Source organism: Erythrobacter sp. WG, from assembly GCF_026586795.1.
In the GTDB taxonomy this organism is placed as follows: domain Bacteria; phylum Pseudomonadota; class Alphaproteobacteria; order Sphingomonadales; family Sphingomonadaceae; genus Erythrobacter.
Window position 1 is genome coordinate 1 of the sequence record NZ_JAPFGY010000012.1, and the last position, 52586, is coordinate 52586.

Annotated in this window: 63 protein-coding genes, 1 pseudogene and 1 riboswitch (1 of these 65 running past the window's edge); of the genes and pseudogenes, 29 read left to right on the top strand and 35 right to left on the bottom strand. The window is 68.6% G+C overall.

Annotation, left to right across the window (positions count from 1 at the left end):
* The 11 genes and pseudogenes from OPU67_RS07815 to hisB all read right to left on the bottom strand — a co-directional run.
* A pseudogene (locus OPU67_RS07815) lies at positions 1–212 on the bottom strand (energy transducer TonB); the annotation flags it as partial.
* Positions 213–225: 13 nt separating this feature from the next.
* Positions 226–669 carry an ExbD/TolR family protein gene (locus OPU67_RS07820; protein WP_267618953.1) on the bottom strand — a complete coding sequence of 148 codons (444 nt, stop codon included), beginning with the start codon at positions 667–669 and terminating at the stop codon, positions 226–228.
* A gap of 94 nt (positions 670–763) precedes the next feature.
* Positions 764–1462 carry a protein TolQ gene (tolQ, locus tag OPU67_RS07825; RefSeq protein WP_267618956.1) on the bottom strand — a complete coding sequence of 233 codons (699 nt, stop codon included), beginning with the start codon at positions 1460–1462 and terminating at the stop codon, positions 764–766.
* Between the two features lie 5 nt (positions 1463–1467).
* The gene (locus OPU67_RS07830) at positions 1468–1920 is read right to left on the bottom strand and encodes a YbgC/FadM family acyl-CoA thioesterase (RefSeq protein WP_267618958.1); all 453 of its coding nucleotides are present in this window, start codon (positions 1918–1920) and stop codon (positions 1468–1470) included.
* Between the two features lie 101 nt (positions 1921–2021).
* Positions 2022–2402, bottom strand: coding sequence for a histidine triad nucleotide-binding protein (locus OPU67_RS07835; protein WP_267619069.1), 381 nt, complete (start codon positions 2400–2402; stop codon positions 2022–2024).
* Positions 2402–2716 carry a phosphoribosyl-ATP diphosphatase gene (locus tag OPU67_RS07840; protein ID WP_267618960.1) on the bottom strand — a complete coding sequence of 105 codons (315 nt, stop codon included), beginning with the start codon at positions 2714–2716 and terminating at the stop codon, positions 2402–2404. The genes OPU67_RS07835 and OPU67_RS07840 overlap by 1 nt, the downstream gene beginning before the upstream one ends.
* Positions 2717–2730: 14 nt before the next feature.
* On the bottom strand, positions 2731–3495 hold the full coding sequence (gene hisF / locus OPU67_RS07845; protein WP_267618962.1) for an imidazole glycerol phosphate synthase subunit HisF: 765 nt from the start codon (positions 3493–3495) through the stop codon (positions 2731–2733).
* Between the two features lie 145 nt (positions 3496–3640).
* Positions 3641–4369, bottom strand: a complete 729-nt coding sequence (gene hisA / locus OPU67_RS07850) for a 1-(5-phosphoribosyl)-5-[(5-phosphoribosylamino)methylideneamino]imidazole-4-carboxamide isomerase (RefSeq protein ID WP_267618964.1) — start codon at positions 4367–4369, stop codon at positions 3641–3643.
* Positions 4366–4992, bottom strand: coding sequence for an imidazole glycerol phosphate synthase subunit HisH (hisH, locus tag OPU67_RS07855; RefSeq protein WP_267618965.1), 627 nt, complete (start codon positions 4990–4992; stop codon positions 4366–4368). Before hisH ends, hisA begins: the two co-directional genes overlap by 4 nt.
* Positions 4985–5281: a YciI family protein gene (locus tag OPU67_RS07860; protein ID WP_267618966.1), complete on the bottom strand. Its 297-nt coding sequence runs from the start codon at positions 5279–5281 to the stop codon at positions 4985–4987. The genes hisH and OPU67_RS07860 overlap by 8 nt, the downstream gene beginning before the upstream one ends.
* The gene (hisB, locus tag OPU67_RS07865; RefSeq protein ID WP_267618967.1) at positions 5274–5882 is read right to left on the bottom strand and encodes an imidazoleglycerol-phosphate dehydratase HisB; all 609 of its coding nucleotides are present in this window, start codon (positions 5880–5882) and stop codon (positions 5274–5276) included. Before hisB ends, OPU67_RS07860 begins: the two co-directional genes overlap by 8 nt.
* Before the next feature lie 124 nt (positions 5883–6006).
* Between hisB and OPU67_RS07870 the strand changes: the two genes are divergently transcribed.
* The 4 genes from OPU67_RS07870 to OPU67_RS07885 all read left to right on the top strand — a co-directional run bounded on the left by OPU67_RS07870 (position 6007) and on the right by OPU67_RS07885 (position 9949).
* On the top strand, positions 6007–6486 hold the full coding sequence (locus tag OPU67_RS07870) for an SspB family protein (RefSeq protein ID WP_267618968.1): 480 nt from the start codon (positions 6007–6009) through the stop codon (positions 6484–6486).
* A gap of 5 nt (positions 6487–6491) precedes the next feature.
* Positions 6492–6893 carry a hypothetical protein gene (locus OPU67_RS07875; RefSeq protein WP_267618970.1) on the top strand — a complete coding sequence of 134 codons (402 nt, stop codon included), beginning with the start codon at positions 6492–6494 and terminating at the stop codon, positions 6891–6893.
* Between the two features lie 42 nt (positions 6894–6935).
* The gene (gene gmk, locus OPU67_RS07880) at positions 6936–7586 is read left to right on the top strand and encodes a guanylate kinase (protein WP_267618971.1); all 651 of its coding nucleotides are present in this window, start codon (positions 6936–6938) and stop codon (positions 7584–7586) included.
* A 212-nt stretch (positions 7587–7798) separates the two neighbouring features.
* Positions 7799–9949: a M3 family metallopeptidase gene (locus OPU67_RS07885; RefSeq protein ID WP_267618973.1), complete on the top strand. Its 2151-nt coding sequence runs from the start codon at positions 7799–7801 to the stop codon at positions 9947–9949.
* Between the two features lie 21 nt (positions 9950–9970).
* On the opposite strand, the gene OPU67_RS07890 is transcribed toward OPU67_RS07885, so the two are convergent.
* From OPU67_RS07890 to OPU67_RS07910, 5 genes are all read right to left on the bottom strand, one after another.
* Entirely contained in the window at positions 9971–10147 is a 177-nt protein-coding gene (locus OPU67_RS07890) for a hypothetical protein (protein WP_267618975.1), read from the bottom strand.
* Positions 10148–10306: 159 nt separating this feature from the next.
* Positions 10307–11119: an SDR family oxidoreductase gene (locus tag OPU67_RS07895; protein WP_267618976.1), complete on the bottom strand. Its 813-nt coding sequence runs from the start codon at positions 11117–11119 to the stop codon at positions 10307–10309.
* 157 nt (positions 11120–11276) lie between these two features.
* Positions 11277–12416, bottom strand: coding sequence for an acyl-CoA dehydrogenase family protein (locus tag OPU67_RS07900; protein ID WP_267618978.1), 1140 nt, complete (start codon positions 12414–12416; stop codon positions 11277–11279).
* 23 nt (positions 12417–12439) lie between these two features.
* The gene (locus tag OPU67_RS07905) at positions 12440–12823 is read right to left on the bottom strand and encodes a PH domain-containing protein (protein WP_267618980.1); all 384 of its coding nucleotides are present in this window, start codon (positions 12821–12823) and stop codon (positions 12440–12442) included.
* 5 nt (positions 12824–12828) lie between these two features.
* On the bottom strand, positions 12829–14022 hold the full coding sequence (locus OPU67_RS07910; RefSeq protein ID WP_267618982.1) for an acyl-CoA dehydrogenase family protein: 1194 nt from the start codon (positions 14020–14022) through the stop codon (positions 12829–12831).
* Between the two features lie 212 nt (positions 14023–14234).
* Here OPU67_RS07910 and OPU67_RS07915 point away from each other — a divergent pair, with 212 nt between their 5' ends.
* The 8 genes from OPU67_RS07915 (at position 14235) to OPU67_RS07950 (ending at position 21257) form a co-directional block, all read left to right on the top strand.
* Complete coding sequence (locus OPU67_RS07915; RefSeq protein WP_267618983.1) at positions 14235–15707, top strand: MFS transporter; 1473 nt, start codon at positions 14235–14237, stop codon at positions 15705–15707.
* A 90-nt stretch (positions 15708–15797) separates the two neighbouring features.
* Entirely contained in the window at positions 15798–17135 is a 1338-nt protein-coding gene (locus tag OPU67_RS07920) for an acyl-CoA dehydrogenase family protein (protein ID WP_267618985.1), read from the top strand.
* Positions 17136–17279: 144 nt separating this feature from the next.
* Positions 17280–18371, top strand: a complete 1092-nt coding sequence (locus OPU67_RS07925; protein ID WP_267618987.1) for a Zn-dependent alcohol dehydrogenase — start codon at positions 17280–17282, stop codon at positions 18369–18371.
* Positions 18372–18381: 10 nt separating this feature from the next.
* Positions 18382–19464, top strand: coding sequence for a phosphotransferase family protein (locus tag OPU67_RS07930; RefSeq protein ID WP_267618988.1), 1083 nt, complete (start codon positions 18382–18384; stop codon positions 19462–19464).
* A 63-nt stretch (positions 19465–19527) separates the two neighbouring features.
* The gene (gene dapD / locus OPU67_RS07935; RefSeq protein WP_267618990.1) at positions 19528–20364 is read left to right on the top strand and encodes a 2,3,4,5-tetrahydropyridine-2,6-dicarboxylate N-succinyltransferase; all 837 of its coding nucleotides are present in this window, start codon (positions 19528–19530) and stop codon (positions 20362–20364) included.
* 111 nt (positions 20365–20475) lie between these two features.
* Positions 20476–20766: a hypothetical protein gene (locus tag OPU67_RS07940; RefSeq protein WP_267618992.1), complete on the top strand. Its 291-nt coding sequence runs from the start codon at positions 20476–20478 to the stop codon at positions 20764–20766.
* Entirely contained in the window at positions 20763–20984 is a 222-nt protein-coding gene (locus tag OPU67_RS07945) for a DUF2945 domain-containing protein (RefSeq protein WP_267618993.1), read from the top strand. Before OPU67_RS07940 ends, OPU67_RS07945 begins: the two co-directional genes overlap by 4 nt.
* A 111-nt stretch (positions 20985–21095) precedes the next feature.
* Positions 21096–21257, top strand: coding sequence for a hypothetical protein (locus OPU67_RS07950; protein WP_267618995.1), 162 nt, complete (start codon positions 21096–21098; stop codon positions 21255–21257).
* Positions 21258–21260: 3 nt separating this feature from the next.
* Here OPU67_RS07950 and OPU67_RS07955 read toward each other — a convergent pair whose 3' ends face one another.
* A complete protein-coding gene (locus OPU67_RS07955; RefSeq protein ID WP_267618997.1) occupies positions 21261–22583 on the bottom strand; it encodes a dipeptidase in 1323 nt (440 codons plus the stop codon).
* A gap of 52 nt (positions 22584–22635) precedes the next feature.
* Here OPU67_RS07955 and OPU67_RS07960 point away from each other — a divergent pair, with 52 nt between their 5' ends.
* The 3 genes from OPU67_RS07960 to OPU67_RS07970 are packed head-to-tail and all read left to right on the top strand — an operon-like array spanning position 22636 to position 23701.
* The gene (locus OPU67_RS07960; protein WP_267618998.1) at positions 22636–23076 is read left to right on the top strand and encodes a cupin domain-containing protein; all 441 of its coding nucleotides are present in this window, start codon (positions 22636–22638) and stop codon (positions 23074–23076) included.
* Positions 23073–23471, top strand: coding sequence for a DoxX family protein (locus OPU67_RS07965; protein WP_267618999.1), 399 nt, complete (start codon positions 23073–23075; stop codon positions 23469–23471). Before OPU67_RS07960 ends, OPU67_RS07965 begins: the two co-directional genes overlap by 4 nt.
* Positions 23468–23701, top strand: coding sequence for a DUF3253 domain-containing protein (locus OPU67_RS07970; RefSeq protein WP_267619001.1), 234 nt, complete (start codon positions 23468–23470; stop codon positions 23699–23701). Before OPU67_RS07965 ends, OPU67_RS07970 begins: the two co-directional genes overlap by 4 nt.
* A 36-nt stretch (positions 23702–23737) precedes the next feature.
* On the opposite strand, the gene OPU67_RS07975 is transcribed toward OPU67_RS07970, so the two are convergent.
* Together OPU67_RS07975 and OPU67_RS07980 are read right to left on the bottom strand one after the other, a co-directional pair.
* The gene (locus OPU67_RS07975; RefSeq protein ID WP_088913414.1) at positions 23738–23989 is read right to left on the bottom strand and encodes an SWIB/MDM2 domain-containing protein; all 252 of its coding nucleotides are present in this window, start codon (positions 23987–23989) and stop codon (positions 23738–23740) included.
* Positions 23990–24020: 31 nt separating this feature from the next.
* Positions 24021–24614, bottom strand: a complete 594-nt coding sequence (locus OPU67_RS07980; protein WP_267619005.1) for a YbhB/YbcL family Raf kinase inhibitor-like protein — start codon at positions 24612–24614, stop codon at positions 24021–24023.
* 242 nt (positions 24615–24856) lie between these two features.
* Between OPU67_RS07980 and OPU67_RS07985 the strand changes: the two genes are divergently transcribed.
* Entirely contained in the window at positions 24857–26344 is a 1488-nt protein-coding gene (locus OPU67_RS07985; protein WP_267619006.1) for a S41 family peptidase, read from the top strand.
* On the opposite strand, the gene OPU67_RS07990 is transcribed toward OPU67_RS07985, so the two are convergent.
* On the bottom strand, positions 26338–26769 hold the full coding sequence (locus OPU67_RS07990) for a COG3650 family protein (RefSeq protein WP_267619007.1): 432 nt from the start codon (positions 26767–26769) through the stop codon (positions 26338–26340). The genes OPU67_RS07985 and OPU67_RS07990 overlap by 7 nt on opposite strands.
* Positions 26770–26820: 51 nt before the next feature.
* On the opposite strand from OPU67_RS07990, the gene OPU67_RS07995 reads away from it, so the two are divergent.
* Complete coding sequence (locus tag OPU67_RS07995) at positions 26821–28077, top strand: FAD-binding domain-containing protein (protein ID WP_267619009.1); 1257 nt, start codon at positions 26821–26823, stop codon at positions 28075–28077.
* 30 nt (positions 28078–28107) lie between these two features.
* Here OPU67_RS07995 and OPU67_RS08000 read toward each other — a convergent pair whose 3' ends face one another.
* The 3 genes from OPU67_RS08000 to OPU67_RS08010 all read right to left on the bottom strand — a co-directional run bounded on the left by OPU67_RS08000 (position 28108) and on the right by OPU67_RS08010 (position 29111).
* Positions 28108–28461: an HPF/RaiA family ribosome-associated protein gene (locus OPU67_RS08000; RefSeq protein ID WP_267619010.1), complete on the bottom strand. Its 354-nt coding sequence runs from the start codon at positions 28459–28461 to the stop codon at positions 28108–28110.
* Between the two features lie 77 nt (positions 28462–28538).
* Positions 28539–28763 carry a hypothetical protein gene (locus tag OPU67_RS08005; protein WP_267619011.1) on the bottom strand — a complete coding sequence of 75 codons (225 nt, stop codon included), beginning with the start codon at positions 28761–28763 and terminating at the stop codon, positions 28539–28541.
* Positions 28764–28898: 135 nt separating this feature from the next.
* On the bottom strand, positions 28899–29111 hold the full coding sequence (locus tag OPU67_RS08010) for a cold-shock protein (protein ID WP_267619012.1): 213 nt from the start codon (positions 29109–29111) through the stop codon (positions 28899–28901).
* Between the two features lie 265 nt (positions 29112–29376).
* On the opposite strand from OPU67_RS08010, the gene OPU67_RS08015 reads away from it, so the two are divergent.
* Entirely contained in the window at positions 29377–30135 is a 759-nt protein-coding gene (locus OPU67_RS08015; protein WP_267619013.1) for a GGDEF domain-containing protein, read from the top strand.
* Positions 30136–30189: 54 nt separating this feature from the next.
* Here the strand turns inward: OPU67_RS08015 and OPU67_RS08020 are convergent, their stop codons facing one another.
* Together OPU67_RS08020 and OPU67_RS08025 are read right to left on the bottom strand one after the other, a co-directional pair.
* Positions 30190–30810 (bottom strand): hypothetical protein, encoded by a 621-nt coding sequence (locus OPU67_RS08020; protein WP_267619014.1) that lies wholly within the window; start codon positions 30808–30810, stop codon positions 30190–30192.
* Between the two features lie 174 nt (positions 30811–30984).
* Positions 30985–31374, bottom strand: coding sequence for a hypothetical protein (locus OPU67_RS08025; RefSeq protein ID WP_267619015.1), 390 nt, complete (start codon positions 31372–31374; stop codon positions 30985–30987).
* Positions 31375–31739: 365 nt separating this feature from the next.
* Between OPU67_RS08025 and OPU67_RS08030 the strand changes: the two genes are divergently transcribed.
* Positions 31740–32399, top strand: a complete 660-nt coding sequence (locus OPU67_RS08030) for a DUF2726 domain-containing protein (RefSeq protein ID WP_267619016.1) — start codon at positions 31740–31742, stop codon at positions 32397–32399.
* Between the two features lie 172 nt (positions 32400–32571).
* Here OPU67_RS08030 and OPU67_RS08035 read toward each other — a convergent pair whose 3' ends face one another.
* The 5 genes from OPU67_RS08035 to OPU67_RS08055 form a co-directional block, all read right to left on the bottom strand.
* Positions 32572–33039, bottom strand: coding sequence for a Rid family hydrolase (locus OPU67_RS08035; protein ID WP_267619017.1), 468 nt, complete (start codon positions 33037–33039; stop codon positions 32572–32574).
* Positions 33040–33197: 158 nt separating this feature from the next.
* Entirely contained in the window at positions 33198–35069 is a 1872-nt protein-coding gene (gene thiC, locus OPU67_RS08040; RefSeq protein ID WP_267619018.1) for a phosphomethylpyrimidine synthase ThiC, read from the bottom strand.
* Between the two features lie 44 nt (positions 35070–35113).
* A riboswitch (TPP riboswitch) is annotated at positions 35114–35223 on the bottom strand.
* 21 nt (positions 35224–35244) lie between these two features.
* Positions 35245–36006, bottom strand: a complete 762-nt coding sequence (locus OPU67_RS08045) for a sulfite exporter TauE/SafE family protein (RefSeq protein WP_267619019.1) — start codon at positions 36004–36006, stop codon at positions 35245–35247.
* A 1-nt stretch (position 36007) separates the two neighbouring features.
* On the bottom strand, positions 36008–36538 hold the full coding sequence (locus OPU67_RS08050) for a rhodanese family protein (protein ID WP_267619020.1): 531 nt from the start codon (positions 36536–36538) through the stop codon (positions 36008–36010).
* 3 nt (positions 36539–36541) lie between these two features.
* The gene (locus tag OPU67_RS08055; protein WP_267619021.1) at positions 36542–36868 is read right to left on the bottom strand and encodes an ArsR/SmtB family transcription factor; all 327 of its coding nucleotides are present in this window, start codon (positions 36866–36868) and stop codon (positions 36542–36544) included.
* A gap of 67 nt (positions 36869–36935) precedes the next feature.
* On the opposite strand from OPU67_RS08055, the gene OPU67_RS08060 reads away from it, so the two are divergent.
* On the top strand, positions 36936–37799 hold the full coding sequence (locus tag OPU67_RS08060) for an MBL fold metallo-hydrolase (protein WP_267619022.1): 864 nt from the start codon (positions 36936–36938) through the stop codon (positions 37797–37799).
* Positions 37800–37811: 12 nt separating this feature from the next.
* Here the strand turns inward: OPU67_RS08060 and OPU67_RS08065 are convergent, their stop codons facing one another.
* Positions 37812–39092, bottom strand: a complete 1281-nt coding sequence (locus OPU67_RS08065) for a metal-dependent hydrolase family protein (protein WP_267619023.1) — start codon at positions 39090–39092, stop codon at positions 37812–37814.
* A gap of 63 nt (positions 39093–39155) precedes the next feature.
* The gene (locus OPU67_RS08070; RefSeq protein WP_267619024.1) at positions 39156–40145 is read right to left on the bottom strand and encodes a MipA/OmpV family protein; all 990 of its coding nucleotides are present in this window, start codon (positions 40143–40145) and stop codon (positions 39156–39158) included.
* A gap of 202 nt (positions 40146–40347) precedes the next feature.
* Between OPU67_RS08070 and crtY the strand changes: the two genes are divergently transcribed.
* From crtY to OPU67_RS08110, 8 genes are all read left to right on the top strand, one after another.
* The gene (gene crtY / locus OPU67_RS08075; RefSeq protein WP_267619025.1) at positions 40348–41595 is read left to right on the top strand and encodes a lycopene beta-cyclase CrtY; all 1248 of its coding nucleotides are present in this window, start codon (positions 40348–40350) and stop codon (positions 41593–41595) included.
* Entirely contained in the window at positions 41592–43154 is a 1563-nt protein-coding gene (locus OPU67_RS08080; protein ID WP_267619026.1) for a phytoene desaturase, read from the top strand. The genes crtY and OPU67_RS08080 overlap by 4 nt, the downstream gene beginning before the upstream one ends.
* A gap of 58 nt (positions 43155–43212) precedes the next feature.
* On the top strand, positions 43213–43638 hold the full coding sequence (locus OPU67_RS08085) for an endonuclease domain-containing protein (RefSeq protein ID WP_267619027.1): 426 nt from the start codon (positions 43213–43215) through the stop codon (positions 43636–43638).
* The gene (locus tag OPU67_RS08090; RefSeq protein WP_267619028.1) at positions 43635–44216 is read left to right on the top strand and encodes a TIGR00730 family Rossman fold protein; all 582 of its coding nucleotides are present in this window, start codon (positions 43635–43637) and stop codon (positions 44214–44216) included. Before OPU67_RS08085 ends, OPU67_RS08090 begins: the two co-directional genes overlap by 4 nt.
* A gap of 8 nt (positions 44217–44224) precedes the next feature.
* On the top strand, positions 44225–45175 hold the full coding sequence (locus tag OPU67_RS08095) for a phytoene/squalene synthase family protein (protein WP_267619029.1): 951 nt from the start codon (positions 44225–44227) through the stop codon (positions 45173–45175).
* A 94-nt stretch (positions 45176–45269) separates the two neighbouring features.
* Positions 45270–45758 carry a hypothetical protein gene (locus OPU67_RS08100; protein ID WP_267619030.1) on the top strand — a complete coding sequence of 163 codons (489 nt, stop codon included), beginning with the start codon at positions 45270–45272 and terminating at the stop codon, positions 45756–45758.
* Positions 45755–47617: an acetyl/propionyl/methylcrotonyl-CoA carboxylase subunit alpha gene (locus OPU67_RS08105; protein ID WP_267619031.1), complete on the top strand. Its 1863-nt coding sequence runs from the start codon at positions 45755–45757 to the stop codon at positions 47615–47617. Before OPU67_RS08100 ends, OPU67_RS08105 begins: the two co-directional genes overlap by 4 nt.
* Before the next feature lie 118 nt (positions 47618–47735).
* The gene (locus tag OPU67_RS08110; protein WP_267619032.1) at positions 47736–49289 is read left to right on the top strand and encodes an acyl-CoA carboxylase subunit beta; all 1554 of its coding nucleotides are present in this window, start codon (positions 47736–47738) and stop codon (positions 49287–49289) included.
* On the opposite strand, the gene OPU67_RS08115 is transcribed toward OPU67_RS08110, so the two are convergent.
* Positions 49286–50539: a multidrug effflux MFS transporter gene (locus OPU67_RS08115; protein WP_267619033.1), complete on the bottom strand. Its 1254-nt coding sequence runs from the start codon at positions 50537–50539 to the stop codon at positions 49286–49288. The two genes, OPU67_RS08110 and OPU67_RS08115, sit on opposite strands and share 4 nt — an antisense overlap.
* Before the next feature lie 128 nt (positions 50540–50667).
* Between OPU67_RS08115 and dinB the strand changes: the two genes are divergently transcribed.
* A complete protein-coding gene (gene dinB, locus OPU67_RS08120) occupies positions 50668–51804 on the top strand; it encodes a DNA polymerase IV (protein WP_267619034.1) in 1137 nt (378 codons plus the stop codon).
* Between the two features lie 133 nt (positions 51805–51937).
* Here the strand turns inward: dinB and OPU67_RS08125 are convergent, their stop codons facing one another.
* Both OPU67_RS08125 and OPU67_RS08130 read right to left on the bottom strand, forming a co-directional pair.
* Positions 51938–52411, bottom strand: coding sequence for an NUDIX hydrolase (locus OPU67_RS08125; protein WP_267619035.1), 474 nt, complete (start codon positions 52409–52411; stop codon positions 51938–51940).
* Positions 52412–52420: 9 nt separating this feature from the next.
* Positions 52421–52586 carry the final stretch of a 6-phosphogluconolactonase gene (locus OPU67_RS08130; protein ID WP_267619036.1) on the bottom strand. Its footprint extends 449 nt past the window's final position, so only the last 166 of its 615 coding nucleotides appear in the window; its start codon lies beyond the right edge, outside the window; it ends in the stop codon at positions 52421–52423.

Below are 52586 nucleotides of genomic sequence, written 5' to 3' on the forward strand. Positions count from 1 at the left end.
GGCGCGACCGAGGCGCGGCTCTCCGCCACCGGCTCGGGCGCGGCGGCCTCGAGACCGACCTCGGTCGCAAGGCTCACCGTCATGCGCTCGGGGAAGACCACCACCTCCTGCCGCACCGCCTGCATCAGCAGCACGGCGACGAGCGCACCGTGCAGCACCAGCGCCGCGGCCAGGCCGATCTTCTCCTCGTTGCGCAGCGCTGTCTCACCCATCACCACACCTGAGCTATGGGGGCGTAACTGAACCGTCGGTGACCAGCGAGATCGACGTGAACCCGGCGCGGCCGAGCTCGCCCATCACCTGCATCACCCGGCCATAGTCGAGGCTGCGGTCGCCGCGCAGGACGACGAGCGGCGGCTCGCCCCCGCGTTGCAGCGCCTCAAGCGCGGCGGGGAGGCCGCCGGGGGGCACCGGGTCCTCCTCGATATAGATCGTCCCCTGACGGTCGACCGTGATGGTGATCTGGTCGGGCTTCTCCTCGACCGGCGCGGCGCGGCTTTCGGGCAGTTCCACCGGCACGCCGACCGCCGGAAGCGTCACCGTCACCATGAAGATGATGAGCAGCACCAGCATGACGTCGACGAGCGGCGTCACGTTGATCTCGGACATCGCCGCGCGCCGGCCGCGCTTGCCGCGGCGGCGCGAGGACGAGGAAAGGTTCATGCCCATCCTTCACTCCCTCCGTTCGCCGCGAGCGAAGTCGAGAGGCGCTGCGCAGGTGTCTCGACTTCGCTCGAGGCGAACGGATAACCCGGAGCCCGCATCACGCCCGGTCCAACTCGCGGCTGAGACCCATGTGCAGCTTGTCGGCAAAACGCTGGAGGGTCGCCTCGTACTGATCCACCGCGCCGCCGAAGCGGTTGTAGGCGATCACCGCAGGGATCGCCGCGAACAGGCCGATGGCGGTCGCGAACAGCGCCTCGGCGATGCCGGGGGCGACGACCGTCAGCGACGCGCTCTGCTGCGCGCCGATATCGAAGAAGCTTTTCATGATCCCCCAAACGGTCCCGAACAGGCCGACGAAGGGCGCCACCGAGCCGACGGTCGCAAGGAAGTTCAGCCGCCCGGCGAGCTCATCGGATTCCTGCGCGATCTGGCTGTCCATCGCCGCGGCAATGCGCTGGCGCGCGGCGTCGCGGTCGACCGGTTGGCGGGCGGTGGACTTCTTCCACTCGTCGAGCCCCGCGCCGGCGACGCGGGCGGCGGGAATGTCCTTGCGCGCCTGCTTGGTCAGCAGCCCCTCGCGGTCGCGCTGCTCCCAGAACTCGTCCTCGTATTCGCGCGACTTCCGGCGCATCGAACCGATCCGCAGCGAGAAGGAGACGATGATCATCCACACCCAGATGCTCGCCAGGATCAGGCCGACCATCACCGCCTGCACGATGATGTCGGCCTGGAGGAACAGGTCGACCGGGTTGAGCCGCGAAGGCGCGGCGGCGGCGCTGAGCAGGGCGAGCGTCACGGTGGTCAGGTTTCCTTGCTGTTCATGAAGGTCTGGAAGGCGGCGCGCCATTCGGCCGGCTGGCGGCGCGGGCGGCCGTCAAGGGTGATGAACGCCGCGCGAACATCGGCGATGGCGAGAACATCGCCGCCACGGCGCGCGGTCTGCTGCATCCGCACGCTGGCCGCGCCGACTTCGCTGCTGATCGTCTCGATCACCACATCGTCTTCGAGCTTCGCGGGGCGCAGATATCTCACGCTGATCTCGGACAAGGCATAGGCGCCCTCCCCGCTCTCGATCGCGGCGCGCTGGTCGATGCCGAGCAGCCGCAGCAGATCGCTGCGCGCGCGTTCGAACCAGCGCAGGTAATTGGCGTGATAGGTGATCCCCGACAGGTCGGTGTCCTCGTAATAGACGCGCACGGCATAGAGATGCCGTGCACCGTCGAGGATGCCGCCGGGGGGAGTGGGAGAGGTCATCGCTTGCCCCCTAGCCTAGCGGGGAATCGCTGCAAAGGCGCGACGTCGCGAAATGTCGATGAACGGCGCCCGATTGGGGGTTGGCGCGTTGACGGAGCGCCTCAGCGCCGCGCGATCATCGGTCCCAGGGGCTCTCCGCCAAAGATGTGAACGTGGAGATGCGGCACCTCCTGCCCGCCGTGCCGGCCGATATTGGCGAGCAGGCGATAGCCGGGCGCGACAAGGCCCTTCATGCGCGCCACCTCGCCCACCGCGCGCACGAAGCCTCCGATCTCCGCATCGGAGGCCTTGGCGCTGAAATCGTCCCAGCTGACATAGCGGCCCTTCGGGATCACCAGCGTGTGCACTTCGGCCTGCGGGTTGATGTCCTCGAAGGCCAGCGCCCAATCGTCCTCGTAGACCTTTTGCGACGGGATTTCCCCGCGCAGAATCTTCGCGAAGATATTGTTGTCGTCGTAAGGCAAGGTCGGGTCGATCGGCATCATTCGCTCCTTGCGGCCTTTTCCGCGAGACCGGACAGCCCCTCGCGCCGGTCGAGTTCGGCCAGCACCTGCTCCAGCCGGACGCCCTTCTCGGCGAGCAGCACCATGAGGTGGAACAGCACGTCCGCCGCCTCGCCCACCAGTTCGGCCTCGTCCCCGGCGAGCGCGGCGATCACCGCCTCGGTCGCCTCCTCGCCAAGCTTCTGGGCGATTTTCTTGAGCCCCTTGTGATGGAGCTTCGCCACATAGCTTTCCTCCGGCGAGGCAGCGAGGCGCTGGGCGATGGTCGCTTCGAGGCGGGCGAGGGTGTCCATGCGGCCTCTTTCGGTCAAACCCCGCGCGCCGGCAAGCCCGCCGCCCTGAGCGCCGCGTGCGCCTCGGCGATGGTGTGGTGGCCGAAATGGAAGATCGAGGCGGCGAGGACCGCGCTGGCGTGGCCCTTGGTCACCCCTTCCACAAGGTGCTCGAGGCTCCCCACCCCGCCGCTCGCGATCACCGGCACGCTGACCGCGTCGGCAATCTCGCGGGTGAGAGCAAGGTCGTAGCCCCTTTGCGTCCCGTCGCCGTCCATCGAGGTGACGAGCAACTCGCCCGCGCCCAGCCCCGCGACCTTCATCGCATATTCCACCGCGTCGATCCCGGTCGGCTTGCGGCCGCCGTGGGTGAAGATTTCCCAGTTCCCCCGGGGCGTGCGGCGCGCGTCGACACTGGCGACGACGCACTGGCTGCCGAACTTCGCGGCGATCTCGCCCACCAGCTCGGGCCGGGCGACGGCGGCGGAGTTGACCGCGACCTTGTCCGCCCCCGCCAGCAGCAGCGCGCGCGCGTCCTCGGCGCTGCGCACTCCGCCCCCGACGGTCAATGGCATGAAGCACACCTCCGCGGTGCGCCGCACCATATCGAGCAATGTCCCGCGCCCTTCGTGGCTGGCGGAAATGTCGAGGAAGCACAGCTCGTCCGCGCCCGCCGCATCATAGGCGCGCGCCTGCTCGACCGGATCGCCCGCGTCCTTCAAGTCGACGAAATTGACGCCCTTGACCACGCGGCCATCGGCGACGTCCAGGCAGGGGATGACGCGGATGCGGACGGTCATGTGCAATCCTCCCCTTCAGGGGAGGGGGACCACCGAAGGTGGTGGAGGGGCACGCGCCGCTTTCCGGATGGCAGCGAAGTGTCGGAAAGCCGCACCTGCCCCTCCACCATGCTGCGCATGGTCCCCCTCCCCGTGCCGGGGAGGATCATGTTCTTGCCCCCATCGCGATCGCCGCCGCGAGGTCGAGCCGCCCTTCATAGAGCGCGCGGCCCGTGATCACCCCCTCGATCCCCTCATGCGCGTAGAGCGAGAGGATGTGAATGTCGTCGAGCCCCTTCACCCCGCCGCTGGCGATCACCGGAATGTCGACGCGGCGGGCGAGGTCAACGGTCGCCTCGATGTTCACGCCCTTCAAGAGGCCGTCTCGCCCGATGTCGGTGAACAGCAGCGAGGCGACGCCGGCGTCCTCGAAGCGGCGGGCCAGGTCGGTGACGGGGACGTCGGAGACCTCCGCCCAGCCCTCGGTCGCGACCATGCCGTCGCGCGCGTCCACGGCGACGACAATGCCGTTCTCCCACTCGCGCGCCATGTCCTTCACGAATTCGGGGTTCTTCAAGGCGGCCGATCCCATCACCACCCGCGCGACGCCGAGGTTGAACCAGCCCTCGACCGCCGCCGCATCGCGGATGCCGCCGCCAAGTTGCACATAGCCCGGGAAGGCAGCGACAATGGCTTCCACCGCCGCGCGATTGCGGCTTTCGCCCGCAAAGCTGCCGTCGAGATCGACCACATGGAGGTGCTCGGCCCCGGCTTCCGCGAAGATCATCGCCTGCGCGGCCGGATCGTCACCGTAGACCGTGGCGCGCGCCATGTCGCCCTCGGCGAGGCGCACCACCTGGCCGTCCTTCAAGTCGATGGCGGGGAAGATGATCATGGAAACCACTCGAGGAAGCGGCAGAGGGTGGCAAGGCCGTAGGCCTGGCTCTTCTCCGGATGGAACTGCACGCCGAGGATGTTGTCGCGGGCGACCGCAGCGACCAGTCCCTCGCCGTGGTCGGTCATCGCGGCGACGTGGTGCGGATCGGCGGCGGCGAAGTGGTAGGAGTGGAGGAAGTAAGCCTCGCCCTCCTCGATCACTTCGTGGCCGCGGGCGTGGGGGAGGACCGCGACATCGTTCCAACCCATGTGCGGCACCTTGATCGCGGGGTCCGAGGGCTCGATCAGCCGCACCTCGCCCGGCACCCAGCCGAGGCCGGGCGTCTCGCCATGCTCAAGCCCGCGGCCCGCCAGCAATTGCATTCCCACGCAGATGCCGAGGAACGGCGCACCGCCGACATGGACGCGCTCGGTCATCGCCTCGATCATGTGCGGGACGGCCCTCAGCCCTTCGGCACAGGCCTTGAAGCTGCCGACGCCGGGGAGCACGATCCGGTCCGCCGCGCGCACGACATAGGGGTCGGCGGTGACGGTGACATCGGCCCCGGCGGCTCTCAGGGCGTTGTGAACCGAATGCAGGTTGCCGGCGCCGTAATCGACGAGGGCGACGACCTCAGCCATGGAACGCCTCGAGCCCCGGGAAGTCGAAGCGCGGGGTCCACTGGATGATCTGGAGATCGGCGAGCCCCTCTTGCATGAAGGGATCGGCCGCGAGCAGTCGCTCGGCCTCCTCGCGGCTCGCAGCCTTTATGAAGATCAGCCCTCCGTCGCGCGGCTCGCGCGGGCCCCAGGCGACGAAGTGCCCCGCCTCGTGCCCGGCCTTGAGCCAGGCGAGGTGGGCCTCGAGCGCTGCGTCGATCCGCGCGATCGGCACGGTGTAGGTCAGCGAGGCGATGAAGATGCTAGCCACCCAATTGCCCCTTGGTGGAGGGAATAGCCCCGCCCTTGCGCGGATCGCGCTCGACCGCCTGCCGCATGGCGCGCGCGAAGCCCTTGTAGAGGCTTTCGCAGATATGGTGGTTGTTGGTGCCGTAGAGCAGCTCCATGTGGAGCGTGATGCCGGCGGCCTGGCTGACGGAATGGAACCAGTGCTCGATCAGCTCGGTGTCCCATTCGCCGAGGCGTTCCTGGGTGAACTTCGCCTTCCACACCAGATAGGGCCGCCCCGAGATGTCGAGCGCAACGCGGCTCAGGGTCTCGTCCATCGGCGAATAGGCCGCGCCGTAGCGCCCGATCCCGGCCTTGTCGCCCAGCGCCTGCGCGATCGCCTGTCCCAGCGCGATCGCCGAATCCTCGGTGGTGTGGTGCTGGTCGACATGGAGGTCGCCCTCCACCTTCATCGTCACGTCGATGAGCGAATGGCGGCTGAACTGTTCGACCATGTGATCGAGGAAGCCGATGCCGGTGGAGACGTCATAGGTGCCGGTGCCGTCGAGATCGACGGTGATGGCGATCTTCGTCTCGGTGGTGTTGCGCGAGACCGATCCGGTGCGGGCGGGAGGGCTGGCCATGGCTCGCGCTATAGTCCGATGAAAGCGCATGACAAGCGCGAGGCGCAGGGCCGGGCCGCTGACGATGGCGCCGGCCAGCAAACCACTTGACCCGGCCCGCTTGTCCCGGCACCAATTCGCAAGCATGAGCAGCGACACGCCCGACAGCCTGATCCCCTATGACGAGATCGTGCAGGAAGCCCTGCGCGCGGTCGTCGGCCGGGTGCTGGGCTCGATCGTCGGGGGCGGCGGACAGCTGCCGGGTGCGCACCATTTTTACATCACCTTCAAGACCGGCGCGCCGGGCGTGAACATTCCGCCGCACCTGCGCGAGCGCTTCCCCGACGAGATGACGATCGTGCTCCAGAACAAGTTCTGGGACCTCGAGGTCGGCCAGCAGGGCTTCTCGGTGAGCCTCACCTTCAACCAGGTGCCGGCCAAGCTGACGATCCCCTTTGCCGCGATCACCGCCTTCGTCGATCCGGCGGTCGATTTCGGCCTCCAGTTCCAGGCCGCGGTCGACGAGCTCGAGCCAGAGGCGCACGAGGACGCGGAGAACGACGGACCCGACAGCGATCCTGACGGCTCGAACGTCGTCAGCATCGATTTCGGCCGCAAGAAGTAGCCGGCATGGCGCGCAGGAGACGGTCGAGCGGTGGCGCGCGGACGGGCGCGGCCGATCCCGGGGACGCAGCCGGCAAGCCCGGCCTGTCGCTCCCAAGCCCGGATGCCGCCACCAACTTGGTGATCGCCGACATCGTGCTGCGCGCCGCCGGCGGATTGCTGCGCGACCGGCTCGAGAAGGGCCTGATCTCGCGCCATCACGACAATGATCCCAAGGCCCGGCGGATGGTCGACAAGCGCGGCCTCGCCTCGAGCGCGCTGCTCTACGGGGCGAGCCGCCTCGCACGCCGCTCGCCGCTCGGCCTTGTCGTGGTGGCGGGCGGGCTTGCCGCCAAGGTCTTCTACGATCGCGGCAAACGGCTCGAGGCGGAGCGCAAGGCACGGCCGCGTCCGGGCGAGCCATCCTGATCCCCGCTTGATTTCCCGGTGCGCGTTGGTGCAACGGGGCCTATGGGCGACTCCTCACAGCAACCTGCCGACACGCTCCAGCGCCGGGGCCTGATGTTCATCCTGTCCTCGCCTTCCGGGGCGGGCAAGACCACCCTGTCGCGGATGCTGCTGGCGCGCGACAGCGAGATCCGGCTGTCGGTGTCCTGCACGACCCGTCCGCCGCGTCCCGGCGAGGTCGACGGGGTCCATTACCACTTCGTCTCCGACGCCGAGTTCGACCGGATGGTGGAAGAGGACGACTTCTACGAATGGGCGCACGTCTTCGGCCACCGCTACGGCACGCCCAAGGGCAAGATCCGCGCCGCGCTGAAGGAGGGGCAGGACTTCCTCTTCGACATCGACTGGCAGGGCACCCAGCAGCTCTACCAGAAGGACCAGCAGGACGTGGTCCGCGTCTTCATCCTGCCGCCCTCGATCGACGAGCTGCACCGCAGATTGCAAGGGCGCGCCACCGACAGCGCCGAAGTCATCGCCGCGCGTATGGAGCGCGCCCAGGCCGAAATCAGCCACTGGGACGGCTACGATTACGTGATCATCAATGACGATGTCGACGTCTGCTTCGAGAAGGTCCGCGCGATCCTCGAGGCCGAGCGCATGAAGCGCGCCCGCCAGACCGGGCTGATCCCCTTCGTGCGCGGCCTGATGGGCTGATCCAGGTGATTGTCCGCAAGCGTCAGCGCCTGTTCAACCGCCCCGCGCCACACGGCTCAGCCATATTTCCGGGAGCGGACGAATTCCCGCGCGCTTCCCTGACAACGAGAGAGACGATGCATATGAAGGCCCGATATCTGGTCCCGATCCTGTCGAGTGTCTGCGCCGCCGCGCTTGTCGTGCCGGCCGCGGCCCAAGCGCAAGGAACTGCCATGACCGCTGCTGCCCCTGCCAAGTCCCAGAAGCCCGCGCCCGCCGCCGCCCGCCCGGTGAAGGGCGCGCCCACCGCGACGGGGCCCTTCGCGGCAGTCAGCACCCTGCCCTTCCAGGCGCCCGATTTCACCAAGATCACCGAGGACGACTACCTTCCCGCCTTCGAGCAGGGCATGGCGATCCAGCGTGCCGAGGTTGCGGCGATCGTCGCCAACACGGCCGCGCCGACCTTCGAGAACACCATCGTCGCACTCGAGACCTCCGGCGCGATGCTCGGGCGGGTGAGCCGCGTGTTCGGCGCGGTGACGGGGGCCAACACCAACGAGCGGCTCGACGCGATCGACACCGAGATCAGCCCGAAGCTCGCCGCGCACTCGGACGCGATCAATCTCGACCCCAAGCTCTTTGCGCGCGTCAAGGCGGTCTATGACCAGCGCACCGCGATGAAGCTGAGCGTCGAGGATGCGCGCCTGCTCGAGCGCACCTACGAGCAGATGGTCCATGCCGGCGCGATGCTGACCGACGCGCAGCGCGAGGAGGTGAAGGCGATCAACACCCAGCTTTCCACCCTCACCACCCAGTTCGGCCAGGCGGTACGCACCGCGACCAACAGCCAGCCGCTGATCGTGAACACGAGGGAGGAACTCGCCGGGCTGTCCGAGGCCGACATCAAGGCCGCAGCCGATCTCGCGGCCTCCAAGGGCCAGCCGGGCAAATTCGCGATCGCGCTGCAAAACACGACGCAGCAGCCGCTGCTCCCGTCGCTCGAGAACCGCGCCACCCGCGAGGCCCTGTTCAAGGCGAGCTACCACCGCGCCGACGCGCAGGCCTCGGCCGCGCACGACACGCGCCTGCTGCTCGCCCGCATCGCCGAGCTTCGCGCGCGCAAGGCCGCGCTGTTCGGCGCGCCCGACTGGGCGACCTATGCCATGTACGACCGCATGGCGAAGGAGCCCAAGACCGCGCTCGACTTCATGACTCAGATGGTCCCCGCGCTTGCCGCCACGCAGCGGCGCGAGGCGGCCGAGCTGACCGCGGCGATCGCCAAGGACGGCGGCAACTACCAGGTCCAGCCGTGGGACTGGTATCGCTACGCGAACCGCATCAAGGCCGAGCGCTTCGACTTGGACGAGGACGCCGTCGCCCAATACTTCCAGATCGACAAGGTGCTGGAAGACGGCGTGTTCTTCGCCGCGAACAAGCTCTACGGCATCAGCTTCAAGAAGCGCACCGATCTGCCGACCTACCACCCCGACGTCAGCGTCTACACCGTCTTCGACAGGGACGGCTCGGAGATGGGGGTGTTCTACTTCGACCCCTACCAGCGCCCCTCGAAGCGCGGCGGCGCGTGGATGAGCAACTTCGTCGAGCAGAGCCACCTCGCGGGAACCAAGCCCGTCATCTACAACGTGCTCAACATCTCGAAGGCTGCGCCCGGCGAAGTGCAGCTCGTCACCTTCGATGACGTGAACACCATGTTCCACGAGTTCGGCCACGCCCTCCACGGGCTGTTCGCCGACCAGCGCTACGAATCGATCTCGGGCACGGCCACGGCGCGGGACTTCGTGGAGTATCCGAGCCAAGTGAACGAGATGTGGGCGACCGATCCGGTGGTGCTCCAGAACTATGCCAAGCACTACAAGACCGGCGAGACGATCCCGGCGGCGATGATCGAGAAGATCGAGGCGGCGGGCAAGTTCAACCAGGGCTATGACTTCGGCGAGGTAGTGGAAGCCGCGCTGCTCGACATGAAGTGGGCCGCGCTCACGCCCGAACAGGCTGCCGCGATCGACACCCCCGAGAAGGTCGACGCCTTCGAGGAGAGGGCGCTCAAGGAACTCGGCCTCGAGGTCGGGCTCGTCCCGCCGCGCTACCGGTCGACCTACTTCAACCACATCTTCAGCGATCCGGCGGGCTATTCGGCGGGCTATTACAGCTACCTGTGGACGCAGATGCTCGACGAGGACAGCCGCAAGTGGTTCCGCGACAGTGGCGGCCTCACGCGCGCCAACGGCGACCACTACCGCGCAACCGTGCTCAGCCGCGGCGGGACGATGGATTACTTCGAGATGTTCCGAAACTTCGCCGGGCGCGATCCCGACGTGACCCCGATGCTCGAGGCACGCGGACTGGTCGAACCGGCGAAGTAGGCGATACAGGCTGCCGCCGGGTCACTCCGGCGGCAGCTCGTCCGGCCCGCGACCGGGCTCGTCGATGTCGGGCGGGGTCGGTTCGGTTTCCGGCGGGGTCGGATCGATGGGCTCGGTCGGCGGCTGCTGCGGTGGGGTTTCCTCCGGCACCGCAGGGGGCTCGACGGTATCGGGGGTCGGGGAGGGTATCGAAGCCATCGGGATTCTCCGCTCGAGGGTTGGCCCTCCATCAACGTTCGAGCGTCTCCTATGTCCCGCCGTGCGGCGCGGCCGGTCCCGTGCCTCTGCCGCTCCGGCGCGAATGCGAAAAGGGGCGGGAGATTGCTCCCCCGCCCCTCTCGTGTGCCGTAATGCGGCTCAGTGACCGCCGCCGCTCGGATCGGCGAAGTGGTTGGGCAGGCTGGCGTTGACCACCCCGCCGTCCACGGTCAGCGTCTCGCCGACGACGTAATCCCCCGCGCGGCTGCACAGGTAGATCGCCGCCGCTGCCATGTCCTCGGGCGTGCCGATGCGTTTGGCCGGAATGCCCGAAGCCGAACGGTCGGGCGCGTCCTTGGCGGCCTTGTTCATCTCCGAAGGGAAGGCCCCCGGCGCGATCGAGGTGACCACGATATTGTCGCGGATCAGCCGGGCGGCCATGCGCCGGGTGAGCTGGATCACGCCCGCCTTGGAGGCCTGGTAGGCGTAGGTCTCCCAGGGATTGATCCGCTGCCCGTCGATCGAGGAGACGTGGATGACCTTGGCCGGGTGCCCCTGCTTGCCGCCCTCGACGAGCAGATCGTGAAGCTTTTGGGTGAGGAAGAAGGGCGTCTTGACGTTGAGGTCCATCGTGCGGTGCCAGCCGGCCTCGGTGAATTCGAGATAGGGCTGGCCCCAGGCGGCGCCGGCGTTGTTGATGAGGATATCGAGATGGCTCTCGCGCGCCTTCAACTCGTTGGCGAGCGCAATCATCCCGTCCATCTGGCTGAGGTCGGCGGGGATGCCGATGACCTTGTCGGGGCCGAATTCGTCAATGGTGGCCTGCATCTGATCAGCCTTGCGCGCCGAGATATAGACCCGCGCGCAGCCCGCCGCGAGCAGGCCCTCGACGAACATCTTGCCGATGCCGCGAGAGCCGCCGGTGACGAGAGCGACGCGGCCCTCGAGGCTGAAAAGTGATTGAATGTCCATGTTCACTCTCTCCATTCCCCCCTCCCTCAGGGGAGGGGCAGCGAGACTTGGCAGCTTGTCTGCCTAGTCGCAGCGGGGTGGGCCGCCGACGGTGGAGCGTGCCGCCACCGTCGAACCCCCACCCCCGACCCCTCCCCGAGCGGAGGGGAGATGAGGCTCAATACCCGCTCAGCTCCGCCACGCGGTTGGCGTGGAAGTGCGCGTCGCCGAGGAACTCGGCCAGCGCGCGGTCGCGCTTCATGTAGAGGCCGATGTCGTATTCGTCGGTCATGCCGATGCCGCCGTGCATCTGAACGCCCTCCTGCACCGCAAGGCGCGCCGCCTTGGCGACCTTGGCTTTGGCGACGCTGGCGAAGAGGTCTGCGTGCTCGCTTGCGCCATCGAGGAGCTGCTGCGCCTTGATGGTCGCGGCCCGCGCGATCTCGACTTCGGAATAGAGGTGGCTGGCGCGGTGCTGGAGCGCCTGGAACTCGCCGATCAGACGCCCGAACTGCTTCCTCTGCTTGAGGTAGTCGACCGTCATGTCCATCGCGCCTCGGGCAACGCCCACGCCCTCGGCCGCGGCGCCCACGCGGCCCGCGACGAGCATGGCGTCGAGCACCGCGCGCCCGCCGTCGATCTCGCCGATCACGGCATCGCCGTCGAGCTCGACGCCGTCGAATCTGGTGTGGGTCGCCATCGAGCTATCGACCAACCGCACGCTGTCGTGGCTCATGCCGGCCGCGTCCTTGGGCACCGCGAACAGCGTGATCCCGTCGGCATCATCATCCGCGCCCGAAGTGCGCGCGGCAACCACGATCATATCCGCGCTCGCGCCTTGGATGACGAAGCTCTTGGCACCCGAGAGCTTGAACCCGTTGCCCGACTTCTCGGCGCGGGTGGTGATGCGCGACGGGCGGTGCTTGGCGGTCTCGTCAATCGCGACGGCGAACACGCTGTCGCCCGCGATCAGGCCCGGCAGGTAGCGGCCCTTCAAGTCCGCCGATCCATGCTTCAGCGCAGTCGCGGCCAGCACCGAGGACGTCAAGAACGGCGAGGGCGTGAGGTTGCGCCCGATCTCCTCGAGCACGATCCCCGCCTCGACATGGCCCATCCCGAGCCCGCCGTCGGCCTCGTCCACCAGCATCCCGGTGAAGCCCATCTCGGCCATCTGCTTCCACAGGGCGTGGCCGAAGCCGTCCTTGCAGTTGCGGTCGCGCCAGTGGCGCAGCTGCTTGGCGATGTTGCCTTCCTCGGCCATGAAGCCGGCCGCCGTGTCGGCGAGCATCGCCTGATCTTCGTTGTGATAGAGGGGCATCAATTCCACCTTCAAAAAAGAGTTCAGGCCGCCATCGCGGCGGCACACCAGTTGGAAATCCGGGACGGGTCCTGTTCGGCATCGAAGAACAGGTGCGCGCCGCCAAAACCGTCGCCCGCCAGTTTCACCTCCAGCAAGGAGGCCGCATCGATCGAGACGGCGGTGATCGCAGCGGCCTTGATGAAGCTCACCACCGATCGCTTGCTGAACAATCCGGCATCGTTGACGATAATCAGGCGCTTGTTGGTGAACAGCGCGCCGCCGCCGTCGCCGCCCGTGGCAAAGTCGATCGTCTCGCCGGGCAGCAACAGGTTTTCGACCTGCGCGATGGTTTGCGCGCCCTTCGCCTCGCTGCCCGGAAAGACACCGGAGATGAACGGCGCGGGCAGAGTGACCGCGATCGACATGAGCCTCAGGCCCCCGGCAGATCGAGGATGCGCTTGGCGATGACGTTGAGCATAACCTCGGACGTGCCGCCCTCGATCGAGTTCGCCTTGGTGCGCAGCCAGTTGCGCGAAGGCTTGCCGCCCTCGGTGGCCTCGCTCTCCCATTCGAGGCTGCGCGAGCCGCCGACCGCCATCATCAGCTCGTGGCGGCGCTTGTTCAGCTCGGTCCCGGCATATTTCATCATGTTCGGCTGCGCGGGGTGCGCCTTGCCGACCTTGATCTCGTCGAGGAATTTCTCGCCCATCGCCGCATAGGCGAGCGCGTCGACGTCGAACATCGCCAGCTCGGCGCGCAAGCAGGGGTCGAGATCGTCGCCGAGCTTCGCTGCCTGCCGCTTCATGATCGCGCCGATCGCCGCCGTGCGGTCCCCGCCGTCCGCGCCCGAGATCATCTCGCGCTCGTGGCCGAGGAGGTACTTGGCGACGTCCCAGCCGCGGTTGATGGTGCCCACATAGGCCGGCACATCATCGCCGTAGGACTTGGGCACCGACACGTTGTCGAAGAAGGTCTCGCAGAAGGGCGAGGAGCCGCTGATCAGCTTGATCGGCTTGGTGGTGACGCCTTCGCTCGCCATGTCGAAGAGCATGAAGGTGATGCCGCCATACTTGTTCTCCTTGTCGGTGCGCACGAGGCAGAAGATCCAGTCGGCCTGATCGGCGTAGGAGGTCCAGATCTTCTGGCCGTTGACGACCCAGTGATCGCCCTTGTCCTCGCCGAAGGTCTGAAGGCTGACGAGGTCCGAACCCGAGCCCGGTTCCGAATAGCCCTGACACCAGCGGATCTCGCCGCGGGCGATCTCGTTCAGGAACCGCTGCTTCTGGCCTTCCGTGCCGAAGTGCAGCAGCGCCGGGCCGAGCATCCAGATGCCGAAGGAGGAAAGCGGCGGGCGCGCACCGATCCGCGCCATCTCCTCGCGCAGCACCTTGGCTTCGGGCGCGCTGAGGCCCGCGCCGCCATATTCCTTGGGCCACATGGGGACGGTGTAGCCCTTGGCGATGGCCGCCTCGAGCCACGCCTTCTGCGCATCGTTCTTGAAGGTGGCGCGGCGCCCGCCCCAGTAGACGTCGTCCTCACCCCGCACCGGCTCGCGCATTTCCGGGGGGCAGTTCGCCTCCAGCCATGCGCGGGTTTGCTCACGGAATGTGTCCAGGTCGGCCATCACCGATTCTCCTCTCCCAGGTCTCTCGCTTGACGCTTACGTTAGTGGCATTCCGCGCCCTGCTGCAAGCGGTCTCCGCAGGCGCCAGGATGCCGTAGCGTCAGCGCGCGCCGGATTGACGCGGGCCACATTCCGCCTAGGGTCGCGGCCCGAAAGAGGGAGAGGAACGTGACCGGCACAAGCACCGGCATCGAAGCTGGACCGGGCCGCGCATGAGCGCAGCCACCGGCCCCCTGCCGCAGCGCCTGCGCCTGGTGCACGGCGCGGGCGCGGTCGCCTTCGGGGTGAAGGACAACGGCTTTTCGTTCTTCCTGCTGATCTACTACAATCAGGTGCTCGGCATGGACGCAGGCTCCGTGAGCCTTGCGCTGCTGATCGCCCTGCTCGTCGACGCGCTGATCGACCCGCTGCTCGGCAACCTGTCGGATCGCACCTACACCCGCTGGGGCCGGCGCCTGCCGTGGCTCTACGCCGCCCCCATCCCGCTGGCGGTGGCCTGGACGATCCTGTGGAGCGCACCGACCGGCGCACCGCCGAGCTTCCTCGGTCTCGTGGGCATCGCGATCGTCGTGCGCCTGCTGCTTTCGGCCTGCGAGGTGCCCTCGATCAGCCTCGTGCCCGAACTCACCGCCGACTACGACGAGCGCACCACGCTGTTCCGCTATCGCGCGCTCGCCGCGTGGATCGGGGGCCTGGTGATGATGGTGCTCGCCTACACCGTGTTCATGCCCGGCAAGGAAGGGCTGCTCCAGCCCGAAGGCTATGCCGCCTTCGGATTGTTCGGGGCGCTGCTGATGGCGGCGTCGGTGATCGGTTCGGCCGCCGGACAGCACGGACGGCTGGCGCATCTCCCGCCGCGCAAGCCGCCGCCCTTCTCGCTGCGCCTTGCCTTCGCCGAGATCGTCGAGGCCTTCTCCGAGCGCGCCTTCCTGATCTTCGCCGCCGGAGCGCTCGCCGCCTATATCAATCAGGGCATGGTGTTCTCGATCACCAATTACCTCAACCTCTTCGTGTGGCGGCTGAGCGGCGATCAGTTGATGCTGTTCCCGGTGGTGCTGTTCGCCTCGGTGGTGACGATGTTCATCATCATCGCGCCCCTGCATCGCCGCTTCGGCAAGGCGCGCGCGGCGGCGGTGACCGCGGTAGCAGGCACGATCATCGGCCTCATGCCCTATGCCCTGCTGCTCGCCGGAGTATGGCCAACGATCGGCAGCAATGCCTCGACCTACCTGTTCTACGGCTTCCTGCTGTGCGCCAATGCGCTCGCCACCACGGCGGTGGTTTCGGCGACCTCGATGATCGCCGAAGTGGTCGAGGCCTTCGAGGAGACCACCGGTCGCCGCGCCGAGGCCTCGTTCTATTCGGGCAACTGGCTGATCCAGAAATGCGCCACCGGGGGCGGCATCTTCCTGACCGGTCAGATCATCGCCTTCTCCGGGCTCCCCGCCAACGCCGATCCCGGGAGCGTCGCGCCTGGGGTGATTGCCGACTTCGTGCTCGCCTTCGGCACGGCAGCGCTCGTGCTCGGGCTGGCGGCCGCCTTCTGGCTCGCCCGCTTCCCGATCGACCGCGCCGAGCACGAGGCGCGCCTCGAACGGCTCGCCGCCCGCCGCACGGATGCGGCTGCCAGCCCCCTCGACGAGGCCGCCCGCGCCGACCCGGAGGGCCATTCGCTCGGCGCCTGAGCGCCCGCAAATGAGAGCTTGGCGGCCCGCCAAGGCTCTGCCACGGTCAAAGCCAGATTCGATTGCAAATAAGGACGAGAGGAAAGCTGCATGGATTTCGAACCCACCGAACGTCAGGTCTACTGGCGCGACCGCGTGCGCGATTTCATCGAGACCCACGTGCGCCCGAACATGGGCACCTACAAGCAGCAGGACCTCGAGGGCGATCGCTGGAAGGTGATCCAGATCATCGAGGACAAGAAGAAGCTCGCCAAGGAAGCGGGCATCTGGAACCTGTTCATGCCGCCCCGCAACGACAGCCACCATCACGTGGACGACACCTTTGAATTCGACGGGCCGGGCCTCACCAACCTCGAATACGCCCTGTGCGCCGAGGAAATGGGGCGCATCGGCTGGGCTTCGGAAGTGTTCAACTGCTCCGCGCCCGACACCGGCAACATGGAGGTCTTCCACCGCTACGGCACCCGCGAGCAAAAGGAACAGTGGCTGCGTCCGCTGATGAACGGCGAGATCCGCTCCGCCTTCCTGATGACCGAACCCAACACCGCCTCGTCCGACGCGACCAATATCGAGACCCGGATCGAGCGGGACGGGGACGAATATGTGATCAACGGCGTCAAGTGGTGGTCGAGCGGCGCGGGCGATCCGCGCTGCAAGGTCGCGATCGTGATGGGCAAGACCGATTTCGCCGCCCAGCGCCATGCGCAGCAGTCGATGATCCTGATGCCCTTGGATGCGCCGGGGGTGAATATCCTGCGGCACCTGCCCGTGTTCGGCTATGATGACGCGCCGCACGGGCATATGGAGATCGAACTGAAGGACGTGCGTGTCCCCGTCACCAATATGTTGCTGGGCGAAGGGCGCGGCTTCGAGATCGCGCAGGGGCGCCTCGGGCCGGGCCGCATCCACCACTGCATGCGCACCATCGGCGCGGCGGAGGAGGCGCTCGCCAAGATGTGCCGCCGCCTCCAGGAGCGCGAGGCGTTCGGCAAGCCGGTCTACAAGCACTCGGTCTGGGAAGAGCGCGTGGCGCGCGCCCGCATCGACATCGAAATGACGCGGCTCCTGTGCCTCAAGGCGGCCGACATGATGGACAAGGTCGGCAACAAGGCGGCCAAGCAGGAGATCGCGATGATCAAGGTGCAGGCGCCCAACATGGCGCTGCGCATCATCGACGACGCGATCCAGGCCCACGGCGGCGGCGGCGTGTCGGAGGACTACGGCCTCGCCAAGAGCTACGCCAACCAGCGCACCCTGCGGCTCGCCGATGGGCCGGACGAGGTCCACGCCCGCTCGATCGCGCACATGGAATTCGCCAAGCACGCCCCGCGCCCCGGCCCCACCGCCAACGCCCTGCGCGGCGATCATGGCCGGGCCGCCAACGACGCGCAGAGCTTCAGCTCGGGCGACATGGGCGTTGCCCGGTGATTGGGGCGCGCTGAGGCTGTAGGCGAGCTCGTTCACATAGTGCATGCGGAAGGCGCCCTTGACGGGTGGCCTTCCGCGAACCGGCGCGAGGCACCCGAGTTGGAGCCACCCTGCGCCGATCCAACCCAGAAAGAGTAGGAAAGCATGGCCAAGGCAGCCATTCTTGAAGCACCCGGACAGGGCCTCACCATCAAGGAGGTCGCCTATGCCGAGCCCGGCCCGCACGAGGTCCTGATCGACACCAAGGCGTGCGGCCTTTGCCATTCGGACCTGCACTTCATCGACGGGCATTACCCCCACGCCCTCCCCGCCATTCCGGGCCACGAGGCCGCAGGGATCGTCCGCGCGGTCGGCTCGGAGGTGCGCACGGTGAAGCCGGGCGACCACGTCGTCTCCTGCCTGTCGGCCTTCTGCGGGCACTGCGAGTTCTGCGTCACCGGCCGCATGGCGCTGTGCCTTGGCGGGGACACCCGCCGCCAGAAGGGCGAGGCGCCCCGCATCGCCTTCGCCGACGGCAGCGCGCCGGTGGCGCAGATGCTGAACCTGTCTGCCCTGTCCGAACAGATGCTGATCCACGAGAACGCCTGCGTCGCGATCGACAAGGATATGCCCTTCGACCGTGCGGCGCTGCTCGGCTGCGCGGTGACAACCGGCGCGGGGACGATTTTCAACGCCTGCAAGGTAACGCCGGGCGAAACCGTGCTGGTGGTCGGCTGCGGCGGGGTGGGCCTTGCCGCGATCAACGCCGCGAAGATCGCGGGCGCGGGCAAGATCATCGCCGCCGATCCCCTCGCCGAAAAGCGCGAGCTGGCGCAGGTGCTGGGCGCGACCCACACGGTCGATGCGCTCGCCGAGGATGCGGCCAAGCAGATCATCGCGATTTCGAACGGCGGGGTCGACTGGGGCATCGAGGCCGTCGGCCGCCAGGCCTCGGCTGATCTCGCGGTCGCCAGCCTCCGGCGCGGCGGGACCGCGGTGATCCTCGGGATGATGCCCCTTACCTGCAAGGTGGGCCTCGGCGCGATGGACCTCCTGTCGGGCAAGAAGCTGATGGGCGCGATCATGGGGATGAACCACTTCCCCGTCGACCTGCCGCGCCTCGTCGATTTCTACCTGCGCGGGCTGCTCGACCTCGACACGATCATTGCCGAGCGCATCCCATTGGAGCGCGTGAACGAAGGCTTCGACACGATGCGCGGCGGGCACTTCGCGCGCACCGTGGTGGTGTTCGACTAGGGAGAGGGCGATGACCGACGCACCCGCAATCGACTTCGACAAGGAAATGGTCGGCACCGTCGAGGTGACCGAGAAGGACAGGCTCGACCTTGAGAGCCTGACCCGCTGGTTCGAGGCGACTGTCGAGGGCTTCGCAGGCCCGATCGCCTATACCAAGTTCAAGGGCGGCCAGTCGAACCCGACCTACCGGATCGACACGCCGGGCGCCTCCTACGTGCTGCGCCGCCAGCCCTTCGGCAAACTGCTGCCATCCGCCCACGCGGTCGACCGCGAATATGCGGCGATGACCGGGCTCTACCCCACCGGCTTCCCGGTCCCGCGCACCTACGGGTTGTGCGAGGATGTGGACGTTATCGGCTCAAAGTTCTTCGTCATGAGCCTCGCCGATGGCCGCAGCTTGTGGAACGGCGCGCTTCCCGGCCTCACGCCCGAGGATCGCCGCGCCCATTACCACGCGCTGATCGACACCATGGCCGAGCTTCACATGAACGATCCGCAGGCGATCGGCATGGGCGAATTCGGCAAGCCCACCGACTACTGCGCGCGCCAGATCGCCCGCTGGACCAAGCAGTACAAGCTCTCCGAAACGGAAGCCATGCCCGAGATGGAGCGGCTGATCGAATGGCTGCCCCAGACCGTGCCGCCGCAGATCGCCTCGAGCGTGGTGCACGGCGACTACCGGCTCGACAACGTGATCTTTCATAAGGAGGAGCCGCGCATCATCGCGGTGCTCGACTGGGAGCTGTCTACGCTGGGCGATCCCATCGCCGATTTCAGCTACCTGATGCTCAACTGGTTCCAGCCCGGCGATGGCCGCGCGGGGCTGGCCGGGCTCGACCTTGCAGCGCTGGGCATCCCGACGGTCGAGGAGGCGGTGGCGCGCTATGTGGCGAAAACCGGCTACCCGGTGCCGCCGATGGACTGGTACTTCGCCTACAACCTGTTCCGCCTCGCCGGGATCATGCAGGGCATCAAGAAGCGGGTGATCGACGGCACCGCCTCGTCGGCCCACGCGCAGGCGATGAGCGAGCGGGTGCGTCCGCTCGTCGAGCGCGCGTATCAGTTCGCGCTGGCTGCGGGGATGCCTGCCTGAGCCTTGCCGAGCCTCGCGCTCGCGGCTAGGCGCGGGCGCGGAAACCTCGCCGGAGACACCCGCATGACCGAAGCCCTCATCACCGCCATCGAAGCCGCCTGGGAAGACCGCGCCTCTGTCTCTGCGGGCCATCCGGTCGGCGAGGCGGTGACCGCTGCGCTCGCGCTGCTCGATTCCGGCGAGGCACGCGTGGCCCAGCCAAACGGCAACGGGGGTTGGCAGGTCAACCAGTGGCTCAAGAAGGCGGTGCTCTTAAGCTTCCGCCTCAACGACAACCGCGTGCTGGATGGCGGCGCGGCCGGTGCGCCCGCCTTCGACAAGGTCCCCCTGAAGTTCGCCGGCTGGGGCGAGAACCGCTTCCGCGAGGCGGGCTTCCGGGTCGTGCCCGGTGCGGTCGTGCGCCGCGGCGCGCACATTGCCAAGGGCGTCGTGCTGATGCCGAGCTTCGTCAACATCGGCGCCTATGTCGGCGAGAACACGATGATCGACACCTGGGCGACCGTCGGCTCCTGCGCGCAGATCGGGGCGAACGTCCACATCTCAGGGGGAGCGGGGATCGGCGGCGTGCTCGAACCGCTCCAGGCCGAGCCCGTGATTATCGGCGACGGCGCCTTCATCGGCGCGCGCGCGGAAGTGGCCGAGGGCGTGCGCGTCGGCGAGGGCGCGGTGCTGGCGATGGGCGTGTATCTCGGCGCCTCGACCAAGATCGTCGACCGCGCCACCGGCGAGGTCCACATCGGCGAAGTGCCGCCCTATGCGGTGGTCGTCCCCGGATCGATGCCCGGAAAGCCGCTGCCCGACGGCTCGCCCGGCCCCAGCCTCTACTGCGCGGTGATCGTCAAGACCGTCGACGCGCAGACCCGTTCCAAGACCGGCATCAACGAACTCCTGCGCGACTGACCGACAGGCCGCCTCGCCCCGGCGCGTTTGGCGGCGAACCTGCGCCATGCGGGCGAAACAATCGCGCAGCCCGGCGATAGGCTCCTGTTCATGAACCAGCAGGAGAATTCCATGGCGCGCCCCGATCGCCCCGAAGTTGTTGACCAAGTCGATGCCAAGGCCGGCACCAGGGAAGGTGTCGTGCGCTGGGTGCTGGGGATCAGCTTCGCCCTTGCCATCGCCGCGCTGACCGTCATCTGGGTGACCGGCGCGCTTACCCAGGGCCCGGTGGAGAGCCAGCAGAACGTGCAGCGTAAGGTCGAGGCCGAGCGCGAACAGCGCGGCGACAACGACAGCTCGATCGACGGCGTGCTCGTCGACGATCCCGGAGTCGGCGCGCCCGGGACGAGCGCCGAACGGTGAGCGACACCTTCCGCATGGGCCAGGCGGTCGTCTGGGACTGGGGCGGAGGGACCGCGACCGGCACTATCAAGGATCGCTACGAGCGCCGGGTCACGCGGCGGATCAAGGGCTCCGAGATCACCCGCAACGGCGACAAGGACAACCCCGCCTATCTCATCGAGCAGGAGGACGGAGACGAGGTGCTGAAGCTCGCCAGCGAACTCAAACCCGCCCGCTGACTTTCCGAAAGTTCCGCAGCTGGCCGCGTGACGGGAACAATTCGTCTCTTCCCGATTTGATTGACGCTACGGAAGCCCTTTCCGTAGCGTCAATCACAAGGGGAGAGTGACATGGCAGAACAAAACACATCGCTGCGCATCCGTGACGAAGATGCCCGCGCAGCCGTCAGCAACACGGGCCTGCGCTATGTGCTGGCCTTCGGAACGGGCCTTGCCGTGGTGGCGATGAGCCTCGTGTGGATCATCCCCGCCCTCGCCCACGCGCACCATTGATGCCTAGCCCGCCGGCGCCGCAGGGGGCGTCGGCGGCGCGATCAGCGTCTCGATCGGCGGCTGGTCGGCGACACTGGCGGCATAGGCCTCGGCCGCGCGCATGACGCGCAGGATGTTGCGGCTCGCGATCATCTCCAGCTCGGCCTGCGAATAGCCGCGCCGGGCGAGTTCCGCGAACAGCAGCGGATAGCCGCGCACGTCCTCGAAGCCTTGCGGGCCCGAAGGCATCCCGTCGAAATCCCCGCCCACGCCGATATGCTCCACACCGGCAACCTTGCGGATGTGGTCGATGTGGTCGGCCATGTCCTTGATCGTCGCCTTGGGCTCGGGATTGGCGGTGTCCCACGCGGCCAGCCCCTCGGCAACCCTGGCGGGCTGGCCCTGCCACAGCCCCTTGAGCCGTGCCTCCTCGCCCGCGCGCTTCGCACCCCACTGGCGCACCGGCTCGCTGATGAAGCGCGGGAGCGCGACGACCATCACGATCCCCCCGTTCTCCGGCAGCCGCGCGAGCACGCTGTCGGGCACGTTGCGTGGGTGCCCGTCCACCGCGCGCGCGCCCGAATGGCTGAAGATCACCGGCGCCTTCGCCACGTCGAGAGCGTCCAGCATCGTCGCCTCGCTGACGTGGCTGAGATCGACCAGCATCCCCAGCCGGTTCATCTCGCGCACCACGTCCTTGCCGAAATCGCTGAGACCGTCGTGCCGGGGATTGTCGGTCGCGGCGTCCGCCCAGGGGACGTTGCTGTTGTGCGTGAGCGTCATGTAGCGCGCGCCTAGCGCATGGAGCTGGCGCAGCACCGCAAGGCTTGATCCGATCGAATGGCCGCCCTCCATCCCCAGCAACGAGGCGATCTTCCCGTCCGCCATCGCCCGCTCGACCTGATCGGCGGTGGTGGCGAAGCGCAAGGCGCCCGGATTGCGGTCGATGAGGCGTTTGGTGACGTCGATCTGCTCTATCACCTGCTGCACCGCCACCGGCTCGTCGGCGGTGAAAGGGACATAGACCGACCAGAACTGCGCGCCGACCTTCCCCTGCCTGAGCCGCGCAAGATCGGTCTGCATGGCGCGGCCTTCGGGATGGGTGGCGGCGGTGGGAGCGGTGTCCTCGAAATCGAAGGCGTTGATCTGGTTCCTGACCCGGTCGCGCAGCTGGTTGGGCACGTCGTTGTGCCCGTCGAACACCGGCGCGGCGGCAAGCGCAGCCTCGGCGGTGGCGGTCGCGGTCGCCTCGTCCACAGCCGGCGCGGGCGGCTTCTGGGCAGCGGCGGGGGCGGCGCAGGCAAGCGCTGCGGCGAAGGCGAGACTGGAAGCGGCGAGGCGTTGCATGGGGAAGGCTCCGGAAGCTAGAGCGCCAGTCTTGGCAGAGAGGGACGAGCCCATGGATAGCGCAGGCGCACTGATCGAACAATTGGGCCTCGCCCCCCATCCCGAGGGGGGTTGGTTTCGCGAGACGTGGCGCGGCGATACAGGTGCCGATGGCCGCGCGGTCGGGACCGCGATCCTCTTCCTGCTGCGCGCCGGCGAGGCCTCGCACTGGCATACAGTCGATACCGCCGAGCTGTGGCTGTGGCAGGCGGGCGATCCGCTCGAGCTGCGCCTCGCAGCGGGCGACGCTGGCCCGGTGCGCCAGGTGATCCTCGGCAGCGATGTCGCGGCGGGGCAGCAGCTTCAGGGGATAGTCCAGCCGCACGAATGGCAGGCGGCCCGCGGGCACGGCGCGCCGGTGCATGGCTATTGCCTCGTCTCCTGCGTGGTGGTGCCGGGCTTCGACTTCGCCGGCTTCACCCTCGCGCCGCCGGGGTGGGAACCGGGCGCTTGACCCGCGCCGTCCTGCGCTGGCTGCTGGCGGCCTTCTACTTCGTCGCGGGGGTGATCCACATCGCCCGGCCTGCCCCGTTCCTGACGATCATGCCGGGCTGGGTGCCGGCGCCAGAGGCGGTGGTCCTGTGGACGGGCGTGGCCGAGACCCTCGGCGGGATCGGGCTCGTGCAGGGCGCGTGCCTGCCGCTGAGGCGCGCGGCCGGGTGGGGTCTGGCGCTCTATGCGCTGTGCGTGTGGCCGGCCAATGTGAACCACTTCGCGCTCGACATGGCGCGGCCGGACGGAGGCCTCGGGCTCGTCTATCATGTCCCGCGAATGATCGCGCAACCGGTCATCATCTGGCTGGCGCTGTGGGTGGCCGGATGCCTTCCCTTGCGACGGGCGGCGGCATGACAGCCGAGGACGCGATCCTCGCATTGCTCGCCGAGCGCGCAGGAGGCGCGACGATCTGCCCAAGCGAGGCCGCGCGCCGGATCGCCGGGCCGCAGGGCGACTGGCGGGCGCAGATGGAGAAGGTCCACGCCGCGACCGACGCGCTCCTCGCTGCGGGCGCGATCACGCTTTCGTGGAAGGGCGAGGCCAAGGAAAAGCGGCGCGGACCCTACCGGATCGCGCGCCGCTGATCTGTCGCGACAGGGCGCCTGGCGGCGCCGCGAAGCTTACTTGAGGTGCTTCGAGACCGCAGCGGTCATCTTGAACATCGAGATCTGGTCCTTGCCGATCACCGCGCCGAGCTTTGCGTCGGGATTGATCTGACGCTTGTCGGTCTTGTCCTGAAGGCCGTTGGCCTTGATGTATTCCCACACCTTCGAGGTCACTTCGGCGCGGGTCATCGGCCCCTTGCCGATCACCGCCTCGAGGTCCCCCGAAAGCGTCACCGGCTTTTGCAGTGCGTTCGTCGTGCCAGCCATCGTCTACTCCCTTGTCATAGTGGCAGGTTGATCAGAAATCGTCATTGTCCCAATCGGCATCCGGTTCGTCCTCGCCGCCGGTCACGGTGGCATGGAGGACCGCGCAGGCCAATACAGACCCTTGCAGCGATGCGATGAGGTCCGCCCGACCTGCGCCGGGCATCAGCACCAGCGGCAGTTCGGTCGCGAACAGCTGAAACAGGTAATGGCGCGTCTCGCCCTCCGGCACGTCGGGCAGCAGCCATTCGGAATTGCCCGCGGCATTCTTGCCGGTGCGCGGCGGCACCTCGCCTTCGAGCAGCTTGCCGCGCTGGCCGGCGAGGCCCCACACCAGCCAGTGGCAGGCCGGATCGCCCGACTTCGCGGCGGAGGCTTCCTCCACCACCAGCACGACTTCCTGCGTGCCCGGCGGCGGCGCGCTCCATTCGAGCGGCGGGGCGACAGCATCTTCTTCCGCCGCGGTGAAGCTCGCATCGAGCTCCTCCCCGGAGCGGAACGCCGGGCTGGACAGCGCAAAGCCGCCGCGCGCCATCGCCTGCGCCGAACCCAGCTTCGCGATCGCGAGGCCGGGATGACGCGCGGCGGCGGGCACATGGGGTGCAAGCCAGCCGGGCAGATCAGTCATGATTCTGTCGTTTCATCGGCCCCGTGCTAGTCCCTTCGCCGCCCCGATACGAGATGCAGCAAGGGCAATTTCGGCGGTTTCTGAGGAAAACCATGCCAATGCAGGCAAAATGGTCACGCTTTTTGGGCGATCGCGGGACAACTCACCGCAGCCGGCTTGCCCTTGGCTGTGGGCCGGAGCATTTTTCGCACGCCGGGTCAGAGCGTTGATTCCGGGTCGATACGCCGGAGTTGCCTGCCCTCATGAAGCCCGCCCGCACCGCTCTCAGCCTTGTCCTCGCCCTTCAGCTCGCCGCCTGCGGCGGGGGCGGCGGCGGGGGGGGCGGCGGTTCGGTGGGCGTGACGCCGAGCCCCACCCCGACGCCCACGCCGACGCCGACCAGCGCGGCCTGCTCGCTTGGCGCACGGCAGGACTTCGCCGACCAGGTGCTGAACGAATGGTACCTCTTCCCTGACCTCCTCGCGACGGTCAACCGCGCCTCGGTCACCACGCTCGATGCCTATCTCGACGCCCGCGTCGCCCCGGCACGCGCGCAGAACCGCGACAGGTTCTTTACCTTCGCGACCTCGATCGCTGAGGAGAACGCGCTGATCAACTCGGGGTCGAGCGCGGGCTTTGGGGTTCGCCTGTCCTACGACACCACCAATCGGCGCCTGTTCGTCGTGGAGGCCTACGAGGGTGCGAGCGGCTTTGCCGCCGGGCTCGACCGGGGCAGCGAGATCACCGCGATCGGCACGAGCGCGAACAACCTCCAGACCGTCGCCAGCCTGTTCGCGAGCGGCGGGGCGCAGGCCGTGTCCGATGCGCTCGGGCCCTCCACCGCGGGCGTCGCGCGGGTCCTGCGCTTCGTCCAGCCGGGCGGCGCGGTGGTCGAACGCAGCGTCACCAAGACCGATTTCACCATCACCCCGATCTCCAGCCGCTATGGCGCACTGGTGCTGAACGACGGTGCGCGCCGGATCGGCTACATCAATCTGCGCACCTTCATCGTCGCCGATGCCGCCAACCAGCTGCGCAGCGCCTTCGCGACCTTCTCCGCGCAGGGCATCCGCGAGCTGATCATCGACCTGCGCTACAACGGCGGCGGGCTCGTCACCGTCGGCGACACCTTCGGCGACCTGATGGGCGCTGGCCGCGTGGGGCAGGTGTGGAGCCGCACGGTGCTGCGCGCCTCCAAGGCCGCGCAGAACGAGACGCGCCTGTTCCGCAGCGAGCCCAACGCCATCGCCCCCACCAGGGTGGCGGTGATCACCACCAGCGCGAGCGCCTCGGCGAGCGAATCCGTGACCAACGCGCTGATCCCCTACCTCGGCAACAATCTCGCGCTGGTCGGTGCCAATTCCTTCGGCAAGCCCGTGGGCCAGTTCGGCTTCGACCTTGCGGCCTGCGATCTGCGCATCCGCGCGGTGACCTTCCAGACGGTCAACGCCAACAACCAGGGCGAATACTATAACGGCCTTGCCAGCGTGGTGCCCAACACCTGCCGCGCCGGCGACGACATCTCGCGCCCGCTCGGCGACCCGCGCGAGGCCTCGATCGCAGCGGCGCTCGACTTCCTGGCGGGCCGCGCCTGCACGCCGATCGCCGGAGCTCCCGGCGCCAGCGCGAATGCGGCGACGGGGCTGACGCAGGGCCAGGCCGAACGCATCGGGCTCGACCTGCCGGCGCGCGAACCGCTCCAGCCGCAGCGCCCGGGCACGCCGCAGCACGATCTGCCGGGGCTCTACTGAGGCTGGCTGTCCGTGAAGGGCTGCGCGCTGGTATGGCCGCAGCCCTTGTAGGTCGTGCCCTTCCAGGCGACGGTGGCGACATAGGGGTAGCGCCGATCGCTCATCCCGTCGCTGCAGGTGCCGGGCGTGAGCGTGGCGGTGAGCGGCTCGCCCCCGAGCGTGCCGGAAAAGCCGAGGCCGTTGTTGCCCGCGAAGCGCGCGGCCGCGAACCGCACGCCCGGCTGGTTTTCGGGCGTGGTCCACGTGGCGTCATCGCCGGCGATGCGCAGGGTCCAGAACGGCTCGGTGCCGGTCAGCGTCACGTCCTCGCCGGGCGCGACCTTGTCGAAGGCCTTTCCCTGCGGGTCGATCCCGTCCTGCCGCTCGGCGGGCGCACAGGCGGCGGCAAGGAGCAGCGCGGCGCTGAAGAAGGAGCGGCGGATCATCGGACTGTTTCCCTGGTTGACGCCCCGCGAGGATAGGCCGGAACCAGTCTCGTGCAAGCGCATTGGCGGGGGATGCAGTTCACCCCCACCCGCGCCGCGGCGCTCGACCGCCTCGCCCAGTTCCTTCCCGCCGCCGGCCGCCGCTATGCCGAGACCCGCAACGCCGATGACGGCCCCCAGCCGGGCGGGCGCGGCAATGTCTCGCAGCTATCCCCCTGGCTCCATGCGGGCTTGCTGGACGAGCGCGAGGTGCTGGACGCTGTCCTTAGCGCGCACGGCCCGCGCGCGGCGGAGAAGTTCATCGCCGAGGTGTTCTGGCGAATCTACTTCAAGGGCTATCTCGAACAGCGCGCGGCGATCTGGGACGATTACCGCAAGGGCCGCGATGCTGCGCTCGCCGCGCTGGAGGCGAATGCGGGACTGCGCCGCGCCCTTGCTGAGGCGGTGGCGGGACGCACCGGGATCGAGGCCTTCGATGTCTGGGCGCGCGAATTGCAGGAGACCGGCTACCTCCACAACCACGCGCGGATGTGGTTCGCGAGCATCTGGATCTTCACCCTGAAGCTCGACTGGCGGCTGGGCGCGGACCTGTTCCTGCGTCACCTGATGGACGCCGATGCGGCCTCGAACACGCTGTCCTGGCGCTGGGTGGCGGGGCTGCACACCAAGGGCAAGCATTACCTCGCGCGGGCCGACAACATCGCGCGCTACACCGCCGGGCGGCCCGAGGGGGCGCTCGCCGCTGCGCGGCTCGCGCTGGATGCCGCCCCGCTGACCGAACCGCACGACTTTGCGCGCCAGCGCCTCGATCTGCCCGGGCCGGTGCGACCGGAGGACCTCGCCCAACCCTTCGCCCTGCTGCTCCACGACGAGGCCGCGCATCATGCCCCCCTCGCCCTGCCACGCCCGCCTGCACTGGTGATCGGCGCGAGCCGCCCGGACGCGCGGTCGCCCGGCGCGGTGGGCACGCTCGCGGCCGACTTCGCGCGCGGCGCCATCGCCGGGGGAATGGCCGAGGCGGCAGCGGCCTTCGCCTGCCCGGCGGTTGCATGGCGCGACGGCGAACCGCTCGCGCCGCTGCTGGCCGAGGCGGGAATCGCGCGTGTCGCCGTCCCCTACCTCCCCGCCGGCTGGACCCGCGATGCGCTCTGGCCCGACCTCGCCCCGCTTGCCGCAGCGGGCCGCGTCGTCACCTTGCTGGGCGATCTCGAGCGGGCCACCTGGCCGCTCGCCAAGGCAGGCTTCTTCGGCGTCGCCAAGGCGATCGACGGGCTGCTGGCCGAATGCGGGATCGGCGCGCACGGCTGAAGACCGCCGCGCCGCCCCGCCCCGCCCCGGTCAGATCTGCTTGTCGGGCGAGGGGTCGCGGCGGTGCCGTTCGGCCTTGCCGAAGATCCGCTCGAGCCGCTCGGCCATGGTGTTGGCCGCGATCCGCGCCGCGGCATCGACCTCGGACGCCTTCCCGGTCACCCCGATCGGCCGCGACCCGCGCGGGCGCGCCTCGATCGTGCAATGCTTGTCGTCGGCGCCGTGCTTGGCGCTGTTGACGTCGGTCACGTGCACTTCCAGCCGGGTCAGACGATCCTCGAACCGGGCGAGCTTCTGGCGCACCTGCGCCTCGATCCGCTCCGCGACGTTCTGCGTGCCCATCACCGAGGAATTGGTGTTGAACTGGAACTGCATGGTGCCCATGGCATCTCTCCTGTGCTGTCAGTGTCCTGTCGCCCGGGAGAGATCATGCTGGCACCGGCCCGCGCTGGCCAGTGCAATCAGATGAGACGTTCGGGATCGGAGATGTCCGCTGCGCCGTGCCCGGCGCGCAGCGCTTCGGCCTTGCCGCGTTCCTCGGCCATCTTGCGCGCGTGCTCGGCGAGCCCGCGCCAGGTGCGCTCGGAGCGCAGCTCGCGCTCGCGGACATTGTCGAGAATCGCGGCGTCGGCAAGTGCGGCGGCCTCGTCGGCGCGCTCGCAGTAGAATTGGTACGTCATTGCCATCGGGGAAGTCCTGCCATGGAAGAGGGGGAGGCGGGATTCGGTAGGCGTGCGTGCGTCGGGGGATGCGAGAGGTTGCGCGAAAGGGGCAGGACACGCCGCGCGCGCCCTGCCCCTCCCTATAGGTCGTGCCGTGGCTTACGCAGCGGCGAGGTTGACGGCGCTTTCCTTGCCGTTGCGCCCGCGCTCGAGATCGTAGCTCACGCGCTGGTCCTTATCGAGGCTGTGCATCCCGGCGGCCTGCACGGCGGTGATGTGGACGAAGCTGTCCGACGAGCCGTCGTCGGGCTGGATGAAGCCGTAGCCCTTCTCGGTGTTGAAGAACTTCACGGTTCCGGTCTTGCTGCTCATGGCGTGTTCCTTTCAAGAACAAGGTATTGCCTCACCGCGACGTGCGGAGAGGATCGTGCGTCAGGCCGTCCGATGAAAGGAAGTCGTCGTCTGGTTAACGCCGGGGACCCGAAGGTCAGGCGGCGGAGCGCAAGTCACGAAGTCCGTCGCAAATTTCGACGTCAGCAAAAGTCTTGTAGCACACCCCCGGCCAAACACCTAATCGGCCCGTAGCAGGACCCGCATTAACGGTTTCGCGAGGCGGCCCGCCTATCCTTTGCTCGTCATGGAGACCGTGCTCCCGCACCTGCCCAGCGAGGCCCTTCGCGCCGATCCCGGCCTGCGCCGACGGCTGGCGCGCACCGGGGGCATCGTGGTGGCCGGCTCGGTGGTCGCCTCCGCGCTCTTCACCCACCTCAGCTTCACGCTCGCCGGGGAGGTCGACTACGCCGGCGCGATGACCTTCGCGGTGCTGATCCCGCTGGTGGTGGCGAGCCTCGCCTTCGCCTGGATCGCCGCGCTGACCCTGCGTCTCGACGCCTCGCGCCGCGAGCTCGAACGGTTGGCACACCAAGACGCGCTCACCGGGCTCGCCAACCGCCGGGCGGCGTTGGCGCAGCTCGAAGAGTGGGCGGCGGCGGGGGCGGCGGATCTTGTGCTGGCGCTCGCGGACATCGATTTCTTCAAGCGGGTCAACGACCGGCTCGGCCACGACGGTGGCGATGCCAGCCTCGTCCACTTCGCCGCGATGCTCCGCCGGCTCGCCCCGGCCGAGTGGCTGGTCGCCCGCTTCGGCGGCGAAGAGTTCCTGCTCGCCGCCAAGGGCCTCAGCGAGGCCGATTTTTCCGCCACCATCGAGGACCTGCGCCGCGCTATCGCGGCAACGCCGCTGATCACGCCGGGCGGGCCGCAGAACCTCACCGCCAGTTTCGGCGTGGCGCTGCGGCGCGAGGGCGAGGCCGTGGGGCCTCTCATTACCCGGGCCGACAATGCGCTCTACGCCGCCAAGCAGGCCGGGCGCAACCGCACCGAAAGGGCCGCCTGAGCGAGGCCTGGGCGGGGCGCGTCCGGCGCCCCGCTCCCGGGCCAGCGCAGCGCCTCAGGGCCGATAGCTTCCGCGCTCGCCCGGATAGCCGCGCGGCTCGTCCTCGGCATCGCGCAGGCGGATCGGCTCGCCCGGGCCGCGCGGGTCGAGCCTCGGCGCCCTGCCCTGCGCCTGCGTCTGCCGGTCTTCGCCCTGCCCGATCGGGTTGCCCGGGTTGAGGCCCTGCTGGTTCTGGCCCGCGGGGTTGCCGCCCTGCTTGGCGCCCTCGTCCTCGCGATGGCTCGGGTCGGCCGCGAGCGGCTGGAACACGCTCCCGCCGCCCGGCGCCGACTGGCTTTCGCGGATCGCATCGCCGTGCTGGGTGACCCCGCGCTGGCGGCTGGTGATGTGCTGGTCGCCGCTGCGTGCCGCCGCGCCCTGGTCGATCACGTAGTCCCCGTCGGACTGCCGGCGATCCGCGCCCAAGCGCCGCTCCATCGGCTGGAAGGCTCTGCCCTCATGATCATCCGCGGTCATGTGCCCGCGCTCATCGAGGCTGTGCTCCGCATCGACCGGCGGCCGGCTCGCGGCCTGCTGGTTGGCACGGTTAGCGCGCTCGGACTGGTTGTTGAGCCCGTCGTCGCGGCGGTCCTGCCGCATATCCTTGTTATGGCTCATCGGGTCACGGTCGGTCATGGTCATGTCTCCTCGTGTGGCACGGGCGGAGAGTCTGCGACGAACCGAGCCGGGGTGCGATAACCTGGGAGGGTAACCCGGGAAGCCCGCCGCGGCGGCACGGCCTTGCCGCGCGGGCCGCAAGGCGGACAAGCGGACACTGTGTCCGCTTCAATCCTTCCAGCCATTCTTCTCTTATTTCTGCATAACTTGCTCGTCCGACCAGCCGCACTGACAGCGGGGATCGGCCCGGAAACGCGATCCGGGCACGAACTGGCGGAACGCCTCGAGCTCGCCCGGCGCGTCTCCACCCGGCGCGCCGGCGCCCACCGCCTCGCCGGTCTCGACCTTCGCCAGCAGGCTCTCGAAATCGCGCGCATGGCGCTCGGCCATCGGCCCCAGCCGCGCGAACAGCGGATTGCCCCCTTGCATGAAGCGCCCGAGCAGCGCCACCGTCAGCCGCTTGCCGAACCGCCGGTAGCTGCCGACCTGCTCGCCCTGAAAGAACACCGGCACCTCGACCCCGTTCAAGGCGCGTTCGAGCGCGGTATGGGCGAGCACGTCATAGGAATGATGAAACGCCATCTCCCACGCGAGGTCGAAAGGCTGAACCCTGAGCCGTGACCTGAGGCGGGCTGCGGATTGCCGCGACTTGCCGACCAATCTTGCGGCCTCGGAGACGGAATGCGTCGCCGAGAGCGCGCGCAGGAAGGCGGCTTGCAGATCCAGTGACCAGCTGTCGTGGCGCGATGGCTTATGTGGAGTGTCTGCGGGGGTGTCCGGGGGAGGCGCGGAGCTTAGCGCAGATTGCGGATCGGGGCGAGCGGGGGAGGGATGGAGGCGCGGGTCAGCGGTGGAGGATGATGCGCGAAAGGGGGTGTAGGAAAGGGTTTGTAAATACGAGATCTTTATCAATCCGGGCCATCAAGCGCGCACCAGAGGGAACGAAGATGGACGGGGCTGCCCAATTTCTTACCGGACCATGGCCTCTGACCGCTCTGATCATCAGCATTGTGCTGTTCTGCGGCGCACTTGTGCTGAGCCTCACGGTGATTGATGAGAAGATCAAGATTGCCAAGCGCAAAGCCTTCTGGGCAGGGCGCAGGTCTGGCGGCGCAGCCAATGGAAACAAGGCGGACTTCGCTGCCGAGCAGTTGAAAAAGGTCGCGAGTGCCCCTTTCACGGCTCGCCCTCTGTTAAACACTCCCGAAGCCAAGGTCTTTGAGACGCTTCGTCAAACCGTCGTCGCACGCAATCCGCGTTGGCAAGTGATGGCGCAGGTCAGCGTCGGCGAATTCCTTGCCAGCCCTGACGCCGAGGCATTTCGTGCGGTGAACTCCAAGCGGGTCGACTTTGCGCTGATGGACGAAAACTGCTGCGTGCGGCACGCGCTCGAATATCAGGGATCAGGCCACCATGTGGAATCTAGCGCCGCCGCCCGCGATGCCGTGAAGAAGGAAGCGCTGCGCAAGGCGGGGATTGGCTATCACGAAGTGGTCGCAGGCCACACCACGCCCAGCGAGCTGCGCGCGCTGGTGGAAAAGCTAGTCCCGGCAGGGCGCGGGGCCACGCGCGATGGCGGGGAAACGGTGCGAGCTGTAGGAGCATAAGGCGGCGACAGACCACCGGAAGCGAGGAGAAACCTGCCCTCCGCGTCTCGCTTCCCTCTGCGGTCTCTGCGTAAAACCCTGCCCGGGTGCGGCAAGCGCGCCGCCCGTTCGGATGACCCTCGCCCGCCCCTCCACCATGCTGCGCATGGTCCCCTGCCGTTGCAGGAGAGGATCAGGGCTTGCGCACCGTCAGCTTGATCTCCGTCACCGCGGTCGGCTCGTAGAGTTCGGTCACGCCCACTGCGGTCCAGGCCGGGAAGGGGGCTTTGATGTAGCGGTTCTTGACCGTCACCAGATCGTCGAGTTGCGCGCTCGTTTTCCCGGCGTGGAAGGTGTCGAACACCAGCACGTCGTCCCAGGTGGCGCCGAGGCGCTTCAGGATGCCGTCGATCCGCGCGAAGGCGCGCTCGTAGCCGGGGGTGAGGTCGGTCTCGCCGGGGACGGGGCCCGCGACCACGCCCGACAGGTGGATGGTGTCGCCGTGGATCACCGCGTCCGAGAAGCCCGCGAACTCCTGGAAGGCGCGGGCCTCGGGGTGCTCGGGCATGAGCGTCTGCTTGGGCTCGCCCGCGTGGGCGGCGGCGGCCGACAGCGCAAGTGCGAAGGCGGCGGCGACGCTGGCAAAGTGTTTCTGATGCATGGATGATCCTTCCCCCCGGAGCGGGCGAGGGTATCAAGCCCCTTCCGCCTGGGGAAGGGGTTGGGGATGGGGGTTCGGCATCCGATCCCTTGCCTGCCCGCGCACCTGTCGGAGCCCCCACCCCCCGGCCCCCTCCCCGAGGGGAGGGGGAAGAAAGATCAGTCGTGCTCGCGGTCACCCGCGCCGACGTAGAGCTGGTTGCCGACCTCGCGGAACTTGGCGCTCATCTCGGCCATGCCCGCCTCCGCCTCTTCCTCGCTCGCGACGAAGGTTTCGATTCCGGCGTTCTGCTTCGCGGCGAAGTCGCGCACTTCCTGCGTGATCTTCATCGAGCAGAACTTGGGCCCGCACATCGAGCAGAAATGCGCCGACTTCGCGCCCTCGGCCGGGAGCGTCTGGTCGTGGTATTGCTCGGCGGTTTCGGGGTCGAGGCTGAGGTTGAACTGGTCGCGCCAGCGGAACTCGAAGCGGGCCTTGGAGAGCGCATCGTCGCGCACCTGTGCCGCCGGGTGCCCCTTCGCCAAATCCGCAGCGTGGGCGGCGAGCTTGTAGGTGACGACGCCCACCTTCACGTCGTCGCGGTCGGGCAGTCCGAGGTGCTCCTTGGGCGTGACGTAGCAGAGCATCGCGGTGCCGTACCACCCGATCTGCGCCGCGCCGATGCCGCTGGTGATGTGGTCGTATCCCGGCGCGATGTCGGTGACGAGCGGCCCCAAGGTGTAGAACGGCGCTTCCCCACAGGCCTCGAGCTGCTTTTCCATGTTCTGCTTGATCTTGTGCATCGGCACGTGGCCCGGGCCTTCGATCATCACCTGCACATCCTGCTCCCAGGCGCGCTTGGTGAGTTCGCCGAGGGTGTAGAGTTCGGCGAATTGCGCTTCGTCGTTCGCGTCGCGGATCGATCCGGGGCGCAGGCCATCGCCCAGCGAGTAGGCGATGTCATAGGCCTTCATGATCTCGGTGATCTCGTCGAAGTGCTCGTAGAGGAAGCTCTCCTTGTGGTGGGCAAGGCACCACTTGGCCATGATCGAGCCGCCGCGGCTGACGATCCCGGTGACTCGCTTGGCGGTCAAGGGGATGTAGGGCAGGCGGACGCCCGCATGGATGGTGAAGTAGTCGACGCCCTGTTCGGCCTGTTCGATCAGGGTGTCGCGGAAGATCTCCCAGGTGAGTTCTTCGGCAATCCCGCCGACCTTCTCGAGCGCCTGATAGATCGGCACGGTGCCGATGGGGACGGGGCTGTTGCGGATGATCCATTCGCGGGTGTCGTGGATGTTGCGGCCCGTGGAGAGGTCCATGATCGTGTCCGCACCCCAGCGTGTCGCCCAGACCATCTTGTCGACTTCCTGCGCGACGTCCGAGGCGACGGCGGAGTTGCCGATATTGGCGTTGATCTTGACGAGGAAATTGCGGCCGATCGCCATCGGCTCGCTTTCGGGATGGTTGATGTTGGAGGGGATGATCGCCCGGCCGCGCGCGACTTCGCTGCGGACGAATTCGGGGGTGATGACGTCCGGGATCTCCGCGCCCCAGCTCTCGCCGTCGCGGATCAGGTCAGCGGCGATCTCGCGCCCGAGGTTCTCGCGTTCGGCGACATACTCCATCTCGGGGGTGATGATCCCGCGCCGGGCGTAGTGCATCTGGGTGACGTTCATGCCCGCACGCGCGCGCAAGGGCCGCTTCACCGTGTTGGGGAACTGCGCAACGCCGCCCGAGCGGTCGGGGCCGAGGCGGCCATTGTCCTCCGGCTTGACCTCGCGGCCCTCGTAATCCTCGACATCGCCGCGGGACAAAATCCAGTCGCGGCGGAGCGGGGCGAGGCCGGCGTTGATGTCGATATGGGCATTGGGGTCGGTGTAGGGGCCCGAGGTGTCGTAGACGCGCAAGGAGGGCTCCCCGCCTTCCAGATCGATCTCGCGCATCGCCACGCGGATGCCCGAGCCGGTGCGCGCGCCCACGTAGACCTTGCGGCTGCCGCGGATGGGGCCGGTGGTGACGCCGATTTCGACGGGTGAATTGATGTCGGCCATGTGCGTGTCTCTCTCCTCGATGCGGAGAGAAAGCGGACCTGTGGCGCTTGCGACCAGCCCACTCCCTCCGCCGATGCTAATCGGTTCAGGTTCGACGGGTCGTGGGGTGCTTATGCCCACCTCTCAGCGCGAGCGCGCTCCCCGGGGATGGGGCGTGATAGAGGGCGCGGGCGTGTCAGTCCAGCAGGATCGCCACCGCGACCGCGATCACCATCAGCGCGAAGAGCGTCCGCGCGAGGCCCGTGCGGGCGGCGAGGCGGCGCGACAGCGGCAGGGCGGCGAGCGTGCCCGCCGCCCCGCCCGCGACCAGCGCGCCGAACAGCGGCCAGGCGAACTGCCCGGCGGCAAGGTAGCTCGCGCTGGTCGCCCCGCCGAACAGCGCGACCGAGACCAGCGAGGAGGCGCCCGCGTTGGCGAGGGTCATGCCGGTCGACGCCATCAGGCCGGGGACGATCAGGAAGCCCCCGCCGATCCCGAAGAACCCCGCGGCGAGCCCCGCGCCAAGGCCCACCGGCACAAGCTTCAGCACCATCGACGGAGCGAGCCGCACCGCCGGATCGCCCTCGCCCTTGCGCGGGATCAGCATCGAGACGGCAATGGCGATCATCGCCACCGCGAACCACGCCAGCAGCGCCGCGCCGTCGACCTGCCGCGCCAGCGCCGCCCCGGCGAGCGACCCGGCGAGGCCCGAGACACCGAAGGCGATCGCGCAGGGCCACTTGACCTGCCCCGCGCGCGCCTGTCCGGCGAGGCCGCCCAGAGCATTGACCGCGACCGCCGCCGCCGAGGTGCCGATCGCTACGTGGGTGTCGGCGACGCCCACGACATAGATCAGCCACGGCGTCGCCAGCACCGATCCGCCGCCGCCGAACAGGGTCAGCAGCAGCCCGACCAGCGCACCGCCGAGCGCGGCGAGGAGGAGGGCCTCGGCACCCATGTCAGGCGGGACGCGGGCGGTTCCAGGGGGCGAGCATGAGGAGGCGCGCCATGCCGCAGAAGCCGGTCGCCCCCGCGAAGGTCAGCCCTGCGCCGACGAAGGCGGAGAGCGCGAAGAAGCCGGGCGCGACGAGGAAGCCGAGCACGACGCCGATCAGCACCAGCGATCCGGCCGCGATCTGCACCTGGCGCATGATCTCGAGCGGGGCCTTGGCGTCGACCGAGAGCGGCAGGCCCGCCCCGCGCCAGGCGTCGAGCCCGCCCTCGAGCACGTAGGCGGGGCCCTCCACCCGCGCCGCGAGCCGGTCGCACGCCCCGGCGGTGCGCATCCCGGAGCGGCAGGTGAAGATCACCTCCCCGGTGCCTGAGGGCAGCGGGGCATGGTCCCACCGCGAAAGCGGGATCGAGTGCGCGCCGGGCACGTGGCTGCGGGCGAACTCGTCCGCCTCGCGGATGTCGACCAGCACGGCATGGCCGCCGGCGAGCCGCGCGCGGACCTCGGCAGGGGGCAGGGGAAGCAGGGTGGCGGTCATGGCTCAGGTCCTCATTTCAGGGGGGCAGAACAGTTCGGCGAGGGTTTGGATGATCCGCGCCGCGGCCGGATCGGCGAGGCGGTAGTGGATCGTCTGCCCCTCGCGCCGGGTGGCGACCACGCCCTCCTCGCGCAGCAGGGCGAGGTGCTGCGAGAGCGCGGACTGCGACAGGCCGACTCGCGGCTGGATCTGACCGACCGACAGTTCCCCATCGGCGAGCTGGCACAGGATCATCAGGCGCTTCTCGTTGCCGAGCAGACGCAGCAGGCCCGCGGCGCGGGAGGCGGATTCCTCGAACAGGGCGAGATCGAAGCGGGCGAAATCGAACATGGGGCGCAATATATCACTTGATTCTAATTTAGCAAGTGCTAATATTACAGTCATCAGGAGACACGCCATGACCCAGCCTCACGTTCAGGCCTTTTTCGACCCCGCCACCCACACCCTCACCTATCTCATCCACGATCCGGCGACCCGCGAGGCGGCGATCGTCGACCCGGTGCTCGATTTCACCGCCAACGACGCGCGGATCGGCACCGGCTCGGCCGACGCGGTGCTCGCTGCGGCAGACGCGCAGGGCCTGACCGTCAGATGGCTGCTTGAGACCCACGCCCACGCCGACCACCTCTCGGCGGCGCATTACCTACGCGAGAAGACCGGCGCGGCGGTGGTGATCGGCGCGGCGATCACCCGCGTGCAGGCGATCTTCGCGCCCCTGTTCGAAGCCGAGGACGTGCGCCCCGACGGCAGCCAGTTCGACCGGCTGGTGAGTGAGGGCGAGCGCCTTCCATTGGGCGAGCTCGCCATCGAGGTGCTGCACACCCCCGGCCACACCCCGGCCTGCGTCACCTACCTGATCGGCGATGCGGCCTTCGTCGGCGACACGCTGTTCATGCCGGACTACGGCACGGCGCGGACTGACTTTCCGGGCGGCAGCGCGGCCGATCTTTACCGCTCGGTGCGGCGCATCCTCGCCCTGCCGGAGGAGACGCGCATCTTCGTCGGCCATGACTATCTGCCGGCAGGGCGCAGCCAATACCGCTGGGAGACCACCGTCGCCGAAGAGCGCGCGGCCAACATCCATGTCCATGACGGGGTGAGCGAGGCCGAATTCGTCGCGATGCGCGAGGCCCGCGACAGGGCGCTCGCCGCGCCGCAGCTGATCCTGCCCTCGCTGCAGGTCAACATCCGCGCCGGCGCCCTGCCTCCGCCGAGCCCGGGCGGCCGAACCTTCCTGAAACTGCCGGTCGGCGCGCTCTAGGCGCGGGCGCGGCTATTCGATCACCCGCCCGCGCACCATCACGAAGCCGACCTTCTCGAGCACCCGAATGTCCGCGAGCGGGTTGCCGTCGACCGCGATGATGTCGGCCGAATAGCCCGGCGCGAGGCGGCCGATCCGGTCGTCCATGCCGAGCACCTTGGCAGCGACCGTGGTGGCGCTGGCGAGCACCTCCCGGTCGCTCATGCCTTGCTTCTTCATCAGGGCCAGTTCCTCGGCATTGCGGCCATGCTGGTAGACGCCGGCATCGGTGCCGAAGGCGACGGTGACGCCATATTGGCGTGCGCGGCTGACGAGCGAGGCCATCAGGGGCTGCACCGCGCGGATCTTGTCCTCGACAACGGGGGTGTAGACGCCCTTGCCCAGCCCCTCGGACACGCCCTCCAGCGCCATCAGCGTCGGCACCAGCACGGTGCCGTTGGCCTTCATCGCGCGTGCCGCCGCTTCATCGAGATAGGTGCCGTGCTCGATCGAGTCGATCCCCGCCTCGGCCGCCTGCTGGATGCCGCGTGCGCCGTGGGCGTGGGCCATGACCTTCAATCCCAGCGAGTGCGCGGTGTCGGCGATCGACTTCATTTCGGCGGGCGTGAAGTGCGCCTCGAGGCCGCGCCCCTGCTGGCTCAGCACGCCGCCGGTGGCGGTGATCTTGATCACGTCCGCCCCGTTCTGGCTGGCAAGCCGCACCTTGGCCGCGCATTCGATCACACCAGTGCAGGTGAACCCGCTGTCGAGCAACTCGTTGACCTCGGAGCGAAAGCCGTTGACGTCCCCGTGCCCGCCGATGATCGCGAGCGGCGGCCCTGCGGCGACGATGCGCGGCCCCGGCACCAGCCCCTCGGCCGTGCCGCGCCGCAGCGAGAAGGCGGTGTCCTTGCCGCTCCCGGCCTCGCGCACCGTGGTGAAGCCGGCAAGCGCGGTGAGACGCGCGTTCTTGGCCCCCACGACCACGCCCCACTCGTCGGGCTCGGTCGCCTCCTTCCAGAAATCCCCGCCCGGATCGCCGGTGAGGTGGGTGTGGAGGTCGATGAGTCCGGGCAGCACGGTCTTGCCCTTGAGGTCGATCTCGCGGTCTGCCGTCACCGCGCCATGTCCGGGCGTGATCGACACGATCCGGCCGTCGGTGACGAGGATCGTCGCCGGACCCGACGGGTTGGCGGCGGCATCGGTGATGACGCTCCCGGCGCGGATCGCGACGCTCTCCGCGGCGAGCGGCCCGCCAAGGATGGTGCTCGCCAGCGCGGCGCCTGCGCACAGCAGGTTGCGGATCGTGGTCATCGGCTGTCTCTCCCCTCGTCTCTCCGCGCCGGTGATGGCGCGCGCGGGGGCGCAAGGCAAGCGTCAGAAGGTGTAGGCGATCCCGAGCCCGAGGATGAACTGGTTCGGATCGCCGCGCAGCGCCGTGTAGGGCGTGTCCGCCGCGTCGCCGAACAGCCGCGAATAGCCGCCCACGCCGGTCAGGCTCCAGCCGCCGTTGAGGGCGTTGCGATCGAGGTCGTAGCCGAGGATCGCGAAGGTGCCGATCCGGTTGAGCCCGCCGCCGGCGCGGAAGCGCGGCAGGCCGCTCGCCAGCGCCTGGGCGGGGGAGACGGTGAAATAGTAGTCGGCGAAGCTGTCGTCGACGAACTCGGCGCTGACCTGCGCCTGGAGGGTGAAGGCCCGGCCCAGCGGCGCGCGGTAGCTGACCTGCGGCTCGATCACCATGCCCTCGTGCGCGCCGAGCACGTCCCAGCGCGCCTGCACGCCCACGCTGAACTGGTCGACCGGCTTGAACACCCCGCGCCAGGCGAGGCCGACGTGTCCCCCCACCTCGAGCGCCGCGTCGAGCTTGCCTGCGCGCGCCACCACGTCGTCCTTGATCTGGACATTGCGGTCGTTGCGCAGCCGGAACGCCGGGCCGACAGCGATGCGCGCGCCCTTCTGCGGCGCGAAGCCCGGCTTGCCGGGGTTGAGATCGATGAGGAAGCCCGGGCCGTTGGGGCTGATCCCGACCCCGCCGACCCGGCCGACGATCAGCGGCAGCGGGAAGGCGATGTAGTCGTTGGAGCCCGCGTAGCTCGGCACCATCCCGAGACCGAGGCCGATGGTCGCCCAATTGTCGTCGAACACCGGCTTGGCGAGGGCAAAGGCAGGCGGCGCAGAGGGCGGGGCGGAGGGCTGGGCCTGCGCCGCAGCCTCAGCGGCCACGGTGACCGGCGATCCCTCGCTCTCGGCGGCGGCGGCGCCGGTGCCCGTGGCGGTGGTTTCGGCAGGAGCCTCGGAAGCAAAAGCGGGCGCGGTGCTCAGCGCGGCGGCAAGGCCCAAAGCGCGCGCGAGGGAGGAGAACGTCATGATGCGATCCTTGTTTGCAACAGGCCGCACTCCCTGCAAATTCCTGCATAAATGCAGAAGTTTACGAGGGTAGCGCGGGGTTTGGAGCGTCAAACAGCGGGGTGCGCTTAGGTTCCCGCACGTGATGTTGCAAGACGCCCATCACCCCATAGCGGTGCAGCGCGATTGCCGATCGCGCGCGCCTCGCCTAGGACTTCGGGCGATGGTCGATTCACCGCCAACCCCCGGCGCGCGCGATGCGGACCCGCAGGACGTCGTGATCGTCGGCGGGGGCCTCGCGGGCGGGCTGATCGCGCTGGCGCTCCACCGCCAGGTGCCGGGCTCCCGCTTCGTGCTGATCGAGGCGGGGCGCACGCTCGGCGGCCACCACCGCTGGAGCTGGTTCGAGACCGACATCCGTCCGGGCGCACGCGCGCTGATGGCGGGCTTTACCCTCAATGGCTGGGACGAGGGCTACGACATCGCCTTCCCCGGCCTCGCCCGCACCTTGCCCACCGCCTACCGCTCGCTCGCCAGCGCCGAGTTCCACCGCGCGCTCATGGACGAGCTCCCGGCCGAGCGGGTGATGCTGGAGACGAAGGCCGAGGCGCTCGATGCCGGCGGCGTGACGCTCGCGGACGGCACGCGGATCGCGGCGCGGCGGGTGATCGACTGCCGCCCCTTCAAGCCGTCCGAGGCGCTCGCCGGGGGGTGGCAGGTGTTCCTCGGCCAGCATTTCCGCTGCGACAAGCCCCACGGCCTCACCCGCCCGGTCATCATGGACGCCGAGGTCGACCAGGTCGCCCCCCACGGCAACGGCGAAGCCTACCGTTTCGTCTATGTCCTGCCCCTTTCGCAAGACGAGGTCTTCGTCGAGGACACCTACTATGCCGACCAGCCGAAGATGGACGCGGGCGTGCTCAAGGGCCGGGTCGCCGCCTATGCCAAGGCGCATGGGTGGACGGGCGAGGTGATCGACCAGGAGGCGGGCATCCTCCCCGTGATCTCGGGCGGGGACTTCGATGCCGCGCTCGCCGAGGTCAGCATCCCCGGCGTCGCGCTGGCGGGGGCGCGCGGGGGCTTCTCGCATCCGCTGACCAGCTACACCCTGCCCTTCGCGGTCGAGAACGCGCTCGCCATCGCCCGGCTGCTGGCGCGGCGCCCCGACGTGACGGGGCAGGAGCTCGCCGCTTTCTGCCGCCGCCGGGCCAAGCGCCACTGGCGCAGCACCGCCTATTACCGGATGCTCAGCCGGATGCTGTTCGAGGCGGCGGAGCCCGGCAAGCGCGTGGTGGTGTTCGAGCATTTCTACGCCCTGCGCGGCGCGCTGGTCGAACGCTTCTACGCAGGCCGATCGACCTGGCCCGATCGGCTGCGCATCCTCACGGGCAAGCCGCCCGTAGCTATCCCGCGCGCCATCCGCGCGCTGTTTTCTTCAGGCAAGCCATTGAACACGGAGACCCCGGCATGAACGCCGATGCGAAGCTCAACCTTTCAGGGGCGAAGGGCGTGAACCCTGCCCTCGCCGCACGCTACGACGGCCGCACCGCCTGCGTCATCGGCTCGGGCTTCGGCGGGCTCGCGCTCGCGATCCGGCTGCAATCGGCGGGCATCGCGACGACGGTCATCGAGAGCCGCGACAAGCCGGGCGGGCGCGCCTATTTCTGGGAGCGCGACGGTTTCACCTTCGATGCCGGCCCCACGGTCATCACCGATCCCGCCTGCCTTCAGGAGCTGTGGCAGTTGACCGGCCACGACATCGCCGAGGATGTCGAGCTGATGAAGGTCATGCCATTCTACCGCCTCAACTGGCCCGACGGCACCAATTTCGACTATTCGAACGACGAGGCGCAATTGAACGCCGAGATCGCCAAGCTGAACCCGGCGGACGTCGCGGGCTATGCGCGCTTCCTCGAATATTCGGAGCGCGTCTACAAGGAAGGCTACCTGAAGCTCGGCACCAAGCCCTTCCTCGACTTCAAATCGATGCTCAAGGCCGCGCCCGCGCTGATCAAGGAGCAGGCGTGGCGGAGCGTGTACGGCATGGTCGCAAGCTATGTCGAGAACGAGAAGCTGCGCGAGGCTTTGAGCTTCCACACGCTGCTGGTCGGCGGCAACCCGATGAACACCTCCTCGATCTACGCCCTGATCCACAAGCTGGAGAAGGACGGCGGCGTGTGGTGGGCGCGCGGCGGCACCAACCGGCTGGTCGCGGGGATGGTGCGCCACTTCGAGCGGCTGGGCGGCACGATCCGCATCGGCGATCCGGTGGTGCAGGTCCACACATTGGGCACCCGCGCGACCGAGGTCGAGACGAAGAGCGGCTTCCGCCAGCGCTTCGACGCGGTCGCCTCGAACGCGGACATCATGCATTCCTACAAGGACCTGCTGTCGGGTTCCGAGCGCGGGCGCAGCATGGCGAAGTCGCTGAACCGCAAGAGCTTCTCGCCAAGCCTCTTCGTGGTGCATTTCGGGCTGGAGGGCACTTGGCCCGGCATCCCGCACCACATGATCCTGTTCGCCAAGCGTTACAAGGGCCTGCTCGACGACATCTACAAGAACGGCGTGGTGCCGGAGGATTTCGCGATCTACCTCCACCACCCGACCGTCAGCGATCCCAGCATGGCGCCGGCGGGCAAGAGCACCTTCTACGCGCTCGTCCCCGTCAGCCACATGGGCAAGATGCCGCTCGACTGGGACGAGGTCGGCCCGCGCCTCGAAAAGATGATCCTCGACGAATTGGGCCGCCGCCTGATCCCCGACATCCACAGCCGCATCGTCACCAAGTTCAGCTATGCTCCCAAGGACTTCAAGGCCGATCTGAACGCCCACATGGGCAGCGCCTTCAGCTTGGAGCCCGTGCTGTGGCAGAGCGCCTGGCTGCGCGGCCACAACCGCGACGACGTGATCGACAACTACTACCTCGTCGGCGCCGGCACCCACCCGGGCGCGGGCATCCCGGGCGTGGTGGGGAGCGCGAAGGCGACGGCCGGCCTGATGCTGGAGGACCTGGCGAAGGTGGGCGCATGAGGGGCCTCCCCGGAACGGGGAGGGGGACCATGCGCAGCATGGTGGAGGGGCACCCCGCGTGATTTCCGGCCCGCGCGACACGGTGAAGCGTGCGCGCAAGCTACGCAGCGAGATGTCGCTGCCCGAAACGATCCTCTGGCGGGAATTGCGCAAGCGGCCCGGGGGCCACAAGTTCAGGCGGCAGCACCCGGCAGGCCTGTTCGTGCTCGATTTCTACTGTGCCAAGGCGCGGCTCGATATCGAGGTGGATGGCTGGGTGCACGACAATCCGGCGCGCGCACAACAGGATCGAGACCGGTCCCATTTTTTGCGCTCTCAGGGGATTGCGACAACGCGTATCCCGGCACAAAGGGTGCTCGAAAACGTGGAAGCTGTCGTTAGGCGGATTGTCGTGATTTGTGACGAACGAATTGAGAAACTGGTGGTGCCCCTCCACCATGCTTCGCATGGTCCCCCTCCCCGTGCCGGGGAGGATCGGTCGTGAAACGCCTCGCCGTCTATTGCGGCTCGGCCTCGCCCGAGGATCCGCGTTACGTCCAGCTCGCCTATGATGTCGGCGCGGAGCTTGCCCGCCGAGGCATCGGGCTCGTCTATGGCGGAGGCAAGCTTGGCCTCATGGGCGCGGTCGCCAAGGGGGCCAAGGAAGCAGGCGGCCATGTCATCGGCATCATCCCCGAAGCGCTGGTCAAGGCCGAAGTCGCCAACCATGAGTGCGATGAACTCGTCACCGTCAGCGGGATGCACGAGAGGAAGCAGCGTTTCACCGACCTCTCCGATGGCTTCGTCACCATCCCCGGCGGGGTGGGCACGATGGACGAGCTGTGGGAGGCGATCAGCTGGGCGCAGCTGGGCTATCACACCAAGCCCGTCGGCCTGCTCAACGCCTTCGGCTTCTACGACGATCTGCTCGCCTTCTACGCGACCATGGCCAAGGTCGGCTTCGTGCGGCCCGCGCATCAGAACATCCTGATCGCCGCAGACACGATCACCGATCTGCTCGCCAAGATGCAGGCCTATCAGCCCCACACCCCGATCTTCCGCATGAAGGCCGAGGAGCTCTAGGCACCCTGATGGCGGTCGATGCCAACACCCGCGCAGCGCTGGTCGAGCACGCGCGCCTGTCGATCAAGAAGGGGTCGCAGAGCTTCTCGGCGGCCGCCCGGCTGTTCGACAAGGAGACCCGCGAGCGCGCCTGGTTGCTCTACGCCTGGTGCCGCCGGGCGGACGACATTGCCGACAATCAGGACATGGGCGGCGAATTGGGCGACCAGTCGGACCTCACCGAGCGCCTCGCCCTGATCCGCCGCCTGACTGCGCTGGCCTTCGCGGGCGAGCCGACCGGCGACCCGGCCTTCGACGCATTGGGCGTGGTGGCGGCAGAAGTCGGCCTCACCCCGCAGATGGCCGAGGACGTGATCGCCGGCTTCCAATTGGACGCCGAGGACTGGCGCCCGCGCACGGAAGGCGACATGCTGCGCTACTGCTACCATGTCGCGGGCGCGGTGGGCGTGATGATGGCGGTGGTGATGGGCGTCTCTCCGCAAGACCAGGAGACGCTCGACCGCGCCAACGACCTCGGCCTCGCCTTCCAGCTCTCCAACATCGCGCGCGACATCGTCGAGGATGACGCGGCGGGGCGCTGCTATCTGCCGATCGAATGGCTGGTCGAGCAGGATATCGAGCCCGGCCAGCATACCAAGCCGCACCACCGGCAGGAACTCGCCGAAATGGCCGCGCGGCTCGTCGCCCTCGTCGAGAAGCACGAGGCGGCGGCGCGGGTGGGCGCGGCGAAGCTCCCCTTCCGCAGCCGCTGGGCGGTGCTCTCCGCCGCGCGCATCTACGGCGCGATAGGCAGGAAGGTCCGCGCGCGCGGGCCCGAGGCGTGGAACTCCCGCACCTACGTGCCGCGCGCGGAGAAGGCGCTCTATGGGGTGCGCGCCTTCCTCTCGGCAGTGCTCAACCGCGAGAAGATGCCCGAGGGCGGGATCGACTGGGGGATTGCGGATTACCGGCCACGCTGAGCCCGTCTCCGTTCGCCTCGAGCGAAGTCGAGAGGCCGCTCGAGGTGTCTCGACTGCGCTCGACACGAACGGGGGGCGGGGCTAACCAGCGCCCATGAAGACCTTCACGCTTACCGCCCTCGCCCTCACGGCAGCAGCGCCGCTCGCCGCCGCGCCCTCGCCCGAGCACGCCGCCGTCATCGCTGCGGTCGACGGCTTCTTCGTCGCCCTGCGCAGCGACGACAAGGCCGCGCTCGCCCGCGAGATGGACCCGCAGGGCCTGATTACCATTCACCACCGCATGAACCCGGCCGCGCCGAAGATCATCTTCGTGCCGGTCGCCGATCACCTGCGCAACTGGCTCACATCCGCACCCGATGTCGACGAGCGGATGCGGTACGATAGAGTGCTGGTCGATGGCGACATGGCGCAGGTGTGGGGCCCCTACCGCTTTATCGCGGGCGGCAGGACCACGCATTGCGGGGTCAATTCGCTGAGCCTCGTGCGGGGCGAAAGTGGCTGGAAGGTCGCCAACACCAGCTTTTCCATGGTCCCGCCCGACCAATGCGAGGCACTCGGCGCGCCGGAGGTTCCTGCGCAATGATCACCAAGCTCCTGATCGCCAACCGCGGCGAGATCGCCTGCCGGATCATGCGCACGGCGCGCGCGATGGGGATCGCGACCGTCGCGGTCTATTCCGATGCCGATGCCAAGGCGCTGCATGTGCGCTCCGCCGACGAGGCGGTGCATATCGGCCCCTCGCCCGCTGCCGAAAGCTATCTTGTCGGTGCCAAGATCATCGCGGCGGCAAAGCAGACGGGCGCGGATGCGATCCATCCGGGCTACGGCTTCCTCTCGGAGAACGCCGACTTCGCGCAGGCGGTGATCGACGCAGGGCTGATCTGGGTCGGCCCAAAGCCCGCCAGCATCCGCGCGATGGGCCTGAAGGACGCGGCCAAGCAGTTGATGCGCGCAGCCGGCGTGCCGGTGACGCCGGGCTATGACGGCTCGGACCAGTCGGTCGAGCGGCTGACCAAGGAGGCCGAAGCGATCGGCTACCCCGTCCTCATCAAGGCCGTCGCGGGTGGCGGCGGCAAGGGGATGCGCAAGGTCGATGCCCCCGCCGATTTCGCCGCCGCGCTCGAAAGCTGCCGCCGCGAGGCCAGGGCCTCCTTCGGCAATGACGAAGTGCTGCTCGAAAAGTGGATCACCTCGCCCCGCCATATCGAGGTGCAGGTGTTCGGCGATGCCCATGGCAATGTCGTCCACCTGTTCGAGCGCGACTGCTCGCTCCAGCGCCGCCACCAGAAGGTGATCGAGGAAGCCCCCGCTCCAGGCATGGACGCGGCCACCCGTGAAGCGATCTGCGCCGCCGCCGTGCGCGCCGCCAAGGCGGTCGATTACGAGGGCGCAGGCACGATCGAATTCATCGCCGACGCGAGCGAAGGCCTGCGCGCCGACCGCATCTTCTTCATGGAGATGAACACCCGCCTTCAGGTCGAACATCCTGTCACCGAGGAGATCACCGGGGTCGATCTGGTGGAGTGGCAGTTGCGCGTGGCGAGCGGCGAGGCGATCCCGCAGAAGCAGGAAGACCTCGCGATCAATGGCCACGCCATCGAAGCGCGGCTCTATGCCGAGGACCCGGCGAAGGGCTTCCTGCCGAGCACCGGCACGCTCGAGATGTTTGCCATCGACGACGGGTATGCCCGGATCGAGACCGGCGTCGCGCAGGGCGATGCGATCTCGCCCTTCTACGATCCCATGATCGCCAAGATTGTCACCCATGCCGAGAGCCGCGAACAGGCGATCTGGCGCATGGAGGATTGCCTCAGCGAGCAGCTCGTCTTCCCGGTCAGGACCAACGCACCGTTCCTGCTGCGCGCGCTGCGGTCGGAAGAGTTCATGGCGGCCCGGCTCGATACCGGTCTGATTGGGCGCAATCCGGAATGGGCCGATGCCGTGTCGCCGTCGCAGGCCGCGCGCGATCAGGCAGCACAGGCGATGCTGCACCGGGAGACCGCTGATGCTGCGGTGAGAACGCCGGGCTTCCGCCTCAACGCGCCTGCCCGGAGCGAGGTCGCGATGATGCTCGGCAACGCGGTCGTGACGGGCGACGCCGCGCGGCCCCCTGCCGGGGTTCTGCAATACGACGATGGCGAGACCGTGTGGCTGAACGAGGCAGGCGAGACCTTCGCGCTGCGCCCCTTCGCGGCGCGTGGCACCGGCCAGGCCTCCGCCGCCGACGGTGCGATCATCGCGCCGATGCCGGGCAAGGTCATCGCGGTCGATGTCGCCGAGGGTCAGTCGGTCACCGCCGGGCAGCGGCTCATGGTGCTCGAGGCGATGAAGATGGAGCACGCCCTTGCCGCGCCTTTCGATGGCAGGGTCGAGGGGCTGGCCGTCAGCGCCGGCGGGCAGGTGCAGGTCGAAGCGGTGCTCTGCCGGGTGGTGCCCGAATGATCCTCCCCTTCAGGGGAGGGGGACCACCGAAGGTGGTGGAGGGGCGGGCCACGCCGCACCCTCGCTCGCCCCTCCACCATTCTGTGCATGGTCCCCCTCCCCCAGTGGGGGAGGGTTGATGAACTGGGCCAAGGAACTCGAAGAATTGCGCGCCCGCGAGGCGCTCGCCGAAGAGATGGGCGGCGCCGACAAGGTTGCGCGGCAGCACTCTCGCGGGAAGATGGACGCCCGCGCGCGGCTCGCCGCCTTGTGCGACGAAGGCTCCTTCCGGGAGATCGGCAAGATTGCGGGCAGCGCCAAATATGACGCCAATGGCGACCTTGCGCACGTCACCCCCGCCCCCTTCCTGTTCGGCAAGGCCCTCATCAATGGCCGTCCGGTGGTCGCCACGGCTGATGATTTCACCATCCGCGGCGGCGCGGCGGATGCGGGGATTTCGCGCAAGATGGTGCAGGCCGAGATGATGGCGCACCAGCTCAAGCTCCCGATCATCCGCATGATCGACGGCACCGGGGGCGGCGGCAGCGTGAAAACGCTCGAACAGATCGGAGCGACCTATATCCCCGCCGTGCCCGGCTGGGGCGATGTGGTGACCAATCTCGACACGGTGCCGGTGGTCGCGCTGGCGCTGGGGCCGACAGCGGGCCTCGGCGCGGCGCGGACGGTGGCGAGCCACTATTCGATCATGGTGAAGGGCCTCTCGCAGATCTTCGCAGCGGGCCCGGCGGTGGTCGACGGCCTCGGCGATGCCTACCGGGGCGATGCCGCCAACCACGAGGAGGCGAAGGAAGCGCTCGGCGGCAGCGCGATCCACACCCGTAACGGCGTGGTGGATGACGAAGTCGCCAGCGAGGCCGAAGCCTTCGCCCGCGCGCGGCATTTCCTCGGCTTCATGCCCGAATATGTCGGCCAGCCCGCGCCGCGCACGGCTTGCGATGATCCTGCGGACCGGCGCGAGGAGGCGCTGCTCTCCCTCGTCCCGCGCGAGGAGAAGCAGGTCTACTCGATGCGCCGCTGTCTCGACATGGTGTTCGATGCCGGCACCGTGTTCGAGATCGGCCGCCACTGGGGCCGCGCGGCGATCACCGCATTGGCGCGGCTCGACGGCTGGCCGGTGTTCGTCATCGCCAGCGATCCCAGCTATCTCGGCGGCTCGTGGGAGGCGAAAACCAGCGAGAAGGTCGAGCGCTTCGTGCGCCTCGCCGACCAGTTTCGCCTGCCGATCGTCCACCTCGTCGACAACCCCGGTTTCATGATCGGGCGCGAGGCGGAGATGGCGGGCACGATCCGCTACGGCGTCAATGCGATGAACGCGATCTACCGCGCCACCGTGCCACTCGCGAGCGTGGTGCTCCGCCGCGCCTATGGCATCGCGGGGAGCGCCATGAGCAATGCCGACCGGTATCAATACCGCTATTGCTGGCCGAGCGGCGACTGGGGGAGCCTGCCGATCGCGGGCGGGCTGGAGGTCGCCTACAAGGCCGAGCTGGAAGCCTCGGACGATCCCGCCGCGCTGCTGGAAGAGATTCGCGCCCGCCTCGCCAGGGTCACCTCGCCCTTCCGCTCGGCCGAACGCTTCAACGTCGAGGACATTATCGACCCGCGCGACACACGGCCCCTGCTGTGCGAGTTCGCGGGGCTGGCGTGGCGCAGGCTGGGGGCGGAGACCTAGTCCTCCGCCACCGGCGGGCCGAACAGGCGCCCGCGCTCGGAATAGAGCACCAGCGCGAGGCACGCGAGCGCCGAGAACAGCAGCGCCGCCGCCAGAGGCCGAGCGGTGCCGTCATAGGCAAAGCCGATCCCCGCCCCCAGCGCCGCCCCGATCCCGCCGCGCGCGAAGCTCTGCGCCGAGCTCGCCGCGCCCGCGATGTGGCGGAAAGGCTGCATCGCGATCGAGCCGAAGTTCGCCCCGATGAAGCCCAGAAGGCTCATGTTGGCCGCCATCAGCGGAACGAAGACAGCGAGGCTCTCGTCCGGCTGCCAGGCGTAGTAGAGCTGCGCCGCCGCCACGAGGATGAAGGCGAGGATCGCGCTGTGGCTCACCCGCCGGGCGCCGAAGCGCTCGACGATCCGCGAATTCGACCAGTTGGCAATCGCCATCGCCACCGCGCACAGCGCGAAGATCAGCGGGAAGCGCTCGCCCGCGCCGAAGGCCTCGCCGATCAGTTGCTGGGCGGAATTGATGAAACCGAACAGCGCGCCGAACACCAGCGCTCCGCCGAACACGTAGCCCGCCGTCGCCCGCGAGGCGAGCGCGCTGCCCATGTCCCGCGCCAGCGGCGCGAGGCGGATCGGGTGGCGGTCCTCCTCGTGCAGGGTCTCGGGCAGGCGGGCGTAGATCCAGCCGGTCATCGCCACGCCCGCCGCCGCCATGCCGACGAAGATGAAGCGCCAGTCGCCCAGCACGAGCAGGATCGCCTGCCCGATGCTGGGGGCGATGGCGGGGACGACCATGAAGATCACGAAGATGAGGCTCATCAGCCGCGCCATGCGGTCCCCGCCCACCCGGTCGCGGATGATCGCCGGGGGAAGCGCGATGATCCCTGCGGCGAAGAAGCCCTGGAAGCCGCGCAGGGCGACGAGCGTCCAGTAATCCTGCACCACCGCGCAGATCAGCGACAGGACGACATAGACCGCCAGCGCCACGAACAGCACCGGGCGCCGCCCGTAGCGGTCGGCGAAGGCGCCGGGCACCAGCGAACCGATCCCGCCCGCAAACAGATACACGCCGACGATCAGCTGGCGCTGGTTGCCCGCCGCGCCCAGATCGCTGCCGACCTGCTCGAGCGCGGGCAGCACGGCATCGATACCGAAGGCATTCAATGCCATCAGCATCGCCATCATCCACATCAGCTCGCGCTCGCCGAGCGGCTTGCGCGCGGCGGGGCGTCCGGGCGTGACAGAGGCGGGGGAGCTGACCATCACGGTGCCCTTGCCCGCGCGCTCACCCGATGACAAAAGTTCATTTCGCATCTGCACAATATGGTGCGCGGGCCGGATCGTTCCAGCAAAAGGTTCCTTCGTGCGCCCCAAGGTTCTATTCGTGCGCCATGGCAAGCGCCGCGCCGCCCGAGGACGATGAAGAGGCCGCCTTCGGTCTCAGGAAGATCATCCATGTCGACATGGACGCCTTCTTCGCGAGCGTCGAGCAGCGCGACAATCCGGAGCTTCGGGGCAAGCCGGTGGCGGTCGGCGGGGCGGGCGGGCGCGGGGTCGTCGCCGCCGCGAGCTACGAGGCGCGCAAATTCGGGGTGCGGAGCGCCATGCCCTCGGTCACCGCCAGGCGGCTGTGCCCCGACCTCATCTTCGTGAAGAGCCGCTTCGATGCCTACAAGGAAGCCAGCCGCCAGATTCGCCGGGTGTTCGAACACTACACGAGCGTGATCGAGCCGCTGAGCCTCGACGAGGCCTATCTCGACGTCACCGACGACCGCCTCGGCATCGGCAGTGCGACGCGCATCGCCGAGCTAATCCGGCAGGAAATCCGCGCCAAGACGCGGCTGACCGCGAGCGCGGGGGTGAGCTACAACAAGTTCCTCGCCAAGCTCGCCAGCGACCAGAACAAGCCCGATGGCCTGTGCGTGATCCGCCCCGGCGAGGGCGCGGGCTTCGTCGCCGGGCTGCCGGTGCGCCGCTTCCACGGGGTCGGCCCGCGCGCCGAGGCGCGGATGCAGGCGCTGGGCATCGCCACAGGCGCGGATCTCGCGGCGAAGGACATCGCCTTCCTGCGCCAGCACTTCGGCAGCATGGGCGATTATCTCTACCGCGCGGCGCGGGGCATTGACCTCAGGCCCGTGCGCGCGCACCGGATCAGGAAATCGGTGGGCGGAGAACGCACCTTCTCCGAGGACATCGGCAGCGGCGCCGCCTTGCGCGACACGCTCGAGACCATCATCGACATCGTCTGGGAGCGGATCGAGGCCGCCGGGGCCAATGGCCCGCCGGTCCGCGGGCGGACGGTGACGCTCAAGCTCAAGTTCACCGATTTCCGGATCATCACGCGGGCCGCCTCGCTCGACCGCTACGTCAGCGGCAAGGCGGAATTCGGCCGAATCGCCCGGGGCTTGCTGGAGGCGGAGCTGCCCTTGCCCAAGCCGATCCGGCTGATGGGCCTCACCCTGTCGGCGCTGGAGGGTGTGGAGGCGGAGCGACCGGCAAGGGACGAGGCGCAGCTGCGGCTGCTGTAGCTGGCCCGAGGCCCTCATCAACCCGTTCGTGTCGAGCGAAGTCGAGACACCTTGTGCAAGGGGGCCTCTCGACTTCGCTCGAGGCGAACGGGATGCGGTGCCGTGCCTGCAAGCCAGACGGACGAGGCTCAGCTCAGCCCACCCCCCGCCCCCGCCACGCGGCGATGCGGGTGCGGGTGTGGCGGCCGAGCGGCTCGGGCAGCGAATGCGGCGGGAAGAAGCGTGCTTCCACCACCTCGCGGCCGTCGGGGCGCGGCTGGCGGTCGCACACGCCGGCGAAGATGTGCGCGGTGTGGGGGGAGCCCGACAGCACCTCCTCGATCACCGCGACGCGCTCCATCCGGGCAAGATCGATGCCCAGTTCCTCGCGTATCTCGCGCCGCGCGCATTCGAGCGGGTCCTCGCCGCGTTTCAATCCGCCGCCGGGCAGCGCCCAGACCGGCGGGCCGTAGGAATGCTTGAGCAGCAGCACATCGCCGCTGAGGTTGGTGACGATCACGCTGACCCCGGCGATCGGCGCCTTGCGCCAGCCCCGCCAGCGATGGCGCAGCCGCGCGGCGAGCGGCAGCAGCGCGCGGTGGAGCGATGCGGGCAGCAGGTTCGGCATCGGCTCGGCTCAGGCGAAGGCGGTGACCGGAATGCCGCGCGCGCGGGCGGCCTTCATCAGGCGTGCGACCGGCAGGTCGTTTGCGCCCCTTACCGCCGCCTCGAACACCGCGCGCTTGTCCGCCGCCCCGCCGAGCGTGAACAGCAGCGCATCGGTATCGACGAGCGCGGGGATG

What these genes read in the sequence shown, in the direction of transcription:
- OPU67_RS07820 (WP_267618953.1), bottom strand. Translation starts at nt 669, where the DNA reads ATGGGCATGAACCTTTCCTCGTCCTCGCGCCGCCGCGGCAAGCGCGGC.
- OPU67_RS07830 (WP_267618958.1), bottom strand. Translation starts at nt 1,920, where the DNA reads ATGACCTCTCCCACTCCCCCCGGCGGCATCCTCGACGGTGCACGGCAT.
- OPU67_RS07835 (WP_267619069.1), bottom strand. Translation starts at nt 2,402, where the DNA reads ATGCCGATCGACCCGACCTTGCCTTACGACGACAACAATATCTTCGCG.
- OPU67_RS07840 (WP_267618960.1), bottom strand. Translation starts at nt 2,716, where the DNA reads ATGGACACCCTCGCCCGCCTCGAAGCGACCATCGCCCAGCGCCTCGCT.
- hisF (WP_267618962.1), bottom strand. Translation starts at nt 3,495, where the DNA reads ATGACCGTCCGCATCCGCGTCATCCCCTGCCTGGACGTCGCCGATGGC.
- hisA (WP_267618964.1), bottom strand. Translation starts at nt 4,369, where the DNA reads ATGATCATCTTCCCCGCCATCGACTTGAAGGACGGCCAGGTGGTGCGC.
- hisH (WP_267618965.1), bottom strand. Translation starts at nt 4,992, where the DNA reads ATGGCTGAGGTCGTCGCCCTCGTCGATTACGGCGCCGGCAACCTGCAT.
- hisB (WP_267618967.1), bottom strand. Translation starts at nt 5,882, where the DNA reads ATGGCCAGCCCTCCCGCCCGCACCGGATCGGTCTCGCGCAACACCACC.
- OPU67_RS07870 (WP_267618968.1), top strand. Translation starts at nt 6,007, where the DNA reads ATGAGCAGCGACACGCCCGACAGCCTGATCCCCTATGACGAGATCGTG.
- OPU67_RS07875 (WP_267618970.1), top strand. Translation starts at nt 6,492, where the DNA reads ATGGCGCGCAGGAGACGGTCGAGCGGTGGCGCGCGGACGGGCGCGGCC.
- gmk (WP_267618971.1), top strand. Translation starts at nt 6,936, where the DNA reads ATGGGCGACTCCTCACAGCAACCTGCCGACACGCTCCAGCGCCGGGGC.
- OPU67_RS07885 (WP_267618973.1), top strand. Translation starts at nt 7,799, where the DNA reads ATGACCGCTGCTGCCCCTGCCAAGTCCCAGAAGCCCGCGCCCGCCGCC.
- OPU67_RS07890 (WP_267618975.1), bottom strand. Translation starts at nt 10,147, where the DNA reads ATGGCTTCGATACCCTCCCCGACCCCCGATACCGTCGAGCCCCCTGCG.
- OPU67_RS07895 (WP_267618976.1), bottom strand. Translation starts at nt 11,119, where the DNA reads ATGGACATTCAATCACTTTTCAGCCTCGAGGGCCGCGTCGCTCTCGTC.
- OPU67_RS07900 (WP_267618978.1), bottom strand. Translation starts at nt 12,416, where the DNA reads ATGCCCCTCTATCACAACGAAGATCAGGCGATGCTCGCCGACACGGCG.
- OPU67_RS07905 (WP_267618980.1), bottom strand. Translation starts at nt 12,823, where the DNA reads ATGTCGATCGCGGTCACTCTGCCCGCGCCGTTCATCTCCGGTGTCTTT.
- OPU67_RS07910 (WP_267618982.1), bottom strand. Translation starts at nt 14,022, where the DNA reads ATGGCCGACCTGGACACATTCCGTGAGCAAACCCGCGCATGGCTGGAG.
- OPU67_RS07915 (WP_267618983.1), top strand. Translation starts at nt 14,235, where the DNA reads ATGAGCGCAGCCACCGGCCCCCTGCCGCAGCGCCTGCGCCTGGTGCAC.
- OPU67_RS07920 (WP_267618985.1), top strand. Translation starts at nt 15,798, where the DNA reads ATGGATTTCGAACCCACCGAACGTCAGGTCTACTGGCGCGACCGCGTG.
- OPU67_RS07925 (WP_267618987.1), top strand. Translation starts at nt 17,280, where the DNA reads ATGGCCAAGGCAGCCATTCTTGAAGCACCCGGACAGGGCCTCACCATC.
- OPU67_RS07930 (WP_267618988.1), top strand. Translation starts at nt 18,382, where the DNA reads ATGACCGACGCACCCGCAATCGACTTCGACAAGGAAATGGTCGGCACC.
- dapD (WP_267618990.1), top strand. Translation starts at nt 19,528, where the DNA reads ATGACCGAAGCCCTCATCACCGCCATCGAAGCCGCCTGGGAAGACCGC.
- OPU67_RS07940 (WP_267618992.1), top strand. Translation starts at nt 20,476, where the DNA reads ATGGCGCGCCCCGATCGCCCCGAAGTTGTTGACCAAGTCGATGCCAAG.
- OPU67_RS07950 (WP_267618995.1), top strand. Translation starts at nt 21,096, where the DNA reads ATGGCAGAACAAAACACATCGCTGCGCATCCGTGACGAAGATGCCCGC.
- OPU67_RS07955 (WP_267618997.1), bottom strand. Translation starts at nt 22,583, where the DNA reads ATGCAACGCCTCGCCGCTTCCAGTCTCGCCTTCGCCGCAGCGCTTGCC.
- OPU67_RS07960 (WP_267618998.1), top strand. Translation starts at nt 22,636, where the DNA reads ATGGATAGCGCAGGCGCACTGATCGAACAATTGGGCCTCGCCCCCCAT.
- OPU67_RS07970 (WP_267619001.1), top strand. Translation starts at nt 23,468, where the DNA reads ATGACAGCCGAGGACGCGATCCTCGCATTGCTCGCCGAGCGCGCAGGA.
- OPU67_RS07975 (WP_088913414.1), bottom strand. Translation starts at nt 23,989, where the DNA reads ATGGCTGGCACGACGAACGCACTGCAAAAGCCGGTGACGCTTTCGGGG.
- OPU67_RS07980 (WP_267619005.1), bottom strand. Translation starts at nt 24,614, where the DNA reads ATGACTGATCTGCCCGGCTGGCTTGCACCCCATGTGCCCGCCGCCGCG.
- OPU67_RS07985 (WP_267619006.1), top strand. Translation starts at nt 24,857, where the DNA reads ATGAAGCCCGCCCGCACCGCTCTCAGCCTTGTCCTCGCCCTTCAGCTC.
- OPU67_RS07990 (WP_267619007.1), bottom strand. Translation starts at nt 26,769, where the DNA reads ATGATCCGCCGCTCCTTCTTCAGCGCCGCGCTGCTCCTTGCCGCCGCC.
- OPU67_RS08000 (WP_267619010.1), bottom strand. Translation starts at nt 28,461, where the DNA reads ATGGGCACCATGCAGTTCCAGTTCAACACCAATTCCTCGGTGATGGGC.
- OPU67_RS08005 (WP_267619011.1), bottom strand. Translation starts at nt 28,763, where the DNA reads ATGGCAATGACGTACCAATTCTACTGCGAGCGCGCCGACGAGGCCGCC.
- OPU67_RS08010 (WP_267619012.1), bottom strand. Translation starts at nt 29,111, where the DNA reads ATGAGCAGCAAGACCGGAACCGTGAAGTTCTTCAACACCGAGAAGGGC.
- OPU67_RS08015 (WP_267619013.1), top strand. Translation starts at nt 29,377, where the DNA reads ATGGAGACCGTGCTCCCGCACCTGCCCAGCGAGGCCCTTCGCGCCGAT.
- OPU67_RS08020 (WP_267619014.1), bottom strand. Translation starts at nt 30,810, where the DNA reads ATGACCGACCGTGACCCGATGAGCCATAACAAGGATATGCGGCAGGAC.
- OPU67_RS08025 (WP_267619015.1), bottom strand. Translation starts at nt 31,374, where the DNA reads ATGGCGTTTCATCATTCCTATGACGTGCTCGCCCATACCGCGCTCGAA.
- OPU67_RS08030 (WP_267619016.1), top strand. Translation starts at nt 31,740, where the DNA reads ATGGACGGGGCTGCCCAATTTCTTACCGGACCATGGCCTCTGACCGCT.
- OPU67_RS08035 (WP_267619017.1), bottom strand. Translation starts at nt 33,039, where the DNA reads ATGCATCAGAAACACTTTGCCAGCGTCGCCGCCGCCTTCGCACTTGCG.
- thiC (WP_267619018.1), bottom strand. Translation starts at nt 35,069, where the DNA reads ATGGCCGACATCAATTCACCCGTCGAAATCGGCGTCACCACCGGCCCC.
- OPU67_RS08045 (WP_267619019.1), bottom strand. Translation starts at nt 36,006, where the DNA reads ATGGGTGCCGAGGCCCTCCTCCTCGCCGCGCTCGGCGGTGCGCTGGTC.
- OPU67_RS08050 (WP_267619020.1), bottom strand. Translation starts at nt 36,538, where the DNA reads ATGACCGCCACCCTGCTTCCCCTGCCCCCTGCCGAGGTCCGCGCGCGG.
- OPU67_RS08055 (WP_267619021.1), bottom strand. Translation starts at nt 36,868, where the DNA reads ATGTTCGATTTCGCCCGCTTCGATCTCGCCCTGTTCGAGGAATCCGCC.
- OPU67_RS08060 (WP_267619022.1), top strand. Translation starts at nt 36,936, where the DNA reads ATGACCCAGCCTCACGTTCAGGCCTTTTTCGACCCCGCCACCCACACC.
- OPU67_RS08065 (WP_267619023.1), bottom strand. Translation starts at nt 39,092, where the DNA reads ATGACCACGATCCGCAACCTGCTGTGCGCAGGCGCCGCGCTGGCGAGC.
- OPU67_RS08070 (WP_267619024.1), bottom strand. Translation starts at nt 40,145, where the DNA reads ATGACGTTCTCCTCCCTCGCGCGCGCTTTGGGCCTTGCCGCCGCGCTG.
- crtY (WP_267619025.1), top strand. Translation starts at nt 40,348, where the DNA reads ATGGTCGATTCACCGCCAACCCCCGGCGCGCGCGATGCGGACCCGCAG.
- OPU67_RS08080 (WP_267619026.1), top strand. Translation starts at nt 41,592, where the DNA reads ATGAACGCCGATGCGAAGCTCAACCTTTCAGGGGCGAAGGGCGTGAAC.
- OPU67_RS08095 (WP_267619029.1), top strand. Translation starts at nt 44,225, where the DNA reads ATGGCGGTCGATGCCAACACCCGCGCAGCGCTGGTCGAGCACGCGCGC.
- OPU67_RS08100 (WP_267619030.1), top strand. Translation starts at nt 45,270, where the DNA reads ATGAAGACCTTCACGCTTACCGCCCTCGCCCTCACGGCAGCAGCGCCG.
- OPU67_RS08105 (WP_267619031.1), top strand. Translation starts at nt 45,755, where the DNA reads ATGATCACCAAGCTCCTGATCGCCAACCGCGGCGAGATCGCCTGCCGG.
- OPU67_RS08110 (WP_267619032.1), top strand. Translation starts at nt 47,736, where the DNA reads ATGAACTGGGCCAAGGAACTCGAAGAATTGCGCGCCCGCGAGGCGCTC.
- OPU67_RS08115 (WP_267619033.1), bottom strand. Translation starts at nt 50,539, where the DNA reads ATGGTCAGCTCCCCCGCCTCTGTCACGCCCGGACGCCCCGCCGCGCGC.
- dinB (WP_267619034.1), top strand. Translation starts at nt 50,668, where the DNA reads ATGGCAAGCGCCGCGCCGCCCGAGGACGATGAAGAGGCCGCCTTCGGT.
- OPU67_RS08125 (WP_267619035.1), bottom strand. Translation starts at nt 52,411, where the DNA reads ATGCCGAACCTGCTGCCCGCATCGCTCCACCGCGCGCTGCTGCCGCTC.